Annotated in this window: 58 protein-coding genes (2 of these 58 running past the window's edge); 9 read left to right on the forward strand and 49 right to left on the reverse strand. The window is 65.7% G+C overall.

Going from position 1 to position 56,199, the window contains the following annotated elements; all coding sequences use genetic code 11:
* On the forward strand, window positions 1-405 hold the 3' end of the coding sequence (gene tdh / locus CSC70_RS11560) for an L-threonine 3-dehydrogenase (RefSeq protein ID WP_162456776.1). 630 nt of this gene lie to the left of the window's left edge; the window shows 405 of its 1,035 coding nt (coding positions 631-1,035); its start codon lies beyond the left edge, outside the window; it ends in the stop codon at window positions 403-405.
* 66 nt (window positions 406-471) lie between these two features.
* Here the strand turns inward: tdh and CSC70_RS11565 are convergent, their stop codons facing one another.
* Window positions 472-1,164 (reverse strand): TorF family putative porin, encoded by a 693-nt coding sequence (locus CSC70_RS11565; protein ID WP_162456777.1) that lies wholly within the window; start codon window positions 1,162-1,164, stop codon window positions 472-474.
* Between the two features lie 270 nt (window positions 1,165-1,434).
* Window positions 1,435-2,679, reverse strand: a complete 1,245-nt coding sequence (locus tag CSC70_RS11570; RefSeq protein ID WP_162456778.1) for an OprO/OprP family phosphate-selective porin — start codon at window positions 2,677-2,679, stop codon at window positions 1,435-1,437.
* Window positions 2,680-2,801: 122 nt separating this feature from the next.
* On the opposite strand from CSC70_RS11570, the gene kbl reads away from it, so the two are divergent.
* On the forward strand, window positions 2,802-4,001 hold the full coding sequence (kbl, locus tag CSC70_RS11575) for a glycine C-acetyltransferase (RefSeq protein ID WP_162456779.1): 1,200 nt from the start codon (window positions 2,802-2,804) through the stop codon (window positions 3,999-4,001).
* Between the two features lie 24 nt (window positions 4,002-4,025).
* Here the strand turns inward: kbl and CSC70_RS11580 are convergent, their stop codons facing one another.
* From CSC70_RS11580 to CSC70_RS11590, 3 genes are all read right to left on the reverse strand, one after another.
* Window positions 4,026-4,811: a pseudouridine synthase gene (locus CSC70_RS11580; RefSeq protein WP_162456780.1), complete on the reverse strand. Its 786-nt coding sequence runs from the start codon at window positions 4,809-4,811 to the stop codon at window positions 4,026-4,028.
* A 40-nt stretch (window positions 4,812-4,851) separates the two neighbouring features.
* The gene (locus tag CSC70_RS11585; RefSeq protein WP_246189413.1) at window positions 4,852-5,352 is read right to left on the reverse strand and encodes a hypothetical protein; all 501 of its coding nucleotides are present in this window, start codon (window positions 5,350-5,352) and stop codon (window positions 4,852-4,854) included.
* 159 nt (window positions 5,353-5,511) lie between these two features.
* Window positions 5,512-6,624: an OmpA family protein gene (locus CSC70_RS11590; RefSeq protein WP_162456781.1), complete on the reverse strand. Its 1,113-nt coding sequence runs from the start codon at window positions 6,622-6,624 to the stop codon at window positions 5,512-5,514.
* 443 nt (window positions 6,625-7,067) lie between these two features.
* Here CSC70_RS11590 and CSC70_RS11595 point away from each other — a divergent pair, with 443 nt between their 5' ends.
* Window positions 7,068-9,107, forward strand: a complete 2,040-nt coding sequence (locus tag CSC70_RS11595; RefSeq protein ID WP_162456782.1) for an NADPH-dependent 2,4-dienoyl-CoA reductase — start codon at window positions 7,068-7,070, stop codon at window positions 9,105-9,107.
* A gap of 311 nt (window positions 9,108-9,418) precedes the next feature.
* The gene (locus CSC70_RS11600; protein WP_162456783.1) at window positions 9,419-9,880 is read left to right on the forward strand and encodes a cell wall hydrolase; all 462 of its coding nucleotides are present in this window, start codon (window positions 9,419-9,421) and stop codon (window positions 9,878-9,880) included.
* Between the two features lie 27 nt (window positions 9,881-9,907).
* Here the strand turns inward: CSC70_RS11600 and CSC70_RS11605 are convergent, their stop codons facing one another.
* From CSC70_RS11605 to prpB, 3 genes are all read right to left on the reverse strand, one after another.
* Window positions 9,908-10,384 (reverse strand): potassium channel family protein, encoded by a 477-nt coding sequence (locus tag CSC70_RS11605; protein ID WP_162456784.1) that lies wholly within the window; start codon window positions 10,382-10,384, stop codon window positions 9,908-9,910.
* Between the two features lie 214 nt (window positions 10,385-10,598).
* Window positions 10,599-11,756 carry a bifunctional 2-methylcitrate synthase/citrate synthase gene (gene prpC / locus CSC70_RS11610; protein WP_162456785.1) on the reverse strand — a complete coding sequence of 386 codons (1,158 nt, stop codon included), beginning with the start codon at window positions 11,754-11,756 and terminating at the stop codon, window positions 10,599-10,601.
* 206 nt (window positions 11,757-11,962) lie between these two features.
* Window positions 11,963-12,847 carry a methylisocitrate lyase gene (gene prpB / locus CSC70_RS11615; RefSeq protein WP_162456786.1) on the reverse strand — a complete coding sequence of 295 codons (885 nt, stop codon included), beginning with the start codon at window positions 12,845-12,847 and terminating at the stop codon, window positions 11,963-11,965.
* Window positions 12,848-13,008: 161 nt separating this feature from the next.
* Here prpB and CSC70_RS11620 point away from each other — a divergent pair, with 161 nt between their 5' ends.
* Window positions 13,009-14,241 carry a citrate synthase family protein gene (locus CSC70_RS11620; protein WP_162456787.1) on the forward strand — a complete coding sequence of 411 codons (1,233 nt, stop codon included), beginning with the start codon at window positions 13,009-13,011 and terminating at the stop codon, window positions 14,239-14,241.
* Window positions 14,242-14,257: 16 nt separating this feature from the next.
* Here the strand turns inward: CSC70_RS11620 and prpE are convergent, their stop codons facing one another.
* The 6 genes from prpE to CSC70_RS11650 form a co-directional block, all read right to left on the reverse strand.
* On the reverse strand, window positions 14,258-16,156 hold the full coding sequence (gene prpE / locus CSC70_RS11625) for a propionate--CoA ligase (RefSeq protein ID WP_162456788.1): 1,899 nt from the start codon (window positions 16,154-16,156) through the stop codon (window positions 14,258-14,260).
* A 173-nt stretch (window positions 16,157-16,329) separates the two neighbouring features.
* On the reverse strand, window positions 16,330-17,964 hold the full coding sequence (locus CSC70_RS11630; protein ID WP_162456789.1) for an acyl-CoA synthetase: 1,635 nt from the start codon (window positions 17,962-17,964) through the stop codon (window positions 16,330-16,332).
* 87 nt (window positions 17,965-18,051) lie between these two features.
* Complete coding sequence (locus CSC70_RS11635; protein ID WP_425501578.1) at window positions 18,052-20,562, reverse strand: S9 family peptidase; 2,511 nt, start codon at window positions 20,560-20,562, stop codon at window positions 18,052-18,054.
* Window positions 20,563-20,664: 102 nt separating this feature from the next.
* Window positions 20,665-21,651: a malate dehydrogenase gene (locus CSC70_RS11640; protein WP_162456791.1), complete on the reverse strand. Its 987-nt coding sequence runs from the start codon at window positions 21,649-21,651 to the stop codon at window positions 20,665-20,667.
* A gap of 165 nt (window positions 21,652-21,816) precedes the next feature.
* Window positions 21,817-22,311, reverse strand: coding sequence for a peptidylprolyl isomerase (locus CSC70_RS11645; protein WP_162456792.1), 495 nt, complete (start codon window positions 22,309-22,311; stop codon window positions 21,817-21,819).
* Window positions 22,312-22,407: 96 nt separating this feature from the next.
* The gene (locus tag CSC70_RS11650; RefSeq protein WP_162456793.1) at window positions 22,408-22,899 is read right to left on the reverse strand and encodes a macro domain-containing protein; all 492 of its coding nucleotides are present in this window, start codon (window positions 22,897-22,899) and stop codon (window positions 22,408-22,410) included.
* Window positions 22,900-23,058: 159 nt separating this feature from the next.
* On the opposite strand from CSC70_RS11650, the gene typA reads away from it, so the two are divergent.
* The 4 genes from typA to CSC70_RS11670 all read left to right on the forward strand — a co-directional run bounded on the left by typA (window position 23,059) and on the right by CSC70_RS11670 (window position 30,682).
* Window positions 23,059-24,888 carry a translational GTPase TypA gene (gene typA / locus CSC70_RS11655; RefSeq protein WP_162456794.1) on the forward strand — a complete coding sequence of 610 codons (1,830 nt, stop codon included), beginning with the start codon at window positions 23,059-23,061 and terminating at the stop codon, window positions 24,886-24,888.
* Window positions 24,889-24,901: 13 nt separating this feature from the next.
* Complete coding sequence (locus CSC70_RS11660; protein WP_162456795.1) at window positions 24,902-25,381, forward strand: DUF2127 domain-containing protein; 480 nt, start codon at window positions 24,902-24,904, stop codon at window positions 25,379-25,381.
* A gap of 86 nt (window positions 25,382-25,467) precedes the next feature.
* Window positions 25,468-27,135: an amidase gene (locus tag CSC70_RS11665; protein WP_425501582.1), complete on the forward strand. Its 1,668-nt coding sequence runs from the start codon at window positions 25,468-25,470 to the stop codon at window positions 27,133-27,135.
* Window positions 27,136-27,175: 40 nt separating this feature from the next.
* Entirely contained in the window at window positions 27,176-30,682 is a 3,507-nt protein-coding gene (locus CSC70_RS11670; protein ID WP_162456797.1) for a bifunctional diguanylate cyclase/phosphodiesterase, read from the forward strand.
* A gap of 22 nt (window positions 30,683-30,704) precedes the next feature.
* On the opposite strand, the gene CSC70_RS11675 is transcribed toward CSC70_RS11670, so the two are convergent.
* The 35 genes from CSC70_RS11675 to rpoB all read right to left on the reverse strand — a co-directional run.
* Window positions 30,705-32,099 carry a class II 3-deoxy-7-phosphoheptulonate synthase gene (locus CSC70_RS11675; protein WP_162456798.1) on the reverse strand — a complete coding sequence of 465 codons (1,395 nt, stop codon included), beginning with the start codon at window positions 32,097-32,099 and terminating at the stop codon, window positions 30,705-30,707.
* 61 nt (window positions 32,100-32,160) lie between these two features.
* The gene (locus tag CSC70_RS11680; RefSeq protein ID WP_162456799.1) at window positions 32,161-32,673 is read right to left on the reverse strand and encodes a disulfide bond formation protein B; all 513 of its coding nucleotides are present in this window, start codon (window positions 32,671-32,673) and stop codon (window positions 32,161-32,163) included.
* A 135-nt stretch (window positions 32,674-32,808) separates the two neighbouring features.
* A complete protein-coding gene (gene rplQ / locus CSC70_RS11685) occupies window positions 32,809-33,183 on the reverse strand; it encodes a 50S ribosomal protein L17 (protein WP_162456800.1) in 375 nt (124 codons plus the stop codon).
* A 212-nt stretch (window positions 33,184-33,395) separates the two neighbouring features.
* Window positions 33,396-34,394 carry a DNA-directed RNA polymerase subunit alpha gene (locus CSC70_RS11690; RefSeq protein WP_162456801.1) on the reverse strand — a complete coding sequence of 333 codons (999 nt, stop codon included), beginning with the start codon at window positions 34,392-34,394 and terminating at the stop codon, window positions 33,396-33,398.
* 51 nt (window positions 34,395-34,445) lie between these two features.
* Window positions 34,446-35,075, reverse strand: a complete 630-nt coding sequence (rpsD, locus tag CSC70_RS11695) for a 30S ribosomal protein S4 (protein WP_162456802.1) — start codon at window positions 35,073-35,075, stop codon at window positions 34,446-34,448.
* A 14-nt stretch (window positions 35,076-35,089) separates the two neighbouring features.
* Window positions 35,090-35,482: a 30S ribosomal protein S11 gene (gene rpsK, locus CSC70_RS11700; protein WP_003470632.1), complete on the reverse strand. Its 393-nt coding sequence runs from the start codon at window positions 35,480-35,482 to the stop codon at window positions 35,090-35,092.
* Between the two features lie 12 nt (window positions 35,483-35,494).
* Complete coding sequence (rpsM, locus tag CSC70_RS11705) at window positions 35,495-35,851, reverse strand: 30S ribosomal protein S13 (RefSeq protein ID WP_162456803.1); 357 nt, start codon at window positions 35,849-35,851, stop codon at window positions 35,495-35,497.
* A gap of 402 nt (window positions 35,852-36,253) precedes the next feature.
* On the reverse strand, window positions 36,254-37,597 hold the full coding sequence (secY, locus tag CSC70_RS11710) for a preprotein translocase subunit SecY (RefSeq protein WP_162456804.1): 1,344 nt from the start codon (window positions 37,595-37,597) through the stop codon (window positions 36,254-36,256).
* Between the two features lie 7 nt (window positions 37,598-37,604).
* Window positions 37,605-38,048 (reverse strand): 50S ribosomal protein L15, encoded by a 444-nt coding sequence (gene rplO, locus CSC70_RS11715; RefSeq protein WP_162456865.1) that lies wholly within the window; start codon window positions 38,046-38,048, stop codon window positions 37,605-37,607.
* Complete coding sequence (gene rpmD, locus CSC70_RS11720) at window positions 38,048-38,239, reverse strand: 50S ribosomal protein L30 (RefSeq protein ID WP_055941302.1); 192 nt, start codon at window positions 38,237-38,239, stop codon at window positions 38,048-38,050. Before rpmD ends, rplO begins: the two co-directional genes overlap by 1 nt.
* Window positions 38,232-38,777 (reverse strand): 30S ribosomal protein S5, encoded by a 546-nt coding sequence (rpsE, locus tag CSC70_RS11725; RefSeq protein WP_162456805.1) that lies wholly within the window; start codon window positions 38,775-38,777, stop codon window positions 38,232-38,234. Before rpsE ends, rpmD begins: the two co-directional genes overlap by 8 nt.
* A gap of 76 nt (window positions 38,778-38,853) precedes the next feature.
* Window positions 38,854-39,210, reverse strand: coding sequence for a 50S ribosomal protein L18 (gene rplR, locus CSC70_RS11730; RefSeq protein WP_162456806.1), 357 nt, complete (start codon window positions 39,208-39,210; stop codon window positions 38,854-38,856).
* Window positions 39,211-39,257: 47 nt separating this feature from the next.
* Window positions 39,258-39,785: a 50S ribosomal protein L6 gene (gene rplF / locus CSC70_RS11735; protein ID WP_162456807.1), complete on the reverse strand. Its 528-nt coding sequence runs from the start codon at window positions 39,783-39,785 to the stop codon at window positions 39,258-39,260.
* 16 nt (window positions 39,786-39,801) lie between these two features.
* Window positions 39,802-40,200 carry a 30S ribosomal protein S8 gene (rpsH, locus tag CSC70_RS11740; protein ID WP_162456808.1) on the reverse strand — a complete coding sequence of 133 codons (399 nt, stop codon included), beginning with the start codon at window positions 40,198-40,200 and terminating at the stop codon, window positions 39,802-39,804.
* A 62-nt stretch (window positions 40,201-40,262) separates the two neighbouring features.
* On the reverse strand, window positions 40,263-40,568 hold the full coding sequence (gene rpsN / locus CSC70_RS11745) for a 30S ribosomal protein S14 (RefSeq protein ID WP_162456809.1): 306 nt from the start codon (window positions 40,566-40,568) through the stop codon (window positions 40,263-40,265).
* Window positions 40,569-40,584: 16 nt separating this feature from the next.
* Entirely contained in the window at window positions 40,585-41,127 is a 543-nt protein-coding gene (gene rplE, locus CSC70_RS11750; RefSeq protein WP_162456810.1) for a 50S ribosomal protein L5, read from the reverse strand.
* 11 nt (window positions 41,128-41,138) lie between these two features.
* Window positions 41,139-41,456, reverse strand: a complete 318-nt coding sequence (gene rplX, locus CSC70_RS11755; protein ID WP_162456811.1) for a 50S ribosomal protein L24 — start codon at window positions 41,454-41,456, stop codon at window positions 41,139-41,141.
* Window positions 41,457-41,471: 15 nt separating this feature from the next.
* Entirely contained in the window at window positions 41,472-41,840 is a 369-nt protein-coding gene (rplN, locus tag CSC70_RS11760; RefSeq protein ID WP_162456812.1) for a 50S ribosomal protein L14, read from the reverse strand.
* A gap of 12 nt (window positions 41,841-41,852) precedes the next feature.
* On the reverse strand, window positions 41,853-42,119 hold the full coding sequence (gene rpsQ, locus CSC70_RS11765) for a 30S ribosomal protein S17 (RefSeq protein WP_162456813.1): 267 nt from the start codon (window positions 42,117-42,119) through the stop codon (window positions 41,853-41,855).
* An 11-nt stretch (window positions 42,120-42,130) separates the two neighbouring features.
* A complete protein-coding gene (rpmC, locus tag CSC70_RS11770; RefSeq protein ID WP_162456814.1) occupies window positions 42,131-42,319 on the reverse strand; it encodes a 50S ribosomal protein L29 in 189 nt (62 codons plus the stop codon).
* Entirely contained in the window at window positions 42,319-42,732 is a 414-nt protein-coding gene (rplP, locus tag CSC70_RS11775) for a 50S ribosomal protein L16 (protein WP_162456815.1), read from the reverse strand. The genes rpmC and rplP overlap by 1 nt, the downstream gene beginning before the upstream one ends.
* A 6-nt stretch (window positions 42,733-42,738) precedes the next feature.
* On the reverse strand, window positions 42,739-43,458 hold the full coding sequence (gene rpsC, locus CSC70_RS11780; protein WP_162456816.1) for a 30S ribosomal protein S3: 720 nt from the start codon (window positions 43,456-43,458) through the stop codon (window positions 42,739-42,741).
* Window positions 43,459-43,460: 2 nt separating this feature from the next.
* A complete protein-coding gene (gene rplV / locus CSC70_RS11785) occupies window positions 43,461-43,796 on the reverse strand; it encodes a 50S ribosomal protein L22 (protein WP_079724420.1) in 336 nt (111 codons plus the stop codon).
* 10 nt (window positions 43,797-43,806) lie between these two features.
* Window positions 43,807-44,082: a 30S ribosomal protein S19 gene (rpsS, locus tag CSC70_RS11790; protein ID WP_162456817.1), complete on the reverse strand. Its 276-nt coding sequence runs from the start codon at window positions 44,080-44,082 to the stop codon at window positions 43,807-43,809.
* Between the two features lie 6 nt (window positions 44,083-44,088).
* Entirely contained in the window at window positions 44,089-44,916 is an 828-nt protein-coding gene (rplB, locus tag CSC70_RS11795; RefSeq protein WP_162456818.1) for a 50S ribosomal protein L2, read from the reverse strand.
* A gap of 10 nt (window positions 44,917-44,926) precedes the next feature.
* Window positions 44,927-45,226: a 50S ribosomal protein L23 gene (rplW, locus tag CSC70_RS11800; protein ID WP_162456819.1), complete on the reverse strand. Its 300-nt coding sequence runs from the start codon at window positions 45,224-45,226 to the stop codon at window positions 44,927-44,929.
* Window positions 45,223-45,828, reverse strand: coding sequence for a 50S ribosomal protein L4 (gene rplD / locus CSC70_RS11805; protein ID WP_162456820.1), 606 nt, complete (start codon window positions 45,826-45,828; stop codon window positions 45,223-45,225). The genes rplW and rplD overlap by 4 nt, the downstream gene beginning before the upstream one ends.
* Before the next feature lie 11 nt (window positions 45,829-45,839).
* Entirely contained in the window at window positions 45,840-46,493 is a 654-nt protein-coding gene (gene rplC, locus CSC70_RS11810) for a 50S ribosomal protein L3 (protein ID WP_162456821.1), read from the reverse strand.
* A gap of 11 nt (window positions 46,494-46,504) precedes the next feature.
* Window positions 46,505-46,816 carry a 30S ribosomal protein S10 gene (gene rpsJ / locus CSC70_RS11815; protein ID WP_011036122.1) on the reverse strand — a complete coding sequence of 104 codons (312 nt, stop codon included), beginning with the start codon at window positions 46,814-46,816 and terminating at the stop codon, window positions 46,505-46,507.
* 422 nt (window positions 46,817-47,238) lie between these two features.
* On the reverse strand, window positions 47,239-48,429 hold the full coding sequence (tuf, locus tag CSC70_RS11820) for an elongation factor Tu (RefSeq protein WP_162456822.1): 1,191 nt from the start codon (window positions 48,427-48,429) through the stop codon (window positions 47,239-47,241).
* A 76-nt stretch (window positions 48,430-48,505) separates the two neighbouring features.
* Window positions 48,506-50,596 carry an elongation factor G gene (fusA, locus tag CSC70_RS11825; protein WP_162456823.1) on the reverse strand — a complete coding sequence of 697 codons (2,091 nt, stop codon included), beginning with the start codon at window positions 50,594-50,596 and terminating at the stop codon, window positions 48,506-48,508.
* 177 nt (window positions 50,597-50,773) lie between these two features.
* Window positions 50,774-51,241, reverse strand: a complete 468-nt coding sequence (rpsG, locus tag CSC70_RS11830) for a 30S ribosomal protein S7 (RefSeq protein WP_162456824.1) — start codon at window positions 51,239-51,241, stop codon at window positions 50,774-50,776.
* Window positions 51,242-51,254: 13 nt separating this feature from the next.
* Window positions 51,255-51,629 (reverse strand): 30S ribosomal protein S12, encoded by a 375-nt coding sequence (gene rpsL, locus CSC70_RS11835; RefSeq protein WP_162456825.1) that lies wholly within the window; start codon window positions 51,627-51,629, stop codon window positions 51,255-51,257.
* A gap of 225 nt (window positions 51,630-51,854) precedes the next feature.
* On the reverse strand, window positions 51,855-56,081 hold the full coding sequence (gene rpoC, locus CSC70_RS11840) for a DNA-directed RNA polymerase subunit beta' (protein ID WP_162456826.1): 4,227 nt from the start codon (window positions 56,079-56,081) through the stop codon (window positions 51,855-51,857).
* Between the two features lie 86 nt (window positions 56,082-56,167).
* Window positions 56,168-56,199, reverse strand: partial view of a DNA-directed RNA polymerase subunit beta gene (gene rpoB / locus CSC70_RS11845; protein WP_162456827.1) — the 3' portion only. It continues 4,123 nt past the right edge of the window; the window shows 32 of its 4,155 coding nt (coding positions 4,124-4,155); its start codon lies beyond the right edge, outside the window; the stop codon is at window positions 56,168-56,170.

Here is a 56,199-nt window from a genome sequence, read left to right on the forward strand (position 1 = left end):
ATGGGTGCCACCCGGGTGGTCAACGTAGCCGACACCTCGCTGAAGGACGTGATGGCTGACCTGCATATGGAAGGCTTCGACGTCGGCCTGGAGATGAGCGGCAACCCGCGCGCCTTCAACGACATGCTCGACTGCATGTACCACGGCGGCAAGATCGCCCTGCTCGGCCTGCTGCCGAAAGGCGCCGGCGTGGACTGGGACCGGATCATCTTCAAGGGCCTGACCGTGCAAGGCATCTATGGCCGCAAGATGTACGAGACCTGGTACAAGATGACCCAGCTGGTGCTGTCCGGATTCCCGCTGGGCAAGGTGCTGACCCATCAGTTGCACATCGACGATTTCCAGAAGGGTTTCGATCTGATGGAAAGCGGCCGCGCCGGCAAGGTCGTGCTGAGCTGGAACTGAAACCAATCCTGCAATGAAGAAAGGCGCCAACATGGCGCCCTTCTCAATTTGCCCGATCTAGAGTGCTTACGGGCCCGAAACGGAAATGGCGAACACGATTCGGCTGTCGGCCATCGGGTCATCGTCGACATCGGTGTCGTAGTAGGTCAAGCTCAACGAAGCAGGTCCGACATCCTTGCTCAGGCCCAGCGACCAATCGGTGTAGTCTTCACCGAAATCGTCGTCAAACATGCTGCGACCGGCACTGGCAGACAGGCCGAAGTCACCCGGCAGGCTCCACTCGCCGCCCACCGCTGCGTATATGGCATCGGTCTTGCTGTTCACGAAATTGTCCGTATACGCAAGAGTCAGGCTGTAATTCTCGTAGAAGGTACCCGTGGCGATCAGTTCACCGAAGTCGCCGGTAATCTCGTCTCCCGGATAGCTGTAGTAGTTGTACATGATGTCGAAATTGACATTTTCATTGATGTCGGTGTTGTAGCCGACGTAGTAGTCGTTCTCCCAGTCGCCGGCGCCGCCGAAATTGACGTTGGAGGCCCAAGCGCCGACATAGATTCCGACCGGCGTGGTATAGGACAGCCCCGCCTGGATGGCCGGATCCTCTCCGGTCTGGCTGTAACCACGCCAGACGTAATCGCTGGTCAGCGCCAGATCCCAAGCCCAAGGCGAAGATTCTTCTTCGGCATCCTGTGCAAACGAGATCATCGGCATTGCGGCCAATACGGCGGCGAGGGCGAAACTGAGCTTGGCGTGCTTCATCCGGCTTTCCTCCTGGTGGGGGGTGTCTGACTGGGCTTGCGTCAACCGGCGGCTTCGTCTGTTTGTAGCAAAACGATAACCGCAAGTTCACGATTTTTTAACCCAACCGATATTGCGGTGCAATATCGCGGGACGTCAAGTGCTGACGGAAACTTTTTTCATGGCTTGTTGCCAATGCTTCACGTGTAATGGCCAAAACCGCACTGCACTTCCAGGAAATCCATATTTCCAGACACTTCTGGTTGCAATGGAAACCAATGCTGCGGACTCTCAATAGGCCATTTGTGCCCGCACAAACACCGCCCGCTCGTCCGCGCGATCGCCATTCGCCGCGGCGCCTTCGAAACGGGTTTCCAGATAATTGAGAACCAGCTTGAAATTGCCGGTGAGGTACCAGTTCACCCCCACCAGCCGGGTGCTGGCTTCGCCCGCAGCGACGGCCGGGTCCGCGTACAGCGGGAAGGCGTCGTCATCGACATCCAGCACGCCGTAGCGGCCGACCAGTTCGAACGCACCCCAGTTGCCCGTGCCCGGCTTCACCGGCCATGCCGGCTTCACGCCCTTGTAGCTGGCGGCCTCGCCGGTCAGCACGTAGCTGGCGGTCGCTTCCCAGGCGCGGTTGTCCAGCGTCGCGCGCGCATCGCTGTTGCCAACCCGCTGCCTGGAAACCACGTATTCGGCCATCAGTCCGAACCGGTCGCGGTAGTAATACCCCTGCGGGGAAATGCGGGTGCGTCGGCCCGCGGCGGCAACGTCGGCGCGGTACGAGAAGAACTGCTTCTGCCCCGCGCTGCGATAGCGTGGCAGGTAGTCGTTGCCTGCGCCCACGGTATCGCCGGTGCTGGCGCCGATGCCGAAGCCGAGACCGGACCATGCATTCTCCTGCCCGCGAAACGGCTCCAGGAACAGGCGGCCCGCCCATTCGTAACGATCATCCGGATTCGACGCCACCACGTCGCGGCCATCCACGCTGCCGTAGAACACGCCGAATGCGTAACTCGCCTGTTGCCATCGCAGGCGGCCCTGAAGTTGCAGGCCGATGTCACGGTTCGGCGCCAGTTCGCTGGCCGTCGAGCGTTCCATCATCGGCAGCGAAGACGAGGACTGCAGCCGTTCCAGCCCGACCGGAGAGGTGAACTTGCCGATCCGCAGCGCATGCCCACCGCCGAGCCGGAGGTCCGCATAAGCGTCCACGATGTTGGTACCGCTGCCCGCAAGTTCCGGCGTCAGACGGAAGTCCACTCGACCGGCCAGCGTCCCTTCGATGATCGGCCGCGCAGTACGCCAGAGGAAAGTATCGTCGGCACCCGAATAGAAGCGGCCATCGCCCTGCAGCAAGCCGCGCAATCGGATCTCGTACTCTCCATCGGTGGATCGCCATGCCAGCCCGCCGCCATCGACCTTGAACGCCGATGCCTGCGGGACCGGTTCTGCATCCTGCGCCGCCACAGCCGACGCTTGCGGACTGGCCCACAGCGGCAGCGCGACCAATCCGGCCGCCAACCACAGCGCCATTGCCGCCCATCCGGTTTGCCTGCGCAACATCCCCATTCCCCTTCCCGCCTCGATCCGGCACCGCAGGGTCCATCCGCGAGCGTGCATCTGGTTAAGATGGCACTTTTCCACGATCCGGCGCCATGTCCAACTCCCTGACCGACCGCTATACCGACGAACTGGTCGCACTTCGCGAACAGGGCCTGTTCAAGTCCGAGCGCATCATCGCCAGCCCCCAATCCGCCGAAATCGTGCTGGCGGACGGTCGCAAGGTACTGAACTTCTGCGCCAACAACTACCTGGGCCTGGCCGATCATCCCGACATCATCGCCGCGGCCAAGGCGGCGCTGGATACCCACGGCTTCGGCATGGCCTCGGTGCGCTTCATCTGCGGCACCCAGGACCTGCACAAGCAGCTGGAACGGACCATCGCCGATTTCTTCGGTACCGAGGACACCATCCTGTACGCCGCCTGCTTCGACGCCAACGGCGGCCTGTACGAACCGTTGCTCGACGAGAACGACGCCATCATCTCCGACGCGCTCAACCATGCCTCGATCATCGACGGCGTGCGTCTGTGCAAGGCCAGGCGCTACCGCTACGCCAATTGCGACATGGCCGATCTGGAAGCGCAGTTGCAGGCGGCCGATGCCGCCGGCGCACGGACCAAGCTGATCTCCACCGACGGCGTGTTCTCGATGGACGGCTTCATCGCCCCGCTGGACCAGATCGTCGCGCTGGCCGAAAAGTACAACGCGCTGGTGCACATCGACGAATGCCACGCCACCGGCTTCCTCGGCCAGGGCGGCCGCGGCTCGGCCGAGGTCAAGGGCGTGCTGGAGCGGATCGACATCTTCACCGGCACCCTGGGCAAGGCGATGGGCGGTGCCTTGGGCGGCTTCACCACCGCGCGCAAGGAGGTCGTCGAACTGCTGCGCCAGCGCTCGCGGCCCTACCTGTTCTCCAATTCGCTGCCGCCGCACGTGGTGGCCGCCGGAATCAAGGCCTTCGACATGCTCGATGCGGCCGCCGACCTGCGCGAACGGCTGGCGGACAACACCCGCCATTTCCGCGAACGCATGGCCGCCGCCGGTTTCGACCTGAAGCCCGGCTCGCATCCGATCTGCCCGGTGATGCTGTACGACGCACCGCTGGCTCAGCGTTTCGCCCAGCGCCTGCTGGAAGAAGGCATCTACGCGATCGGCTTCTTCTTCCCGGTCGTGCCCAAGGGGCAGGCGCGCATCCGCACCCAGATGAGCGCCGCGCACACCCGCGAACACCTGGATTTCGCCATCGATGCGTTCACCCGCATTGGCCACGAACTCGGCGTGCTGAAGCGCTGATCGCAGCGACGGAACAGGATCACCTCATGTGGATGGCTTGGCCAGCGCCGAGACTTCCTCGGCCGACAGCCATCGCCACTGCCCCTTGCTAAGCGTGCCCAGAGGCAGGTCGCCGATCGCGACCCGAACCAGCCGCAACACGGCCACGTCGAAGGCCGCCAGCAGGCGCCGGATCTGCCGGTTGCGGCCTTCGTCCAGCACAATCTCCAGCCAGGCATTACGCTCGCCGACACGCAACAACGTGGCTCGACGCGCGGACAGTCGCTCGCCATCGATCTGCACACCTTCTTCCAGCGCGTGTAACAAATCGCTGTCCGCCAGACGATCGATCTGCACGTGGTAGGTCTTGTCCGGCCCGTGGGCCGGATCGGTGATCCGTGCCGCCCACCGCGGATCATTGGAGAACAGCAGCAGGCCTTCGCTGGCCTTGTCCAGCCGACCGACCGGTGCGATCCAAGGCAGCCCGGCACCTTCAAAGCAAGCATAGACGGTGTCGCGGCCACGCTCGTCGCGCGAGGTGGTCACCAGCCCGCGCGGCTTGTTCAGCATCAGGTACAGGGACTGCGCTGAATCCACCGGCACGCCATCGATCGACAGTCGCGCCGTGTCCCGCATGATCGGAAACTCGGGATCGAACACGATCCTGCCATCGACGGCCACGCGACCGGCACGTACCCGACGCTCGGCTTCGCTGCGTGAACAGATGCCCCGCTTGGACAGTACGCGGGCAAGGCCGTGGCGAGGCGCCATTCCCTCGTCATTGCACACGCTGTTCCGGCGCGCTGGCCGGACCGGTCGCTTGCCGGTCATGCGCTGCCGAAAGGACGACAGAAACCCTGCCGCGGGCTCCTCAGTCCTTCTTGGCCGATTCGGCCGGCGCCGTCTCGGCGACAGGCGTCGCGGCAGGCGCGCCCTTGGCGACGCGTACGCCACGCGCCTTCATCCAGGCATCGAACTCTTCGGCAGTCATGCGCTTGCCGTTCTGGCTCATGTCGAAGCGCCACGGCGTATTGTCGTACTGGGTCTTGGGCTGGTATCCAGCCGCCGCACCGACTGCCGCGGACGCAGGCGTCGCCATGGCGAGCTTCTCGCAGCCTTCCAGCCGCAGCCGATACAGCACCCGGTCCACCGACTGTGCTTCGTCGAATGCCTGCGCCAACACTCCACTGGGGGTGCCAAGTTGGCTGGTACGCGCGAAGAGTTCCGAGGACACCGGCGATATCACCGTCGGCCGCGCTCCGTCCGCCGCGGAAGGGACGGCAGCCCCGGTCGCGCAATTCCCGACCTGCTGGGCATGCAGCAGAGGAGTCGCTCCGAAGGCGAGCAAACCAACCAGTAGCAGGCGACGCATGTGAGAACTCCATCGGAATCATTCGGCGAGCCGAGTGTATGGAGCCATACCGTCACTGGCAAGCGGCGCGAACCGCTTCACACTTTCGTACACGCATAGTCCAAAAAAGCAAAACCCGGCACAAAGCCGGGTTTTGCGATTCCACTGAAGGACGTCCGATCAGTTCTGGACGTTCAGCTCGGTGCGACGGTTGCGCGCACGGCCTTCCTTGGTGGAGTTGCTGTCGATCGGACGGCTCTCGCCGAAGCCGGTCGGGCCCACCAGACGCGAAGCGTCGATGCCGTTGTCGGTCAGGTACTTGTAGACCACATCGGCGCGGCGCTGCGACAGACCCTGGTTGTAGGCTTCGGTACCGATCGAGTCGGTGTGACCGGCCACTTCCACCCGCAGGTCGGGGTAACGCTTCAGGATTTCCACAGCTTCGCCCAGGATGGCGACCGCATCCGGACGCAGCGTCGACTTGTCGAAATCGAAGTTGACGCCCTTCAGGTCGATCGACAGCGGAACCGGGCAACCGTCCGGACCGATGGCCTGACCGGCCTGCGAACCCGGGCACTTGTCGTCGCAGTTGTTGACGCCGTCGCCGTCGTCATCCAGATCGGCGCAGCTCGGAGCCACCACCGGGGCCACCACGGCCGGAGCAGCCGCGGCCAGCGGACCCAGCGGGATGATCACACCGACCGACGCCAGAATGTCGCCGAAATAGCTCTCTTCCATTCGATGCGGATAGCCCGAGTTGTCGGTGCCGCCACCAGCCGCATAGCTCTGGTCGTCGAAATCGGCGCGATAAGCGATTTCCGCACGGATGGCCGCACGCTTGTCGAAGGTACCCTGAATACCGGCACCGAACTTGGCGGCCAAGTTGCCTTCCTCACGTTGCGCCGGAGAGTTCGGGCTAGAAATTACGTACTCTTCCTCGGAGCGCTGATAACCGATGCCGGCCAGCAGGTACGGGTTCCACGCACGGCCTTCCGAGATGAAATGGCGGCGCAGGTCTAGCGAAACGCCATACTGACTCCAGTTCAAATCATTGTTATGCGCGAAAGTCGGCTTCTGATAGTTGACCTCGCCATCAACCGACCAGTTCGGGCTGATGAACTTGCCCAGACCCAGAGTGCCAAATGCAGCATCTTCGGTACGGCGGTCCGAATCCTGCATGTTGTAGCCAACCGATCCGGTCAGGTACCAGCGGTCGTCGAAATCCTGGGCCGCGGCAGCCTGCGCTACGCCCAGTCCGGCCAGCAATGCGGCGCAGAGAAGCTTCTTGTTCATTTGCACTCCTTTCAAAGAAATCGGGTGTTAAAAGTGGTTCAAACAGTACTGGCTTGGGGTGGTTCCAGTCCTTCTCAACCGAATCGCCGAACGACCATGTCCGCACGCCATACCGGCGGAATTATGAGGGCCCGGGCGGAGACTGCATTAACGGTACCATAACATGTGCCAGCCGGCCCTGCCCGTCAACTGCGAGGATTATATTGGGTTTTATGAATACGTGGGTGAATTCCATGAGAAAGTCGCTGGACGAACGCGGCTCCGGGGACCAGCTCCAGCGAGGCAATGACTGACGGGTGAAACGATGCGGGCGCCCATCGACTGCACCTCGGCTCCCGGTCCGGCAGGGAGCCGGGGACGATCACGACGCCTGGCAGCGACCGGCTTGCGGACAGCCACGGATGGCGGCAAGGTGAGCGATCCATACGCCTGCGTACTCTGACATGACCGTCTCCCTGGCTGACGCCCCAGTCGACTACCCCCACCTGTTCGCGCCGCTCGACCTGGGCTTCACCACCCTGCGCAACCGGGTCCTGATGGGGTCGATGCACACCGGGCTGGAAGACCGCGCCCGCGACTTCCCGCGGCTGGCGGCCTATTTCGCCGAACGTGCCGAAGGCGGGGTCGGCCTGATCGTCACCGGCGGCTTCGCGCCCAACCTGGTCGGCTGGCTGAAACCGTTCGGCAGCAAGCTGTCCTGGCCGTGGGAAGTCCCGCCGCACCGGCAACTGACCCGGGCCGCGCACGAACACGGCGCGAAGATCTGCCTGCAACTGCTGCATGCCGGCCGCTACGCCTACCATCCACTATCGGTGGCGCCCTCGCGGATCAAGGCACCGATCAACCCGTTCACTCCGCGCGCGCTGTCGGCCCGCGGCGTCGAACGGCAGATCTCCTCCTATGCCCATGCCGCACGCCGTGCCCGCGAGGCCGGTTACGACGGCGTCGAGGTCATGGGCTCGGAAGGCTATCTGATCAACCAGTTCACCGCCGCGCGCAGCAACCGGCGTGACGACGCCTGGGGCGGCAGCGCGGAAAAGCGCATGCGCTTCGCGGTCGAAATCGTGCGCCGGGTCCGCGAAGCCTGCGGCCCCGACTTCATCATCATCTACCGGCTGTCGCTGCTGGACCTGGTCGAAGACGGCAACCAGTGGGACGAGATCCTCGCCCAAGCGCGGGCCGTCGAGGCCGCCGGGGCGACGATCCTCAATTCCGGCATCGGCTGGCACGAGGCGCGCATCCCGACCATCGTCACCTCGGTGCCGCGTGCAGCCTTCGCCGGCGCCACCGCCAAGCTGCGGCCGCAGGTCGGCATCCCGGTGGTGGCCAGCAACCGCATCAACATGCCCGAGGTGGCCGAAGGCATCCTCGCCGCCGGCCAGGCCGACCTGGTTTCGCTGGCGCGGCCGCTGCTGGCCGACCCGCAATGGGCGGAGAAAGCCCGCAACGGCCGGGCGCATGCAATCAATACCTGCATCGCCTGCAACCAGGCCTGCCTGGACCACGTATTCGAGAACAAGACCGCCAGTTGCCTGGTCAATCCGCGCGCCTGCGCCGAGACCGAACTGAACTACGCGCCGACCGCCACGCCGAAGCACATCGCCGTGGTCGGCGCCGGGCCGGCGGGCCTGGCCTGCGCCAGCGTCGCCGCCGAACGCGGCCATCGCGTCACCCTGTTCGATGCCGGCGCCGAGATCGGCGGCCAGTTCAATCTGGCCAAGCGCATCCCCGGCAAGGAAGAATTCCACGAGACCCTGCGCTACTTCCGCCACCGACTGGAAGAAACCGGAGTGGAGCAGAAGCTGTCCACGCCGGTGGATGCCGGCGACCTCGACGGCTTCGACGAAATCGTGCTGGCGACCGGCATCGTGCCGCGCAAGGTCGATTTCCCCGGTTCCGGTCATCCGAAAGTGGTCGGTTATCTGGACGTGCTAAGCGGCAAGGTCGAGGTAGGCGCCCGTGCGGCCATCATCGGCGCCGGCGGCATCGGCTTCGACGTGGCCGAATTCCTGACCGTGGAAGGGCCGTCGCCGTCGCTGGACCCCGCGCGCTGGATGGCCGAATGGGGTGTGGACCCGAGCTTCGAGGCCCGCGCCAGCCTGCTGCCGCCGCAGCCGGAACCGCCGGCGCGGCAGGTCTGGCTGCTGCAGCGCAGCCCCGGCAAGCCCGGTGCCCGGCTGGGCAAGACCAGCGGCTGGGTCCATCGGGCCACGCTGAAGGCCAAGCAGGTGCGGATGCTGGGCGGGGTGGAATATCTGGGCGTGGACGATGCCGGCCTGCGCATCCGCGTGGACGGTGCCGAGCAGGTGCTCCCGGTCGACCACGTGGTCGTCTGCGCCGGCCAGGAGCCACGCCGCGACCTGCACACCGCCTTGCAGGCGGCTGGCAGAAGCGTCCACCTGATCGGCGGGGCCGACATCGCCGCCGAACTGGACGCCAAGCGCGCCATCGCCCAGGGCAGCCGGCTGGCGGCACAGCTGTGAAACATCCGCCGGGAATTCAGCGACTTGCGTGAAACAAGTCATCCGAAACTCCATTCCGGATCAATCATTTACGCCTAAAGTCAAGCTTCCGGGTTCAGCCCCGGTTAGGAATCCGGGCCGTACCTTGCGCGCACTTTCCGGCCCGCCCCCATCACGATTGGGCAGGCCGCTCCGGCCAACCCACGACTCGGCCGGTACCGGGCAGCCCGCAAGTACGGCTGCCTCCCCATAACGCCACGCCAGGTTCCACACGGTGCTGTCAGCGATCTGGACAGGACCGGAACCGGGTGCAGACGGAGCAAGGAGTTCACATGAAACTGGCCTGGATCCTTTGGCTGTCCTCGAACGTGCTGCCGCAACCGGCGGCCGATTCGCTGTGCCTGAGCACCACGGTCTATCTGGAGGCCCGCGACCAGAGCCTGCGCGGCCAGCAGGCGGTGGCCGAGGTCGCCCTGCGTCGCCGCGACAGCGGCCTGTGGGGGGACTCGGTCTGCGAGGTGGTCACCGCCCGCAAGCAGTTCGCCCCCAGCATCGTCTCGCCCAATACCCGGCTGCAAAACCCGAAAGCATGGTCGGCTTCGGTCAAGGTGGCCTTGGACGCCGAGAACAACTGGTCCCTGCCTCCGGGCCAGCGCAAGGAAATCGTACCCGGCGCCAGCCACTTCCTGGCCCATCGCATCGCCTCGCCGAGCTGGCGCAACGCCTATCAGGTGGCGACCATCGGCGACCACACCTTCCTGCGGGTACAAAGGCTCAAGCCCCGCTCCAGTTGATGTCTTCTCGCCCTTGGTCCGTGCGGATCAGTCCTCGCGGCGCCAGTAGCGCGACATCTCCAGATAGGTGAACGAGGCCGACCAGGTCACCAGCAGGAACCCGGTCAGCGACTCCATGCCCACCACCAGGCGGATCGCCCCGACCGGCGCCATGTCGCCCAGTCCCAGCGTGGTGTAGGTGGTAGCCGAGAAATAGATGGCATCGAACACCGTGCGCATGCCCTGCTCGCCGAGCACGAAGCCGGTATCGGCCACCTGCAGCAACCCCCAGTACGACAGGCCGTAGCACCAGATCTCGGCAATGTGCAGCGCCAGCAGGGCGAAGATGATCCGCAGCATGACTCGCCGGCGCCGCCGCGTGCGCTTGCCGGAATAGCGCTGCGCCAGCTTCTTCAATCCTTCGTAATGGATCACCACCACCAGCGCGGTGACCACGCTGACCACCCCGGTGACCAGGAGATGCTCGGCCCATTGTCCGGGCGGGATAAGCCAGGAAAGATCCATGCCCTGCTTCCGGCGGGTAGGCTGCCAGCATACACAGGTGACAACCCATACAGGCACCGTGAGTCTGCCCGGACACCTGCGACCCGCCCCGTAGACGGAGACTCCACGCACGCGCTTGCCGTCGGGCAGTCGATATCCGCGCAACGTCCACTTCACCCGAACGGCGAAGGCCGCGCTCGAAGCGCGGCCTTCTTCTTTGATCCGGACCGATGAATCAGCCGCGCTGGTCGATCGGCACGAACGCCTGGTCCTCGGGTCCGGTGTAGTTGGCGGACGGACGGATGATCTTGCCGTCGATGCGCTGTTCGATCACGTGCGCGCTCCAGCCGGAAGTGCGCGAGATGACGAACAGCGGGGTGAACATGTCGGTCGGCACGCCCATCATGTGGTAGCTGACCGCGCTGAACCAGTCCAGGTTCGGGAACATCTTCTTGATGTCCCACATCACCGACTCCAGACGCTCGGCGATATCGAACATGCGGGTGCTGCCCGCTTCTTCCGACAGTTCCTTCGCCACCTGCTTGATGACCTTGTTGCGTGGATCGCCGACGGTGTACACCGGATGGCCGAAGCCGATCACCACTTCCTTGCGCTCGACGCGCGCCTTGATGTCGGCCTCCGCCTCGTCCGGGCTGTCGTAGCGCTTCTGCACTTCGAACGCCACTTCGTTGGCGCCGCCGTGCTTGGGCCCGCGCAGCGCGCCGATGCCGCCGGCGATCGCGCTGTACATGTCCGAGCCGGTGCCGGCGATGACGCGACAGGTGAAGGTGGACGCGTTGAATTCATGTTCCGCGTACAGGATCAGGCTGGTGTGCATGGCGCGCACCCAGCTTTCCGGCGGCGTGGTGCCGTGCAGCAGGTGCAGGAAATGGCCGCCGATGCTGTCGTCGTCGGTTTCCACTTCGATCCGCTTGCCGTTGTAGGCGTAGTGGTACCAGTACAGCAGCATCGAACCCAGCGACGCCATCAGCTTGTCGGCGATGTCGCGCGCGCCCGGATGATTGTGGTCGTCCTTCTCCGGCTTGACGCAGCCCAGCACCGAGACGCCGGTGCGCATCACGTCCATCGGATGACTCGACGGCGGCAGCTGCTCCAGCGCGGTCTTGACCGCTGCCGGCAACCCGCGCAGCGACTTCAGCTTGGCCTTGTACGCGGCCAGCTCGGCGCGGGTCGGCAGCTTGCCGTGCACCAGCAAGTGGGCGATTTCCTCGAACTCGCTGGTGGTGGCCAGGTCGAGGATGTCGTAACCGCGGTAGGCCAGGTCGTTGCCGGTACGGCCGACGGTGCACAGCGCGGTGTTGCCGGCGGCGGTGCCGGACAGGGCGACCGACTTCTTCGGCTTGAACGCCGTGGCAGGGGTGGCTTCGCTCATGGTGGTGTCTCCCGGTTTGCGTGTAATTGGAACGCGGACAGCAGGCGTAGCGCTGCCGCGCGATGGCCGCTAGGGCGATGGCGGCACGTTGGAAGGAAAGAAGCGGCTGGGAAGCCGCGCCTGCACGCGCCGGAGGCTACCGGACATGGCGCAAGCCATGTCCGGTCCGCCGGCCGACCACGGCTGCCGACGCGGCGCGGCCAGGGTCATGGCTTGCCCGCGAACAGCGCATCGAGCTTCTGCTCGAAGGCGTGGTAGCCGATGCGGTCGTACAGTTCGTCGCGCGTCTGCATCATGTCGACGACGTTCTTCTGATGACCGTCGCGGCGGATCGCTTCGTACACGGTCTCGGCGGCCTTGTTCATTGCCCGGAACGCCGACAGCGGATACAGCTGGATCGCCACCCCGGCCGAGGCCAGTTCCTCGCGGGTGAACAGCGGCGTCTTGCCGAACTCGGTGATGTTGGCCAGCACCGGCACCTTCACCGCCTCGACGAACCGACGGTAGGTGTCGAGGTCGTAGGCAGCCTCGGCGAAGATGCCGTCGGCGCCGGCCTCGACACAGGCGATGGCGCGTTCGATTGCTGCGTCCACGCCGTCGACCTGGATCGCGTCGGTGCGCGCGATCAGGAAGAAGTCCGGGTCGGTCTTCGCATCGGCGGCTGCCTTCACCCGGTCGGCCATTTCGCCCTGCGAGACGATTTCCTTGCCGGGACGGTGGCCGCAACGCTTGGCGCCGACCTGATCCTCGATGTGGCAGGCGGCCGCGCCGGCCTTGATCAGCGACTTGACCGTGCGCTCGATGTTGAACGCGCTGGGGCCGAAGCCGGTGTCGATGTCCACCAGTAGCGGCAGGTCGCAGACATCGGTGATGCGGCGCACATCGACCAGCACGTCGTCCAGGGTGTTGATACCCAGATCCGGCAGGCCGAGCGACCCGGCGGCAACACCGCCGCCGGACAGGTAGATGGCGCGGTAGCCGGCGCGCTTGGCCAGCAGGGCGTGATTGGCGTTGATCGCGCCGATGACCTGCAGCGGGGATTCTTCGCTGAGGGCGACGCGGAATCGCGCGCCCGGGGTGGGACTGCCCATTTGCCTTGACTCCTTGATGCGGGAATGCGGCCTGCGTGACCGCAACGATAGAGGTAAGCGGAGCGACGGGCCGACCGCATTGCCCTGCCCTCCACAAGACGGTGCACAATCTGGCACCATCCGATGCATTGATCAATCTTGATGGATTCAGTCAACCTGTCGTGAACGATCCCGACTTCATCCCCGCAGCCGAAGCCTGCGAAATCCTCGGCATCAGCGCCGCCACCCTGTACGCCTATGTCAGCCGCGGATTGCTGGAATCGCGCCCCGGCCGGGACCACCGCAGCCGCGCCTACCGGCGCCTGGACGTGGAACGGCTGGCGCAGCGCAAGCGGATCGGACGCGGCGCCGCGCGTGGTGCGGCGCAAAGCCTGGACCGCGGATTGCCGGTGCTGGAAACGCGGATTTCGCTGATCCAGCCGGACGGCCCCTACTACCGCGGCCGCGCCGCCGTGGCCCTGGTCCGCGAAGGTTCGTCGCTGGAGGACACCGCGCGCCTGCTGTGGGACTGCGGCGACAGCAACCCCTTCGCCGAACCGCTGCCGGCGCACTGGCCGCAACGGGTCGCCGCCATTGCCACCGATGCCGGCCTGCCGCCGCTGGAGCGCGCCATGTCGGCCATTCCGCTGCTGGGGCTGGAGGTGCGGCATTCGTTCACTTCCTCGCAACCGGTGCGCCAGCAGATCGCCGCCCGCCTGTTGCGCCACAACGCCGCCCTGCTGGTCGCCACCCAGCCCTCGAAACAACCCGTGCACCGTTTGCTCGCCCGCCAGTGGCGCGAGGGCGATGCGCGCTTCGCCGAACTGGTCCGCGCCGCGCTGGTGCTGTGCGCCGACCATGAGCTGAACGTGTCGGCCTTCGCCGCGCGTGTGGTCGCCTCCACCGGCGCCCACCTGCATGCCACCGTCTGCAGCGGCCTGGCCGCGTTGTCCGGGCCGCGTCACGGCGCCACCACCGCGCGCGCCCATCACCTGATCCGGGCCGCGACCGAAAGCGGCGACCCGCACGACTACATTGCCCAGCGCTGGCGACACGGCGACGACCTGCCGGGTTTCCGTCACGCGCTGTATCCGGACGGCGACCCGCGTGCGGCCGAACTGCTTGCGATGCTGCGCGATGCCGGGCCGGATGCGGCACGGCTGGCGGACGTCGAGGCGGTGGTCGCCAGCGCCGAGGACGCCAGCGGGCAGCGGCCGAACATCGACTTCATGCTGGCGGCGATCTGCCATGCCTACGCCCTTCCGGCGCCGCCGGCGCTGGTGATGTTCGCTGCCGGCCGGCTGGCCGGCTGGCTGGCGCATGCGCTGGAACAGCAGGCGCTGGGACGGCTGATCCGCCCGCGCGCCAGCTATACCGGCGTGCGTCCGGGCGAAGCGGTGCCGGCGCCGGAATGAAGCGGAGCCGCGCGGCTCAGCCGCCAACGTCGGGGCCGCGCGCCAGCGCCTGCTTCACTTCCTCCAGCGCGCCCGGATCGTCCAGCGTCGACAGGTCACCAGGATCGGCACCCTGCGCCAGCGCCTGCAGCGAGCGTCGCAGCAGCTTGCCCGAGCGCGTCTTCGGCAATGCGTTGACGATGTAGACACGGGCCGGCCGCGCCACCGCGCCGAGATTGTGTTCGACTGTCTGGCGCATGCCCTTGGCCGCCTCGGCACGCGCGGCATCGTCACCGGTCTGGCGCAGGGTGGCGAATACCACCGGCACCTGCCCTTTCAGTTCGTCGCTGACGCCGATCACCGCTGCCTCGGCGACCGCGCCGTAGCTGGACACCGATTCCTCGATCTCGCGCGTGCCCAGGCGATGGCCAGCAACGTTGATGACATCGTCGGAACGGCCGAGGATGAAGGTGTAGCCGTCCTCGTCGCGGATCGCCCAGTCCAGCGAACTGTACAGCGGCTGCTTGAAATGGCCGAAATAGCCGGCGAGGAAGCGTTCGTCGTTGCCCCAGATCGTGCTCAGGCAACCCGGCGGCAATGGTGGCTCGATCACCAGCACACCCTTCTCGTGGGCGGCCGCGTCCTCGCCGGTGGTTTCGTCGATCACCCGCAGGCGGTAGCCGGGCGTCGGCAGGCCGGGCGAGCCCAGCTTGGTCGGTTTCATCTCCACGCCCGGCATCAACGACAGCACCGGCCAGCCGGTTTCGGTCTGCCAGTAGTTGTCGATGACCGGCTTGCCCAGCGCGTCCTGGATCCATTGCGCAGTCGGCTCGTCCAGCGGCTCGCCGGCCAGGAACAGGTATTGCAGCGCCGACAGGTCGTGGCGGCGGATGTAGTCGGCGTCGAACTTCTTCAGCGCCCGCACCGCGGTCGGCGAGGAGAACATCGTGCGTACCCCGTAGCGCGCGCAGATGTCCCACCACACGCCCGGATCTGGCACGGTCGGCAGGCCTTCGTACAGGATCGTCGTCGCCCCGGCCAGCAGCGGCCCGTAGACGTTGTAGGAATGCCCGACCACCCAGCCCACGTCCGAGGTGGAGAACATCACCTGCCCGGGGCCGACGTCGTAGATCATCTTCATCGACAGCATCAGCGCCACCGCATAGCCGCCAACGTCGCGCTGCACACCCTTCGGCTTGCCGGTGGTGCCCGAGGTGTACAGGATGTAGCCCGGCTCGTTGGATTCCAGCCACTGCACCGGCACGTCGGCGTTCGCGTGCGCCGTGCTGGCCGTGGCGTAATCGACATCGCGGCCCGGCGTCATCGGCGACTGCGGATCCAGCCCGCGATTGATGACCAGCACGTGCGGCGGCGGCGCCGAGGACAGTTCCAGCGCCTCGTCGACCAGCGGCTTGTACGGGATGACCTTGCCACCACGGCTGCCGGCATCGGCGCAGATCAGCAGCTTCGGCTGCGCATCGTCGATCCGCAGTGCCAGGTTGTGCGAGGCGAAGCCGCCGAACACCACCGAGTGGATCGCGCCGATGCGCGCGCAGGCCAGCATCGCCACCGCCGCTTCCACCGTGTGCGGCAGGTAGATCACCACCCGGTCGCCCTTGCCCACGTCCAGCGACTGCAGCACCGCGGCGAAGGTGTTCACCTCGCGGTACAGGTCGCGATACGTCAGTTCGCGGGTCTGCCCGGTTTCGGTGGAGACGCCGATGATGGCCAGTTGGTCGCCGCGCGCGGCCAGGTGGCGGTCGACCGCGTTGTGGCACAGATTGGTCTCGCCACCGACGAACCAGCGCCGGAACGGCGGGCGCGAGTAGTCCAGGATCTGCTTCGGCGGCGTGCGCCAGTGGATCGCCCGCGCCTGCTCGGCCCAGAAGGCCTCCGGCTGCTCGATCGAATGGCGGTAGATCGCTTCGTAGCCCATGTGTCGCCCTCCGGCTTGCGTGGCCCGGCGAGCATAGCCGCTGGCGGCAAATACCACATTGATACCTTTGTCGTACGCTGTGCCGGCGACATGCTGTGCCCGCACACCGCTATCTCCTTCCGGCACACCGGACAGGCCCCGCCCGGGCAATCTGCTTATCTACTGCGCCCTGGTCAGCCGGGGCTCGCCGGCGTCTTGACCCGTTCCCGCAACTGGAATTTCTGCACCTTGCCGGTGGTGGTACGCGGCAGCGCCCCGAACACGAAGCTCCCGGGCACCTTGAAATGAGCCATGTGCTCGCGGCAGTAGGCCTTCAGCGCATCGGCATCCAGCGAACTGCCCTCGCGCAATTCGATGAAGGCGCACGGCGTTTCGCCCCATTTCTCGTGTGGCTTGGCTACCACGGCCGCACTGAGGATCGCCGGGTGCTTGCACAGGATGTCCTCGACCTCGATTGAGGAGATGTTTTCGCCACCGGAGATGATCACGTCCTTGGAACGGTCGCGGATCTTCACGTAACCGTCCGGATACACCACCGCCAGATCACCGGTGTGGAACCAGCCACCACGAAAGGCTTCGGCCGTGGTGGAAGGATTCTTCAGATAGCCCTTCATGCTGATATTGCCGCGGAACATGATCTCGCCGATGCTGGCGCCATCGGCACGCACCTCGCGCATCGTGGCCGGATCCAGCACGCGCATGTCTTCCTGCAGAAGGCAGGCCACGCCTTGGCGACTGTTGAGTTCGGCGCGCTCATCCACCGGCAGCGACTGCCACTCCTCGCGCTGCACGCACAGCGATGCCGGGCCATAGACCTCGGTCAAGCCGTAGACATGGGTGATCTCGAACCCCATGCGTTCCATGCCCTCGATCACCGCTGCCGGCGGTGCGGCGCCCGCAATCTGGCCCTTGATGCCGGTCAGGCCCTGCTTCCACTCCTGCGGAGCCGCGGCCAGCGTGCTGTGGATGATCGGCGCGCCGCAGAAATGGGTAACCCCGTGCCCGCGCATCAATTCGAACACCTGCCGCGCATCGAACTTGCGCAGGCAGATATTGACGCCGGCCGCCGCCGCCAGCGTCCACGGAAAGCACCAGCCGTTGCAATGGAACATCGGCAGCGTCCACAGGTAGACCGGGTGTTGCGGCATCGACCAGTCGATCACGTTGGCAACCGCGTTGAGATAAGCGCCGCGATGGTGATAGACCACGCCCTTGGGGTCGCCGGTGGTGCCAGAGGTGTAGTTCAGCGTGATGGCATCCCACTCGTCGGGCGGCAGTTTCCATTCGAAGGCCGGCTCGCCGCCTTGCAGCAGTTGCTCGTATTCGATCTGGCCGATCAACTCCCCGCCTTCGGCCATCGGATCGTCTACATCCACCACCAGCAACGGACGCCTGACCCGCTTCAGGGCCTCGGCGACCACCGCCGAATGCTCGCGATCGGTGAACAGGATTTTGGCCTCGCCGTGATCCAGCATGAAGGCCAGCGCCTCCGGATCCAGACGGGTGTTCAGCGTATTCAACACCGCGCCCAGCATGGCCGGACCGAAATGCAGTTCGACCATGGCCGGCACGTTGGGCAGCATGGCAGCCACCGTGTCGCCGCGGCCGATGCCCCGCCGCTGCAATGCCGAAGCCAGTTGCCGGCATCGCGTGTAGACCTGCGACCAGGTCAGTCGGCGTTCGCCATGCACCACCGCCAGCCGCTGCGGGTGCACGGCCGCCGCCTTGCGCAGGAACGACAACGGCGACAGTGGGGTGTAATTGGCGGGGTTGCGGTCCAGGTCGGTGTCGTAGATCGACGCGGTCATTGCGGATTCCGGCATCATGCGAAAGTCGCAGGCGAGCGTACTACGCCCGCACTGCAACATGCCGCTGTACTTTCGTAGGATTGGCGCTCAGCGCGCGGCCGCCTTTCCATCGTCCGCAGCATCGCGCGCGGGCGCATTTTTCACGTAGCGATCGAACCACTCCAGCATCTCGGCGACGAAATGCTCGTTGGATTCGCGCGCCGTGTACCAGTGCGGCTCGAACGGCAGCATGACCAGCCGGGTGGTACCGCCGTTACCGCGGATCGCCTGGAACAACCTCGGCGACTGGGTCGGCTCGGTGCCCGGATTGGCGTCGTCGATGCCGTGCACCAGCAACAACGGCTCGTTGATGGTGTCGGCATGGAAAAAGGCCGATGCCGCATCGTATACCTCGGGCGCTGTCCAGAACGAACGCCGCTCGTTCTGGAAACCAAATGGCGTCAGCGTCTTGTTGTAACCACCGCTGGAGGCCACGCCGGCGCGGAACAGATCGGTGTGCGCCAGCAGGTTGGCGGCCATCAGCGCCCCGTGGCTGTGGCCGGTGACACCGATCCGGTCCGGATCGACCACGCCCAGTTCTACCGCCTTGTCCACCGCAGCCTGCGCGTTTGCGACCAACTGCTCCAGATAGGTGTCGTAGGCGTTCTTCGGGTCGCCGACGATCGGGAACGCGGCATTGTCGATGATCGCGTATCCGGCCAGCAGCAGGGTGCGGTAATTGGTCAGCCGGGTGAAGGTCTGTTCCGAACCGCTGACCTGCCCGGCCTTGGACGGGTCGGCGTAATCCAGCGGGTAGGCGTACAGGATCGCCGGTACGCGCTGGCCCGGCACGTAGCCCGGCGGGGTGTACAGGGTGAACGACAGGTCCACGCCGTCGGCACGCTTGTAACTGACCAATTGCTTCTTGATCTGCCGCACCAGCGGCGTCGGGTCGGGGAAATCCGTGACTGGCGCGAGGGTGGAAGCGAAGACCGCCTCGCCATCGGCCGCGGCGTCGAGCGGCGCGTCCAGCGTGCGCAGGAACAGGTTGGGCGGATCGTCCGGCGACTGGTGCCAGGTCAGCAGCTTGCCGGTGTCTTCGCCGGCGAAACCGACGAAGACCTCGTAAGCCGCGGCATCGCTGCGGAACAGGCGCTCGGACTTGCCGGTGGCTAGGTCATAGCGGTCCAGAAACGGACGATCACCCTGCGGCGAAGCGCCGGAACCGCTGAGGAACAGCGCGCCGTTTTCCTCGTGCAATACCCATTCGCCGTTCGGCAGCACCTTGTACTCGGGGCTGCCGGGGTCGGCGTAGCGCTCGTCCATCGACAGGTCCCACAGCACGCGCCCGGCCTGCTTCGGTCGATCCGCGTCCAGCAAGGTCGTGGTCTGCCAGTTGCGGTTGGCGTCGTACTCGGTCGCCAGCACCCGCGACCCGCTCTCGAACCAGCCCAGCCCGCCATAGCGCTGCTTCAGACGGGCGAACTCCCTGGGTTTGCTGGTAAACGGCGCGGGCAACGTCATCAACTTGTCGCGCGCCGGTACTTCGCTTTTCCAGTCGCCTCCATCCAGCGCCTTGGCCCAGACCAGGGTCGCCGGCTGATTGGCGCGCCACGAAAAACTGCGCGGGCCGGTCGGCACGCCGCGCACCGGGACCCGATCGGCCACCGGCAGGCGGGCGATCGTCTGCACCTTGCCGCTGTCCAGATCCAGCACCGACACGTCCTGCGCGAACCGGCTCCAGGTGGTGACATAGGAATACGGGCGCTGCAGCGCATTGACGCGCACGTGGCGCGCATCCGGCGCGATGTCGAGGCCGGCCAGCACCGCCGGCGCGCCGATCTTCTTCACTGCCCCGCTTGCCGTATCGACCACAGCCAGTTGCGAGGTCGCGTAATACTCGAACAGCGTTTCGTCTTCCGGACTGGACAGGGTGTCGCGCGCTTCATAGGTGCTGCTCTCGCCGCCACCGGCCGTGGTCGCGTCCTTGGTTTCCGGCCCCGGCGGCACCGCGGCACGCTGCGGCGCGGCGCCCAATGCATCCGGAAGCAGTTTCACCAGCAATTCGTCGCGCCCACCGCGCCATTGCAGCTCGCCGCCCAGGATCGTGTTGAGCCGAACCCCGTCGATGCGTCGCACGCTGCCGTCGGCCACTTGCCCGACCCACAGCTCCACCGTGCTGTCGGTGGTGTTGGCGAAGGCGAACTGCTGTCCGTCGGGCGACCAGGCCGGCTGCGAAGGACAGGCGCCTTCGGGCAGCGTCACCGGCGTTTCCTTGCCGCTGGCCACGTCCAGCAGGCTGAACCCGTCAAGGCAGGTGCGAATGCCGTAGCCATTGGAGCGGTCGTGGCGGCTGTGGTTGCGCGGTTCCACACGCACCCCGGCCAGTTTGAGATAGGGCTCGGCCACGCGCTCGATCGGCGGGTACAGCGATTGCCGGACCAGCAGCAGGGTGGTACCGGTGGGATCGATGCGCGGCGAAGGATTCAACGGTGCGCGCAACACGCCCAGCAAGGGCTCCGGCGGCTGTTTGTAACCGCCTTCGGTGGCGCCGGCGACAACGGCCGGCAGGCAGAGCAAGGCGAACGTCAAGACGAATCGGCGCGACTTCATCGGCATTTCCATACGGAACGGAAGGAAGCCGGAAGCTATCACAGCACGAAAAAAACGGGGCGACCCGAAAGTCACCCCGCCATGGGACTCGCCGGAATGACGGAACGATCAGCCCAGCAGATGAGCCACGCCGCTGCGCTCTTCTTCCAGTTCGGCCAGGGTCTTGTCCATCGCGGCACGGCTGAAGTCGTCGACCGGCAGGCCTTCGATGCGGGTGTACTCGCCGTTGGCGCAGGTCACCGGCACCCCGTAGATGATGCCTTCGGGGATGCCGTAGCTACCGTCGGACGGCACGCCCATCGTCACCCACTTGCCGTCGGTACCCAGCACCCAGTCGTGGACGTGGTCGATGGCGGCATTGGCGGCCGAGGCGGCCGAAGACAGGCCACGCGCTTCGATGATCGCCGCGCCGCGCTTGCCGACCTTGGGGATGAAGTCGTTGGCGTTCCAGTCGTCGTCGCCGATCTTGTCCTTCAGCGAGGCGCCATCGACGGTGGCGAAGCGGTAGTCGGGGTACATGGTCGGGCTGTGGTTGCCCCACACCACCATCTTCTCGATGTCGCCCACCGCCACTCCAGCCTTGGCGGCCAGCTGCGACAGCGCGCGGTTGTGGTCCAGGCGCAGCATGGCGGTGAAGTTCTTCGCCGGCAGGTCCGGCGCCGACTTCATCGCGATGTAGGCGTTGGTGTTGGCCGGGTTGCCGACCACCAGCACCTTGACGTCGCGGCTGGCGACCTTGTTCAGCGCCGCGCCCTGGGCGGTGAAGATCTTGGCGTTTTCCAGCAGCAGGTCCTTGCGCTCCATGCCGGGGCCGCGCGGACGCGCACCGACCAGCAGGGCGACGTCGGCATCCTTGAACGCCACTTCCGGATCGTCGGTGCCGACCATGCCGGCCAGCAGCGGGAACGCGCAGTCTTCCAGCTCCATCATCACGCCCTTCAGCGCGGCCTGGGCCTTCTCCATCGGCAACTCCAGCAGCTGCAGGATGACCGGCTGGTCCTTGCCGAGCATTTCGCCGGAAGCGATGCGGAACAGCAGAGCATAGCCGATCTGGCCGGCGGCGCCGGTCACGGCAACACGAACGGGGGCTTTCATCTACGGGATCTCCTGAGGGGAACGGTGCGGACACGGCTCCGACGACGATCCGCGTCCGGGAAATGCGGTCTGCGATTTTATCACGCGCGCCGGTGCCGGCCGGTTACACCAAAGTCGATGACGCCCGGCTCTCGGCCGGGCGCCGGGGCGCGGAACGGCGGCGGTTCAGGCCGACAGGGCCCGGTTCCACTCGGCCACGCGGTCGGCCTTCGCAGCCAGCACGGCATCGGCATCGCCTTCGATCACCACCGACTCGATGGTGTCGCCCTGGGCCACGCTGTCGACCACGTCCAGGCCTTCGAGCACCTTGCCGAACACGGTGTGACGACCGTCCAGCCACGGAGTGGCGACGTGGGTGATGAAGAACTGGCTGCCGTTGGTGTTGGGACCGGCGTTGGCCATCGACAGCACGCCGCGCTCGTGAGCCACACCGTTGCCGGTCTCGTCCTCGAAGCGATAGCCGGGACCGCCGGTGCCGGTGCCGTTGGGACAACCGCCCTGGATCATGAAGTCGGCGATCACGCGATGGAAGTTCAGGCCATTGTAGAAACCGCGCTTGGCCAGGTTGACGAAGTTGGCCACGGTCAGCGGCGCCTTGTCGGCCAGCAGTTCGATCTTGATCGGGCCGCGGGAGGTGTTGAAGGTGGCGGTCAGGGACATGCGGACATCCGGGGAGTGGAAAACGGGCGCCACCCTACCACGAACCCGCGCCCTTCCCCGGCCTGCGGGAAAGGGGCGGAACCACGGTCGGGCCGTTCAGACCGGCTCGTCGGCCTTCATGCCCTGATGATAGGTGGTGTAGACGATCACCGGAATCTGCAGGTCGCCCAGGGCCTCTTCCAGTAGCGGCCGCACCTGTTCCCACTCCAGGCCGCCGACCCCGGTCGCCAGCCGCGGCAGGGCCAGGCTGCGGAAGCCTTCCGATTCGACCTCGGCGCGCAGCGCCTTCAAGGCGTGGCGGACGTTCTGCAGGCTGGCCCGGCCGGGCGTTCCGCCGTGGCGGGATTCGCCCTCGTCCTGGGTGAACAGGCTGACCACGTAGCGGCCGTCGGCCCCGGCCCAGGTCCACAGGCCGCCCGCCGAGGGGTGGGTCTGCTGGCAGTAGTGGCGGAAATCCTTGTACAGCGCCGGCGAATGCTCGCGCAGGGCCAGTGCCAGACCGGAATGGAAGTTGTCGTTGGGGGCCACGCCATGGGCGATGGCGTGGGCCTGGCTCAGCAGGATGTCGCCGCTGACTTCATGGATCATGGGAGCTTGCCTCGTTGCGTTCAGGATGCGGGTATTCTGCCCGCCGGTCGGCCCGTTCGTCCTTGTCCCCAGTCATCGCCCGGACGGCGGTCGCGGCGTATAATTGGCAGTCATCCCCAACACCTTTCGGCCGCCCGCCGGCGCGGCCCTGCCTTCCCCATGTCCATCGAGAACCTGCGCAACATCGCCATCGTCGCCCACGTCGACCATGGCAAGACCACCCTTGTCGATTGCCTGCTGAAGCAGTCCGGCACCTTTTCCGAACGCACCGTGCTGGCCGAGCGGGTGATGGACAGCAACGACCAGGAAAAGGAACGCGGTATCACCATCCTGGCCAAGAACACCGCCATCACCTGGCAGGGCAACCGCATCAACATCGTCGACACCCCCGGCCACGCCGATTTCGGCGGCGAGGTCGAGCGCGTGCTGTCGATGGTGGACACGGTGCTGATCCTGGTCGATGCGATGGACGGGCCGATGCCGCAGACCCGCTTCGTAACCCAGAAGGCCTTCGCGATGGGCTTCAAGCCGGTCGTGGTGGTCAACAAGATCGACCGCCCCGGCGCGCGCCCGGACTGGGTCGTCGAGCAGGTCTGGGACCTGTTCGACCGTCTCGGCGCCAGCGACGAGCAGATGGATTTCCCGATCGTCTACGCCTCGGCGCTGAACGGTTATGCCAGCCTCGACCCGGAAGCCCGTTCCGGCGACATGACGCCGCTGTACCAAGCGATCATGCAGCACACGCCGAAGCCCGACGTGGACCCCGAAGGCCCGTTCCAGATGCGCATCAGCCAGCTGGACTACAGCAGCTTCGTCGGCGTGATCGGCATCGGCCGCATCCAGCGCGGCACGCTGAAGAAGAACATGCCGGTGACGGTGATCGACCGCGAAGGCAAGAAGCGCCAGGGCAAGGTGTTGCAGGTGCTGGGCTTCCTGGGCCTGGAACGGATCGAACAGGAAACCGCCGAGGCCGGCGACATCGTGGCCATCTCCGGCATCCAGGAGCTGACCATTTCCGACACGGTCTGCGCGCTGGACGCGCCCGAAGCGCTGCCGGCGCTGACGGTGGACGAGCCGACCATCAGCATGACCTTCCAGGTGAACAACTCGCCGTTCGCCGGCAACAAGGACCTGTCGGGCGGCAAGTTCCTGACCAGCCGCCAGCTGAAGGAGCGCCTGGAGCGCGAGACCGTGCACAACGTGGCACTGAAGGTCGAGCAGCTGGAGGACGCGGACAAGTTCCTGGTCTCGGGCCGCGGCGAGCTGCACCTGTCGGTGCTGATCGAGAACATGCGCCGCGAAGGCTACGAACTGGCGGTGTCGCGCCCGGAAGTGATCATCAAGGAGATCGACGGCCAGCTGATGGAGCCGATCGAACAACTGGTGGTCGACGTGGAGGAAATCCACCAGGGCGGCGTGATGGAGAAACTGGGCACGCGCAAGGCGCAGCTGAAGAACATGGAGCCCGACGGCAAGGGCCGCGTGCGTCTGGACTACGAAATCCCGGCGCGCGGCCTGATCGGCTTCCAGAACGAGTTCAAGACGCTCACGCAGGGTTCCGGCCTGCTGTTCCATGTGTTCGACCACTACGGCCCGAAGGAACAGGGCGCTATCGCCAAGCGCCTGAACGGCGTAATGATCGCCAATGCGCCGGGCGCCACCCCGGCCTACTCGCTCGGCCCGCTGCAGGAACGCGGCAAGCTGTTCGCCGCCGAAGGCGACAACGTGTACGAAGGCCAGTTGGTCGGCATCCATGCCAAGGACAACGACCTGACCGTCAACGCGATCAAGACCAAGCCGCTGACCAACATGCGCGCCTCGGGCAAGGACGATGCGATCCAGCTGACGCCGGCAATCAAGTTCTCGCTGGAACAGGCGCTGGACTTCATCGACGACGACGAGCTGGTCGAGATCACGCCGAAGGAAATCCGCCTGCGCAAGAAGCTGCTGACCGAAAGCGACCGCAAGCGCGCCTCGCGCGCGGCCTGATCGCCCGGGACGCATGCCGCGCCGTCCCTACGACCCGGATCCGCACGCGCATCCGGGGCTGCATGTTCTGGCCGTGTTCGAACTGGCCAAGGGCGTGCTGGCCGCGATCGCCGCCGCCAGCCTGGAAGTGCTGGGTCCGGAACCGATCCGGCGCGCAGTCGCTGCGCTGATCGCGCACTTCAATCTGGACCCGGAGCACGGCGCGCTGCCGGCGCTGCTGAACCTGATCTCGCCGCAGGCGGTGCATCTGGCCGTGGCCGTGGTCGCGCTGTATGCGCTGTGGCGTCTGGTCGAAGCCTGGGGACTGTGGCGCGCCAAAGCCTGGGCCTCGTGGCTAGGCTGCGTCGGCACGGCGCTGTACCTGCCGCTGGACGGCTATGCCCTGTATCGCCACCCGGGCTGGCACGCCGCCGCGGTGGTGGCAATCAACCTGCTGGTGGTCTGGGTGCTGGCGCGCGACCTGATCCGCCGCCATGCCGCGTTTTCAACATGACACGGATCGGCTTGCAGGCCGCGAGCCTGCTGCGTAGCCTGTCCGACTGGCATCCACGGAACCCTTCGATGCGACCGTTCGTCCTGCTGCCGCTGGTTGTGTGCGTCGCGCTTGCCGCCTGCAAGCCGCAGACGCCACCGGCGCCGACGCAACAGGCGCAGGATGCCCCGCCGCCGCCGGCTGCGCCGGAAACCGAATCGCCGACCGATTTCGTCTACGCCGAACTGGATATCGCCGACCTGCAGGCGCGCATGCAGCGCGGCGAACTGGACAGCCGCACCCTGACCCAGGCCTATCTCGACCGCATCGCCGCCGTCGATCAGGCCGGGCCACAACTGCACGCGGTCATCGAGGTCAATCCCGACGCGATGAAGGAAGCCACCCTGCGCGACACCGAGCGCCGTACCGGCGCGATACGCGGACCGTTGCATGGCATTCCGATCCTGCTGAAGGACAACATCGGCGCGGTGCCGATGGCCAACTCGGCCGGCTCGCTGGCGCTGAAGGATTTCCGCCCGACGCAGGATGCCTTCCTGGTCAAGCGCCTGCGCGAGGCCGGCGCGGTGATCCTGGGCAAGACCAATCTCAGCGAATGGGCCAACTTCCGTTCCACCCATTCGATTTCCGGCTGGAGCGCGCGTGGCGGGCAGACCCGCAATCCGTATGTGCTGGACCGCAACCCCTGCGGCTCCAGTTCCGGCAGCGCGGTCGCGGTTTCGGCCAACCTGGCGGTGGCGGCCATCGGCACCGAAACCGACGGCAGCATCATCTGTCCGGCCGCGGTGAACGGCGTGGTCGGCCTGAAGCCGAGCGTCGGCCTGGTCAGCCGCGACGGCATCATCCCGATCTCCTTCAGCCAGGACACGGCCGGCCCGATCACCCGCAGCGTGGCCGACGCCGCCCTGCTGCTGGGCGTGCTGGCCGGGCGCGACCCCGACGATCCGGCCAGTCTCAACGCCGCCTGGAACATCGCCCTGGACTACCCCTCGCGGCTGCGGCCCGAAGGCCTGCGCGGCGCCCGCATCGGCCTGCTGCACAACCGCCTGTCGGATACGCCGGACATCCGCATCGCCATGCAGCATGTCGTGCAGACCCTGCGCGACGCCGGCGCCACCGTGGTCGACGCGAGCATCGCCACCGACGGCCAGTGGAACGACGACGAAGAACAGGTGCTGCTGTACGAATTCAAGGCCGGACTGGAGCGCTACCTGCAGCGCCACGATGCACCGCTGCAGACCCTGAGCCAGTTGATCGGTTACAACGCGCAGTACCCGGAGTCGGAAATGCCGCATTTCGGCCAGGAACTGTTCGAACTGGCCAACACCAAGGGCGGATTGGGCGAGCGCGAATACACCTCGGCGCGCGCGCGCGCGCGGCGGCTGGCCGGTCCGGAAGGGATCGACGCGGCATTGCAGGCGCAGCAGCTGGACGCGCTGATCGCCCCGGCCACCGGCCCGGCCTGGGTGACCGATCCGGCCGCGGGCGACCGTTTCCCCGGGGCCGGCTATGGCGCCGCCGCGGTGGCCGGCTACCCCAGCCTGACCGTGCCGATGGGTTACAGCAACGGCCTGCCGCTCGGGGTCGTATTCATGGGCCCCGCCTGGAGCGAGCCGCGCCTGATCGAGCTGGGTTACGCCTACGAACAACTGACCCGGGCCCGCAAGCCGCCGGAATACCTGCCCACCCTGCCGGCCCGGAACGTGACCGCTGCCACGTCTGCGGACGCTGCCGGCGCGCCTCCCGGCTCGCATTAGGCGTAGGATGTCCGTGCTGATACGCATTCGGGGATGATGCGTGGGGAAGGAGACCGGGCAAAGCTCCAGACCACACCTGCCGCCCGCGCGCAAACCCGCGCCGGACAAGCGGCTGCGGTTGCTCAAGACGCTGGCATGGGCCGTGCTGTTGCTGTGCGCGACATTGTCGGCCTGGTTCGGACGGATCGCCTACGAGCAGGCGATCGCCGCCGAGCACGCGCGTTTCGAGTCGACCGCCAACCGCATCGCTACCGCCCTGCTCACCCGGATGCGCGCCTACGAAGACAGCGTGCGCGCCGCGGCCAACGTGCTCGAGGCGCGGCCGGACATGCGGCAGGACGAATTCGCCCGTTTCATCGGCGGACTGGCCGTTCCCAATCAGGATGCGGGCATGCACGGCCTCGGCTTCGCCCGCCATGTCAGCACTGCCGACCTGCCCGCCTACCTGCAGGCACAACGGAACGTGCGTGGTCCCGACTACCGCATCCGGCCGGCGGGCGAGCGCGACGAATACAACGTCATCGACTTGATCTATCCCGAGCAGCCGGGCGTGTCGGCCCTGCTCGGCCTCGACGTTTCCGCCGATGCGAGCCGCCGCCAGGCCCAGCATGCGGCGCGCGACAGCGGCAACATCGCGATCGCACATACGGTACGTCTGCAGGATTCCGCCCGTGGTCCGGCAGGCATGGAGGGTTTCCTGCTCTACGTGCCGGTCTACGACTCGCGCCAGTCCCTGCCGCAATCCGCGGCCGAACGCCGCGCCGCCCTTCGCGGCTACGCCTCCGCGGGCTTCGGCTGGGACAGCGTCATGCAGTCGATCCTGGACGAGAACGACGCCGGACTCTCGGTCGAACTGGTCATGCTCGACTCGACGCCCGTCACCGCCTACATCAATCAAGGCCATGCTGCCGCCTGGCGCCTCGACCATGCCGAGCGACTGGATCGCGCGCTGGAATTCTTCGGCCGGCACTGGTCGCTGCACATCGGCTCGCGCGCAGGCCTGGCCGATGTCCCGGGCATCGGCATGATCCTGGCCCTGGTCTGCGCCGGCACCCTGTTCGGCCTGCTGCTGTTCGTGCTGCTGCAGAACCTGGCACGTGCCGAACTGCGCAGCCGTTCGTTGCTCGATGCGGTCGCCGACAACCTGCCGGCGCTGATCGCCTATATCGGCCGCGATGGTCGCTATGTCTACACCAACCGCGCCAGCCACGACTGGTTCGACTCGGGCGAGGACTGGATCGGGAAATCGCCGCAACAGGTCAATGCAAGCAACCCGACGTTCCTTTCGGAACTGTCCGAACGGATCGACGGCGACCAATCGCTGCACGGGCCGGTACTTTGGGAGACCGAGATCGGAGATCCACCGCGCCCGGTTCAAGCCTGTCTGGTCAGTCGCCTGCACGGCAGCGGTCGCACCACCGGCTGGTATCTGATGGCCAACGACATCAGCGAACAGCGCCGCGCCTATCGCGAACTGACCACCGCGCGCGACCGCCTGCGCCGGGTGACCGACGAACTGCCGGCCGTGGTACTGCAATGCCGCGACGATGAAGTGCTGGTGTTCCACAACCGCGCCTGCACCGAGTTGCGCAGCTGGAACGCACAGGCGCCCGGGGAACGCACGCTGCGCGACCTGCTCGGCGAGCGCATGTACGCGCGTCATCGCGAGCACATCCGTGCCGCGCTGGCCGGAACCGGGGTGGATTTCGAGGACGAATTCGACACCGTGGACGGCATCCGCCGGATGCACGTGTACTACACGCCGTATCTGGACGAAGCCAGCGACGTCGTCGGCCTGCTGATGCTCGCCACCGACATCAGCGAGCGGGTACGTCTGGAGAACGAACTCTACGACGTCAATACGCGCGCCCAGGTCACCCTGAATTCGATCCGCGAAGCGGTGATCGTGATGGACAACGAATCACGCGTCAGCTACCTGAACCCTGCCGCCGAAAAGCTCAGCGGCTGGAACCGCGACGAAGCGCTGATGCAATCTTCCGATCTGGTCATCCCGCTGGAAGTCGTGCGCGACGAGCACGACGACAGCCTGCAGATTCCCGGCGCCGCGTCGCTGATCGACCATGAGCTGGTACGGCGCGACGGCTTGCGCATCCCGGTCGAGATATCCCATTCGCCGCTGCTCGACCGCGACGACAAGGTCGTCGGTTCGGTGATCGTCCTGCGCGACATCAGCGAAGCCCGCGCGCTCAGCGCGCGGATGAGCCACCTAGCCCTGCACGACGACCTGACCTCGCTGCCCAACCGCCTGCAGCTCAACCAGAATCTCACCCACTCGATCGCCACGGCATCGCGCAGCGGTGAGCTGCTTGCCGTGCTGTTCATCGATCTGGACCTGTTCAAGCATGTCAACGATGCCCTGGGACACCAGATCGGCGACCAGCTGTTGCAGCAGGTCGCGCGGCGGATCCGCCAGGCCATCGATGCTTCCGGCAATGTCTACCGCACCGGCGGCGACGAATTCGTGGTCGTGCTCGACTCGGTGGCCTCGCGTGACGACGTGCAATCGGTCGCCGATGCGCTGCTGGAGTTGAGCTCGCGCCCGTACACCGTGTCCTCGCACGAACTGCACCAGGCCTTCAGCATCGGCATCAGCCTGTATCCCGACGACGGCCACGACGCGGCTACGCTGATGATGCGCGCCGATGCGGCGATGTACCTGGCCAAGCGCAGCGGTCGCAATGCGTCCCGCTTCCATACCCGCGAGCTGGCCGCCAGCGCGGATGCGCGCATCGAGCTGGAGAACAGCCTGCGCCGCGGCTTGCGTGCCGGCGAACTGCTGCTGCACTACCAGCCGCACGTGGATCGTCGCAGCGGGTGCATCGTCGCCGCCGAAGCGCTCAGCCGCTGGCAACGCAACAACCACATCCTGCTGCCGCAGGAATTCCTGCCGATCGCCGAGGAAACCAACTTGATCGTCGACATCGATCGCTGGGCGATCGCCGCGGCCTGCCGGCAGAACCGCATCTGGCAGCAGTCGGGCCTGCCGCCGATCCGCGTTTCGGTTAATGTCGCCGCCGCCAACTTCGATTCCGACGACCTGGTCGACGTGGTCGCTGCCGCGCTGCGCGACAGCGACCTGGCGCCCGAATACCTCGAACTGGAAGTCACCGAAACCACGATCATGCGCGACGTGCAACGTACCGACCGCATCCTGCGGGCGCTGAAGGCGCTGGGCGTGCGCATCGCCATTGACGACTTCGGCACCGGCTTCTCCAGCCTCAGCTATCTGGGCAACTACGGGTTCGACGTGCTGAAGATCGACCAGTCCTTCGTCCGCGACATCGCCGACCCCAGCCAGGCAGCGATCACCCGCGCCATCATTGGCCTGGCCGAGCAGCTGGATTGCCGGACCATCGCCGAGGGCGTGGAAACGCAGCGGCAGGCCGCCTGGCTGGCCAGGACCGGCTGCGACGAAATGCAGGGCTATCTGTTCAGCCCGCCGCTGCCGGCATCGGAATTCGCCCGCCTGCTGGCCCGCGGCACCAGCTGGATGATTCCGAGGGCGGTCGACCTCGGCGAAGGATGACGCGCTTCGGGGGCGGTGCGCTTCAGCGCCCGGACAGCGGCGTGCGCTGGCCCTGCTTGCGGACGATGCTCATCGCGATTTCCAGCGACTGTTCGTAGTTCAGCCGCGGATCGACGGTCGAACGATACGCGCGCTCCAGATCGATATCGGTCAGCTCGCGCGCACCGCCGGTGCATTCGGTGACGTCCTCGCCGGTCAGCTCCAGGTGTACGCCGCCCAGGCGCGTGCCGGCGGCAGCATGCAGATCGAACGACTGCTCGACTTCGCCGCGTATGTTGTCGAAACGCCGCGTCTTGTAGCCGTTGCTGGTGCTCTCGGTGTTGCCATGCATCGGGTCGCACACCCACAGCACGCGACGGCCGTCACGGCGCACGGCTTCCAGCAGCGGCGGCAGCTTGTCGGCGATCTGCGCCGCGCCCATCCGGTGGATAAAGGTCAACCGTCCCGGCTCGTCGTCCGGGTTCAGCACGTCGATCAGCCGCAGCAGCTGGTCCGGCGCCACCGAAGGCCCGACCTTCAGCGCGATCGGGTTGCGCACCCCGCGCAGGTACTCCACGTGCGCGCCGTCGACCGCCGCGGTGCGCATGCCGATCCACGGGTAATGCGTGCTCAGGTTGAACCAACCCCACTGCCGCGGCACTTCGCGGGTCAGCCCTTCCTCGTACGGCAGCAGCAGCGCTTCGTGCGAAGTGTAGAAGTCGATCCGGTTCAGGTTGTGCACTTCCGAACCGGACAGGGTTTCCATGAAGTGCACGGCATCGCTGATCGAGCCGACCATCTGCTGGTACTCGCCGGCGTTGGGCGAGTAGTCCATCCAGCTCAGGTTCCAGTATTCCGGGTGATGCAGGTCGGCGAATCCACCGTCAATCAGCGCGCGCACGAAGTTCATCGTCATTGCCGAGCGCGCGTGCGCCTTGATCATCCTGCGCGGATCCGGCAACCGCGCTTCCTCGGTGAACTCGGGACGGTTGACCAGGTCGCCGCGATAGCTGGGCAGGGTCACGCCGTCGCGGGTTTCGTTGTCGGCCGAACGCGGCTTGGCGTACTGCCCGGCAAAACGCCCGACCCGCACCACCGGCAGGCGCAGGCCATGCACCAGCACCAGGCTCATCTGCAGCAGTACTTTCAATCGGTTGGTGATCAGGCCCGATTCGCAATCGCCGAAGCTCTCGGCGCAATCGCCGCCTTGCAGCAGGAAACGCTTGCCCTCCTGTGCCTCGGCCAGTTGCTGCTTCAGCGAAAAGATCTCCCACGAGGTCACCAGCGGCGGCAGCCGGCGCAATTCGGCCAGCGCCGATTCCAGCGCTTCGGGATCGGGATAGGTCGGCATCTGCAGCGCCGGCCGCGCGCGCCACGAATCCGGCGCCCAGTCGGCGGGCAGGTTCACGGCATGGAGGTTGCGATCGCTGCTGCTCATCCGGAGTGTCCTCGAAGTGGGCGCCATGGTGCCAGACCCGGCCGCGACGCTCCAAATGCCGTTACCGCTGCAACGGCCGCGGCTTCCAGGCGGCATATATCGCCCAGGCCGCCAACAGCACGAACCAGACCAGACTCCAGCCGGGCATGGTCAGACCCAGGAAGGTCCAGTCGATCGTGCCGCAGCTTCCGGTGGCGGTCATGACCTGACGGACCGCTTCCAGCCAACCGACGCTCTCGCCGAGGAAACCCAGCGGCGCACCGCAGCTGACCATGTCGTCCGCCGGCAGGCTCTGGATCCACACATGGCGTGCGGCAATCCAGATACCGACCACCGACACCAGCAGCGCGGCAATGCCGTAGCCACGTCTGGCCTTCGGTCCACGCGGCGCATGCAACCCGCCGACCAGTAGCACCAGACCCAGCGCCGCGAACGCCAGCCGCTGCAGGATGCAGAGATTGCACGGCTGCAGCCCATCGTGCAGCTGGGTCCAGATCGCATAGCCGATCAGGCCGACGCAAGCGAGGAAGCCGAGCAGGAACTGGGTACGGAACGACCAGCGGAATGGATTCACGGCAAAGGCCAACTCAAGAGAATCCCTGCATTATCCCCGGCCACGCTATACAAGGCCAATCGAGGATTCCTGACCACGGAAAGCACGAACCCCGGCCGGGCCGGGGTTCGCGGGAAACATCGTCGTGGCGTCGGCTTATTCGGCCGCCGCTTCCGGACGGTCGAGCAGTTCCACATAGGCCATCGGCGCATTGTCGCCGGCGCGGAAACCACACTTGAGGATGCGCAGGTAACCACCCGGACGCGACTGGTAGCGCGGACCCAGGGTGGTGAACAGGGTGCCGACCGCTTCCTTGTCGCGCAGGCGCGCGAAGGCCAGGCGGCGATTGGCCACGCCGTCGACCTTGGCCAGGGTGATCAGCGGCTCGGCGACGCGGCGCAGTTCCTTGGCCTTGGGCAGGGTGGTACGGATCAGCCCGTGCTTGAACAGCGACGAGGCCATGTTGCGGAACATCGCGTCGCGATGGGCGCTGGTGCGGTTGAACTTGCGTCCGGATTTCTGGTGGCGCATGGCTTGGATTCCTATGAATGTTGTAGCTGTTGGACTTCGCTGTCGCCATCCTGGCGGTGTAGGTGGACTGCGGGTGGTCCGAACCGGTCCTGTCCGTGGCCGGTGCGCCGCGGGCCTTCAGGCCCGTCGGACAATGGTGTTGCGATCGCTGCGGTACTGCACTTTCTGGAATGCCCGGCCCTTGCAGAAACGGGCATCCCGGATTTTCCGGCTCAGCCCATCATGCCGTGCTGGGAAACCCCCGCCGGCGGCCAGTTCTCCAGCTTCATGCCCAGGGACAGGCCGCGCTGGGCCAGCACTTCCTTGATCTCGGTCAGCGATTTCTTGCCCAGGTTCGGGGTCTTCAGCAGCTCGACTTCGGTCTTCTGGATTAGGTCGCCGATGTAGTAGATGCTCTCGGCCTTCAGGCAGTTGGCCGAACGCACGGTCAGCTCCAGGTCGTCGATCGGGCGCAGCAACACCGGATCCACGCCGTTGCTGGCCTGCTTCGGCGCGCCGCGGTCACGATGGGTGAAGTCGCCGAACACCGACAGCTGGTCGCTGAGGATGTCGGCGGCGGTGCGCACGGCTTCCTCGGCGTCGATGGTGCCGTTGGTCTCGATGTCCAGCACCAGCTTGTCCAGGTCGGTGCGCTGCTCGACGCGGGCCGATTCGACCGCGTAGGCGACGCGACGAACCGGCGAGAACGAGGCGTCCAGGACCAGACGGCCGATGGCGCGGGTTTCCTCGTCCGGACGACGGCGGCTGGAAGCCGGCTGGTAGCCCAGGCCGCGCTCGATCTTCAGGCGCAGGTTCAGCGAAGCGTCCTTGGTCAGGTGCGCGATCACGTGCTCGGGATTGAGGATTTCGACGTTGTGGTCGGTCTTGATGTCGCCGGCGGTGACCACGCCGGTGCCCTGCTTGTCCAGGCTCAGGGTGGCACTGTCGCCGCTGTGGATGCGGATGGCGACGTCTTTCAGGTTGAGCAGGACTTCAAGCACGTCTTCCTGCAGGCCTTCGATGGTGCTGTATTCGTGCAGCACGCCGTCGATCTCGACTTCGGTGATGGCGAAACCGGGGATCGAGGACAGCAGCACGCGGCGCAACGCGTTGCCCAGGGTATGGCCGTAGCCGCGTTCCAGCGGCTCGATCACGACCTTGGCGCGGTTGTCGGTAATGCGTTCGATTTGCGGGCCGCGGGGGCGCAGCACCTGCTGAGTGGTAACCGTCATGTAGCTTGGTCTCCTGCAAATCCCCGGACAGGCCGGGGACCCGTGGTGGGATTACTTCGAATACAACTCGACAATCAGCGCTTCGTTGATGTCGGTCGGCAGGTCGGCGCGGTCAGGCGCGGCCTTGAAGATGCCGGTGAACTTCTTCGCGTCCACTTCGACCCAGCCCGGGCACAGATCCAGCTGCTCGGCGATGGTCAGCGACTCCTGCACGCGCATCTGCTTTTGCGCCTTCTCGGACAGTGCGATCGAGTCGCCCGCCTTGACCTGGTAGGACGGCAGGTTGACCGGCTTGCCGTTGACCAGCACGCCGCGGTGCGAGACCAGCTGGCGGGCCGACGGACGGGTCACCGCAAAACCCATGCGGTAGACGACGTTGTCCAGACGGGTTTCCAGCAGCTGCAGCAGGTTCTCGCCGGTGTTGCCCTTCTTGGTCGAGGCCTTCTTGTAGTAGTTGCGGAACTGGCGCTCCAGCAGACCGTAGATGCGCTTGACCTTCTGCTTTTCGCGCAGCTGGTTGGCGTAGTCGGACAGCTTGCCGCGACGTGCGGTGGCGCCATGCTGGCCGGGCTTCTGCTCCAGCTTGCACTTGGAGTCCAGCGCACGCGCCGGGCTCTTGAGCGACAGGTCGGCGCCTTCGCGGCGCGCGAGCTTGCAGGTAGGACCGATATAACGAGCCATTTCTTATCGCCCCCTTAGACGCGACGCTTCTTCGGCGGACGGCACCCGTTGTGCGGGATCGGCGTCACGTCGATGATGTTGGTGATCTTGTAGCCGACGTTGTTCAGCGAACGCACGGCCGATTCGCGGCCCGGACCCGGGCCCTTGATGCGGACTTCCAGCGACTTCACGCCGTAGTCCAGCGCGGCGCGGCCGGCCTTTTCGGCAGCGACCTGCGCGGCGAACGGAGTCGACTTGCGCGATCCGCGGAAACCGGCACCGCCCGACGTGGCCCAGGACAAGGCATTGCCCTGGCGGTCGGTGATGGTGACGATGGTGTTGTTGAACGAAGCGTGGACGTGGGCGACGCCGTCGGTGACGACGCGCTTGATCTTCTTCTTCGTCTTGGCAGCTGCGGGCTTGGCCATGATTCTGGGTCCTTACTTCCTGATCGCCTTGCGCGGTCCCTTGCGGGTGCGGGCGTTGGTACGGGTACGCTGGCCGCGCAGCGGCAGGCCGCGACGATGGCGCAGGCCGCGATAGCAGCCCAGGTCCATCAGGCGCTTGATCGCCATGCCGACTTCGCGACGCAGGTCGCCTTCGACGATGTACTTGCCGACCTCGGCGCGCAGGCGCTCGACTTCCGGCTCGGACAGGTCGCGGATCTTGGTGGTTTCGGCCACGCCTGCGGCTACGCAGACCTGCCGGGACCGGGTACGGCCAATGCCGTAGATGCTCTGCAATCCCACCCAGACGTGCTTCTGGGCAGGCAGGTTGACACCTGCAATACGCGCCATGACGCGGCTCTCCAAATAACTGTGTTATGGCCCAACGGACCCGGCCCCCGGCTGGGGAGCGGATATTCGGGCGGAGTGAACTCTAAATTCTAACAAGATCCCGGGTTACATGGAAGCCGGGGGTGCCGAAGCCTCCCGACCCGGCATGGGGAGTGTGCCCATGCTCCGGCGCCGGAACCCGCCTGAACAGACCACCGGAACCCGGTGCTCTGCCCGCCCCGCGCTACTCTGGCGCGGAGACTGGCGGATTCGCACCCGCGCGCAGGATCGCCGCGCGGGCCGCCCAATGGCTCCCTCCGGCGCAATGCGGAGGGACTGCATCTGTGTTCGGCCCGATGGGCCCGGCCCTCCGGCCGTCCTGCTCCCCGGCCTCCTGCCGGGAGTCTTGCCATGGCGCCGGCCTCAGCGGCCGCGGCCGCTGCCCTTAAGGTTGGCCTTCTTCAGCAGGCTTTCGTACTGGTGCGACATCAGGTGCGCCTGGATCTGCGCGATGAAGTCCATCACCACCACCACCACGATCAGCAGCGAGGTGCCGCCGAAGTAGAACGAGGTATTGAGCTGGCTGCGCATCACTTCCGGCAGCAAGCATACCGCCACCAGGTACAGCGAGCCGACCGCGGTCAACCTGGTCAGCACACCGTCGATGTAGTCGGCGGTAGCCTTGCCGGGACGAATGCCCGGAATCAGCGCACCCGACTTCTTCAGGTTGTCGGCGGTTTCCTGCGAATTGAACACCAGCGCCGTGTAGAAGAACGCGAAACCGATGATCAGCGCCGCCAGCACGATCATGTGCAACGGCTGGCCCGGCGACAGCGCGTTGGAGATGCGCGGCAGCCAGGTGCTGGAGGTGGACTGGCCGGTCCACTGCGCAAGCGTGGCCGGGAAGGCCAGGATGCTGGAAGCGAAGATCGGCGGGATCACGCCGGCCATGTTCAGCTTCAGCGGCAGGAACGAGGTCTGGTTCATGTACGCGTTGCGACCGCCCTGGCGGCGCGCGTAGTTGACCGTGATCCGGCGCTGCCCACGCTCCATGAACACCACGAAATAGGTGAAGCCCAGCACCACGATGCCGATCAGGATCAGCGCGATCACGCTCATCGAACCATCGCGCACCGCGTTGAAGGTCTGGATGACCGCCGCCGGCAGGCCGGCCACGATGCCGGCGAAGATGATCAGCGACACGCCGTTGCCGACGCCGCGCTCGGTGACCTGCTCGCCCAGCCACATCAGGAAGATGGTGCCGGCGGTCAGCGCGACCACTGCGGTCAGCACGAAACCCAGGCCCGGTGCGTACACCACCGGCACCCCGCCGGGGGCCACCTGATTTTGCAGCGCCACGGCGATGCTTCCGCCCTGCACCACCGCCAGGATGACCGCGCCGATGCGCGAATACTGGGTGATCTTGCGGCGGCCGGATTCGCCTTCCTTCTGCAGCGCCTTCAGGCTGGGCAGGATGTACACCGCCATCTGCATCACGATCGACGCCGAGATGTACGGCATCACGTTCAGCGCAAACAGGCTGAAGCGGTGCAAGGCGCCGCCCGAGAACATGTTGAACATGTCCACGATGCCGCCGCCCTGCGCCTGCATCATCGCCAGCATGGCATCCGGATTGACACCGGGCACCGGAACGTAACAGCCGATGCGGTAGACGATCAGCGCACCGAGCACGAACAGCAGCCGCTGGCGCAGTTCGGTGAACTTGCCCAGACCGCTAGAGATGCCGCCCGCGTTGCCCAACGCCATGCCGTGATTACTCCTGCACGCTGCCGCCGGCCGCCTCGATGGCGGCCTTGGCGCCGGCGGTGGCCAGCAGCCCCTTCAGCACGAAGGCCTTGGTCAGTTCGCCCTTCTTGACCACCTTGGCGCGCTTGGCGGTGCTGGGCACCAGCTTGGCGGCACGCAGGGCGGCGAAGTCGATCTCGCCGGCCGCCAGCTTGTCCAGCTGATACAGCAGCACCTGGGCGGTATCGTCCTTCATCCGCGAACGGAAGCCGACCTTCGGCAGACGCTTGATCAGCGGCATCTGGCCGCCTTCGAACTTGGCCTTGATCTTGCCCTTGCCCGCGCGCGCGAACGAACCCTTGTGGCCACGACCTGCGGTCTTGCCCAGGCCGGAACCGATGCCGCGACCGACGCGGGTGCGCTCGGTGCGGGCGCCCTCGGCGGGCTTGAGAGTGTTGAGACGCATGATGATTACTCCTCGACCTTCACGAGGTAGTGAACCTTGGCGATCAGGCCGCGTACCTGCGGGCTGTCCTTCAGTTCACGCACATCGTTGAGCTTGTTCAGGCCCAGGGCCTTCACCGACAGGCGGTGACGCGACTGGGAACCCCGCAGGCCGCGCACCAGGCGCACCTTGACGGTCTTGTTGGACTCGTTAGCCATGGGTAAGTTCCTCCACCGACTTGCCGCGCTTGGCCGCGATGCGGGACGGCGAGTGCATTTCGGCCAGGCCGCGCATGGTGGCGCGCACCAAGTTGATCGGGTTGCGCGAACCGGTGGCCTTGGCCAGCACGTTCTTCACCCCGACCGCTTCCAGCACGGCGCGCATGGCGCCGCCGGCGATCACGCCGGTACCTTCGGAGGCCGGCTGCATGAACACCCGCGCCGCGCCGTGGCCGGACTTGACCGTGTGCCACAGGGTGCCGTTGTTCAGCTCGACATTGAGCATGCCCTTGCGGGCATATTCCATCGACTTCTGGATCGCGACCGGCACTTCGCGCGCCTTGCCGTAGCCGAAACCGATGCGGCCATTGCCGTCGCCCACCACCGTCAGCGCGGTGAAGGTGAACTGGCGACCACCCTTGACGGTCTTGCTGACGCGGTTGACCGCGATCAGCTTCTCGATCATGCCGTCGTCGATTTTCTCTTCGCGATTGCCGCGATCACGATCGCGGCCCCGCGGTGCACGTTCTTCTGCCATGGTTTCCTCTGCTTGAAATTTACGGCTCGCTGGCCGCTTATAGTTGTGGTTTGACTACTTGAGGTACTGCAAAAAATCAGAACTGCAGGCCGCCTTCGCGGGCGGCTTCGGCCAGCGCCTTGACGCGGCCGTGGTAGCGGTAGCCGGAACGGTCGAACGCGACCTGCTCCACGCCCGCGGCCTTGGCGCGCTCGGCGATGATCTTGCCGACGCGGGCGGCGGCTTCGACGTTCTTGCCGTTCTTCAGGCCGTCCTTGACGTCGGCCTGCAGGGTGTTGGCGGCGGCCAGCACACGAGTGCCGTCGGCGCTGAACACCTGCGCATACAGGTGCTGACCGGTACGCAGCACCGACAGGCGCGGCATGCCGAGGTCGCGGATGTGGGCGCGGGTCGACTTGGCGCGACGCAGGCGGGCATTGTTCTTGATGCTCATGATCTGTTTCCTCGGAAAGCGGATCGGCTTTTACGGGCAAGCCCGCATTACGCCTTCTTGGCTTCCTTGCGAATGATGGTCTCGTCGGAGTACTTCACGCCCTTGCCCTTGTAGGGCTCCGGCGGACGGAAGCTGCGGATCTTGGCCGCGACTTCGCCGACGCGCTGCTTGTCGGCGCCCTGGACCACGATCTCGGTCTGGGTGGGCGTGCTGATGGTGATGCCTTCAGGGGCCTGGAACAGCACCGGGTGGGAAAAACCCAGCGACAGGTTCAGGTCCTTGCCCTGCATGGCGGCGCGATAACCGACGCCGACCAGCTCGAGCTTGCGCTCGAAGCCTTCCGACACGCCCTTGACCATGTTGGCCAGGATCGCGCGGATGGTGCCGGTGATGGCCACGTTGCCTTCGCCCGCGGGCGACAGGTTGGCGGTGCCGTTCTCGACGTTGATTTCGACACCGGCCGGTTTGGCCAGGCTCAGCGTGCCCTTCGGGCCCTTGACGCTGATGGTATCGGCTTGCAGGTTCAGATCGACGCCCTTGGGCAGTGCGATCGGCTTCTTGGCGACGCGGGACATGTGTTGGCTCCTTCGCTTAGGCCACGAAGCACAGGACCTCGCCGCCGACGCCCTGATGGCGCGCCTGCGAATCGGTCATGATGCCCTTGGAGGTGGAAATAATGGCGATGCCCAGGCCGTTGAGCACCTTCGGCAGGTCGTCCTTGCCGCGGTACTGGCGCAGGCCCGAACGGGAAACACGCTTCAGCGTTTCGATGACCGGCTTGCCTTCGAAATACTTCAGCACGATTTCGAGCTCGGCCTTGTTGTTCTGCGTCTTGGTGACGCGCGAGTCGGCGATGTAGCCTTCGGCCTTCAGCACCCCGGCGATCGCCACCTTGGTGTTGGAGGACGGCATCTTCACCGTCGGCTTGCCGACCGCGGCCGCATTCTTGATGCGGACCAGCATGTCGGCGATGGGATCAGTCATGCTCATAGTCGATTACCTTTGAGTAGCACCGATATCCGCTTTCGCGAAAATCTTGGTTTGTAAACGGGTTACCAGCTGGCCTTGCGCAGGCCCGGCACGTCGCCGCGCATGGTCGCTTCGCGCAGCTTGTTGCGGCCCAGACCAAACTTGCGGTACACGGCGCGCGGACGCCCGGACAGCTCGCAACGGGTACGCTGGCGGCTGGGCGAGGAGTCACGCGGCAGCTTCTGCAGCTTGGTCGTGGCATCCATCTTTTCTTCGTACGAAGCGCTCTCGCTGGAGATGATCTTCTTCAGCGCGTCGCGCTTGGCGGCGTATTTCTTGGCGAGTTTGGCCCGCTTGACATCGCGGTTCACCATGGAGGACTTGGCCATCGGGATCTCCTGCGAATCAGTTGCGGAACGGGAACTTGAACGCTTCGAGCAGCGCCTTGGCCTCGGCGTCGGTCTTGGCGGTCGTGGTGATGGCGATATCCATGCCGCGGAGCGCATCGACCTGGTCGAAGTCGATTTCCGGGAAGATGATCTGCTCCTTCACGCCCATGTTGTAGTTGCCGCGGCCGTCGAACGAACGACCGGACACGCCACGGAAGTCGCGCACGCGCGGCAGCGCGATGCTGACCAGACGGTCCAGGAATTCGTAGGCGCGGGCGCGGCGCAAGGTGACCTTGCAGCCGATCGGCCAGCCGTCGCGGATCTTGAACGAAGCCACCGATACGCGGGACTTGGTCGTGATCGGCTTCTGGCCGCTGATCTTGGCCAGGTCGGCCACAGCGTTTTCCAGGATCTTCTTGTTGGCAGCCGCTTCACCGACACCCATGTTGATGGTGATCTTGGTGATCTTGGGCACCTGCATCGGATTGGTGTAGCCGAACTTCTTGGTCAGAGCCGGCACCACGTCTTCCTTGTAGATTTTTTCCAGACGAGTGGTCATTGCATGGTTCCTCAGGCGTCGATCGCCTCACCGCTGGAGCGGAACACACGCAGTTTGCGTCCATCCTCCAGCACCTTGAAACCAACGCGATCAGCCTTCCCGGATGCCGGGTTGAACAGGGCCACGTTGGAGATATGGATCGAAGCTTCGCGCTCGACCACGCCGCCGGCGATGCCCGCCTGCGGGTTCGGCTTGGTATGGCGCTTGACGACGTTGACGTTGGACACGACCACCCGGTCGCCGTCCACGTGCACCACGTCGCCCTTCTTGCCCTTGTCCTTGCCGGTGGTGACGACCACTTGGTCGCCCTTCTTGATACGGTTTGCCATGTCAGTTTCCTCCGCTCACAGCACTTCGGGCGCGAGCGAGACAATCTTCATGAACTTCTCGGAGCGAAGTTCACGGGTGACCGGCCCGAAGATGCGGGTGCCGATCGGTTCCTGCTTGTTGTTCAGCAGCACGGCGGCGTTGCCGTCGAAGCGGATCAGCGAGCCGTCCGGGCGACGCACGCCCTTGCGGGTACGCACGACCACGGCGTCGTAGACCTCGCCCTTCTTGACCTTGCCGCGCGGAATCGCGTCCTTGACCGTCACCTTGATGATGTCGCCGATCGCGGCGTAGCGGCGCTTGGAGCCGCCCAGCACCTTGATGCACATCATTTCCTTGGCGCCGGAGTTGTCGGCGGCTTCGAGGTAGCTTTGCACCTGAATCATGATTCCGGCCCCTTATTCAGCCGCGCGGGTGACGACTTCCACCACCCGCCAGTTCTTGGTCTTGGACATCGGCGCCGTTTCCACCACGCGCACCACATCGCCCTCGTTGCAGGCGTTGTCGGCATCGTGGGCGTGCAGCTTGGTCGAACGCTTGATGTACTTGCCGTACAGCGCGTGCTTGACCTGACGCTCCACCAACACGGTGACGGTCTTGTCCATCTTGTTGCTCACCACACGGCCTTCGACCGTGCGCTGTACCTTGTCTTTGTTATCGCTCATGTCGGCGTTCCTTACTGCTGGCTGCCAAGCAGGGTCTTCACGCGCGCGATCTCGCGGCGCACCCGGCGGGTTTCGTGGGTCTTCGCCAGCTGGCCGGTGGCCTTCTGCATGCGCAGGGAAAACTGTTCCTTGCGCAGTTCGAGCAGGTGGGCCTTCAGGTCGTCGGCCGACTTGCCGCGGAGTTCGTTGATGTTGGCCATTAGCGCACCGTCCGGGTCACGAAAGTTGTGGTCACCGACAGCTTGGCAGCGGCCAGGCGGAATGCCTCGCGCGCCACTTCCTCGCTGACGCCTTCGATCTCGTAGATCATCCGGCCCGGCTGGATCTGCGCGACCCAGAACTCGACGTTGCCCTTGCCGGAACCCATGCGGACTTCGATGGGCTTCTTGGTGATGGGCTTGTCCGGGAACACGCGGATCCACATCTTGCCGTTGCGCTTGACGTAGCGGCTGATCGAACGGCGCGCGGCCTCGATCTGACGCGCGGTCAGCTGGCCGTGCGCGGTCGCCTTCAGACCATACTCGCCGAAACTGACGGCGTTGCCGCTCCAGCTCAGGCCGTCGTTGCGGCCCTTGTGCATCTTGCGGAATTTGGTTCGCTTGGGTTGCAACATGACTGATTACCTCGAATCGCGCTCGCGGGCAGGACGCGAAGGACGCTCGCTGCGCTCGGGGCGCGCATCGTCCTGCTTCTCCTGGCCCACCTGGCTGAAGTCGAATACTTCGCCCTTGTAGATCCACACCTTGATACCGATGATGCCGTAGGTGGTCTTGGCTTCGGCAAAGCCGTAGTCGATGTCCGCACGCAGGGTATGCAGCGGCACCCGGCCTTCGCGGTACCACTCCGAACGGGCGATCTCGGCGCCGTTCAGGCGGCCGGCGACATTGACCTTGATGCCCAGACCGCCGAGGCGGATCGCGTTGCCGACCGCGCGCTTCATCGCGCGACGGAACATGATGCGGCGCTCCAGCTGCTGCGCGATCGACTCGGCCACCAGCTGCGCGTCAAGCTCGGGCTTGCGCACTTCGGTCACGTTGATGTGGGCCGGCACGCCCATCATCTCGCTGACTTCCTTGCGCAGCTTCTCGATGTCCTCGCCGCGCTTGCCGATCACCACGCCCGGGCGGGCGGTGTGCAGGGTCACGCGGGCGGTGTTGTTGGGACGCTCGATCAGGATCTTGCTGATGCCCGCCTGGGCCAGCTTCTTGCGCAGCATCTCGCGGACCTTGAGGTCGGCGGCCAAGAACCCGGCGTACTGCTTCTTGTTGGCGTACCACTTGGAGTTCCAGTCCTTGGCGATGCCCAGACGGATACCGGTGGGATGTACTTTGTGACCCATGCTTATTTGCCCTCGCCCACGACCACGGTGATGTGGCTGGTGCGCTTCAGAATGCGGGTGCCGCGGCCCTTGGCGCGGGCCATGAAACGCTTCAGCACCGGACCTTCGTCGACCATGATGGTCTTGACCTTCAGCTCGTCGACGTCGGCGCCCTGGTTGTTCTCGGCATTGGCGATCGCCGACTCGACCACTTTCTTGATCAGGTGGGCGGCCTTCTTGTCCGAGAACTTCAGCAGGTTGACGGCACGCTCGGCCGACAGCCCACGCACCTGGTCGGCGACCAGGCGAGCCTTCTGCGGGGAGATGCGCGCGGTGCGCAGGATGGCTTTCGCTTCCATGTTCATCTCCTTACTTCTTCCCGCCGGCTTTCTTGTCGCCACCGTGTCCCTTGAAGGTGCGGGTGACGGCGAATTCGCCGAGCTTGTGGCCGACCATGTTCTCGTTGACCAACACCGGGACGTGGTTCTTGCCATTGTGGATGGCGATAGTGAAACCCACCATTTCCGGCAGGATCATGGAGCGGCGCGACCAGGTCTTGATCGGCTTCTTGCTGGTGCCCGCAGTCTCCACCTTCTTGACCAGGTGGTGATCGACAAACGGGCCTTTCTTGAGTGAACGTGCCATGGTCGATTAGCCCCTACGATCGCGGACGATGAATTTCTGCGTGCGCTTGTTCTTGCGCGTCTTGTAACCCTTGGTCGGCACGCCCCACGGGGTGACCGGGTGCGGGTTGCCCTGGCCGGCCTTGGCCTCGCCACCGCCGTGCGGATGGTCGACCGGGTTCATGACCACGCCGCGTACGGTCGGGCGGATGCCGCGCCAGCGCTTGGCGCCGGCCTTGCCCAGCTTCTCCAGGCTGTGCTCGTCGTTGCCGACTTCGCCGATGGTGGCGCGGCACTCGGCCTGCACCTTGCGCATCTCGCCGGAACGCAGGCGCAGGGTGGCGAAACCCTGTTCGCGCGCGACCAGCTGCACCGAGGCGCCAGCGGCGCGGGCGATCTGGGCGCCCTTGCTGGGCTTCAGCTCGATGCCGTGAATCACGGTACCGACCGGGATGTTGCGCAGCGGCAGGGTGTTGCCGACCTTGATCGGCGCCTCGCTGCCCGCGATCACCTGGTCGCCGGCCTTCAAGCCCTTCGGCGCGATGATGTAGCGGCGCTCGCCATCGACATAGCACAGCAGCGCGATGTGCGCGGTGCGGTTGGGATCGTATTCGATCCGCTCCACGCGCGCCGGAATGCCTTCCTTGTCGCGCTTGAAGTCGACGATGCGGTAGTGCTGCTTGTGGCCACCGCCAACGTGACGAGTGGTGATGCGGCCGTGGTGGTTGCGACCACCGGACTTGCTCTGCTTCTCAAGCAGCGGAGCGTGCGGCGCACCCTTGTGCAGCTCGGGCGTCACCACACGGACCGCAGAGCGGCGACCGGGGGACGTGGGTTTGAATTTCATCAATGGCATGGGACTTACCTCAGGCCGTGGCCGATACGTCGATGGCCTGGCCATCGGTCAGACGCACATACGCCTTGCGCCAGTTGCCGCGACGGCCGATGGAGTTGCGGAAGGCCTTGCTCTTGCCTTTCACGTTGACCACATTGACCGACTCGACTTTGACGTCGAACAGCTGTTCCACCGCGGCCTTTACATCGGCCTTGGTGGCGGTGCTGGCCACTTCAAAGACGTACTGGTTGGTGACTTCCTGCAGGCGGGCGGTCTTTTCCGACACCCGCGGCGCACGAAGCACGCTGAAAATTTTCTCGTTGGCGCTCATACCAGCCACTCCTCGATCTTCTTGACCGCCTCGGTGGTGATGACGACCGTGTCGGCACCCACCAGCGAAGCCGGATCAAGACCCTGCACATCGCGCACTTCCACATACGGAAGGTTGCGGGCGGACAGGTACAGGTTGTCGGAAGCGTCCTCGGTGACGATCAGCGGACGCTGACCGACCTCCAGACCCTTCAGCTTGTCGGCCAGGGCGCTGGTCTTCGGCGCATCGACCGCGAACGCGTCGACCACCTTCAGGCGGCCCTGGCGGTTCAGCTCGGACAGGATCGTCGCCATCGCGGCGCGATACTGCTTGCGGTTGACCTTCTGGTCGAAGCTGCGCGGCTTGGCCGCGAAGGTGACGCCGCCGCCGACGAAGATCGGTGCGGTCAGGGCGCCGTGACGGGCGCCGCCACCCTTCTGCTTCTTCGACTTCTTGGTGGTGCCGTTGACTTCCGAACGCGTCTTCTGTGCCTTGGTGCCGGCACGGCTGGCGTTGCGGTACGCGACCACGACCTGATGAACCAGGTCCTGGCTGAATTCGCGGCCGAACACGGCGTCGGAGACCGACAAGGTGTTGGCGCTACCGGTGATGGTCAGTTCCATCCTCGTTCTCCTTATGCCTTGCTCGCCGGGCGGACGATCACGTCGCCGCCGGGGGCGCCCGGCACGGCGCCGCGCACGGCGATCAGGCCGCGCTCGACATCGACCCGGACCACTTCCAGGTTCTGCGTGCTCTGCGTCACCGCACCCATGTGGCCGGCCATCTTCTTGCCGGGGTACACGCGACCCGGGGTCTGGCGTTGGCCCAGCGAACCCGGCGCGCGATGCGACAGCGAGTTACCGTGGGTGGCGTCGCCCATCTTGAAGTTCCAGCGCTTGATCGTGCCCTGGAAGCCCTTGCCCTTGGTCACGCCCTGAACGTCGACCTTCTGGCCAACCTCGAAGATGTCGGCCTTGATTTCGCCGCCGACGGCAAAATCGCCCAGCTTGTCGGCTTCGACGCGCAGTTCCCACAGGCCGCGACCGGCTTCGACCTTGGCCTTGGCCAGGTGGCCCGCCTCGGGCTTGGTGACCAGGCTGGCGCGACGGCTGCCGACGGCGACCTGCACGGCGCTGTAGCCGTCGGACTCGGGAGTCTTCACCTGGGTGATGCGGTTCGGGGTGGCTTCGATCAGGGTCACCGGCACGGAACGGCCGTCGTCGGTGAACACCCGGCTCATGCCGGCCTTGCGGCCGACGATGCCCAACGAATATTTCTTCGCAGTCATGGTCGCAGGCCTCAGGTCAGCTTGATCTGCACGTCGACACCCGCCGCGAGTTCGAGCTTCATCAGCGCGTCCACGGTCTTGTCGTTGGGGTCGACGATGTCGAGCACGCGCTTGTGCGTGCGGGTTTCGTACTGGTCGCGCGCGTCCTTGTCGGCGTGCGGCGACACCAGAATGGTGTAGCGCTCGATCTTGGTCGGCAGCGGGATCGGGCCGCGCACCTGCGCGCCGGTCCGCTTGGCCGTTTCGACGATCTCGCTGGCCGAGCGGTCGATCAGACGGTGATCGAAAGCCTTGAGCCGGATCCGGATCTTTTGGTCCGCCATGACGGAATTCCTTCGTGATAAAGAGCGACGGGCGCGGCCTCTGGGATGCCTTGCCCCGGTGTGGTTCCAATGCCTAGCCCCCTGTGGCCGTCCGCGGATCGACTCCGGAGCGGCAGGGGATTCTTCCTGAAAAACGAGGCAGGCCGGTGAATCCGGCCCGCCCAGACAGAAAAGTATAGAACGCGTTATCGCCCCCGTCAACAACAGGGCGAGCCAAATGACGGCCGTGGCCGTCTCAGGCGTTCACGCGACTTCCCGGTCTGGCGAACACGAGGCGCTTCCTGCACCTCTTTTCGCGGTCATGGCCGACAGCCTCCCAGGACTGCCCGCCCGGCCCTTGCGGGCCCGGTCGCCTCCCCGCTTTCGCAAGGGAGGCGGCCATTCGGCCTGCGCCCGCGCCGCAGCGCGGACGCGCCGTTACGTCACTTGATGATTTTGGCCACCACGCCGGCGCCGACGGTCCGGCCACCTTCGCGAATCGCGAAGCGCAGACCCTCGTCCATCGCCACCGGGTTGATCAGCTGCACCACCATCTTCACGTTGTCGCCCGGCATCACCATCTCGGTGCCCTCCGGCAGCGTCACCGCGCCGGTGATGTCCGTCGTGCGGAAGTAGAACTGCGGACGGTAACCCTTGAAGAACGGCGTGTGACGGCCGCCCTCGTCCTTCGACAGTACGTACACCTCCGCCTCGAACTCGGTGTGCGGGGTGATCGTGCCCGGCTTGGCCAGCACCTGACCACGCTCCACTTCGTCACGCTTGGTGCCGCGCAGCAGCAGGCCGGCATTGTCGCCCGCCTGGCCCTGGTCCAGCAGCTTGCGGAACATCTCCACACCGGTCACCGTGGTCTTGGTGGTCGGACGAATACCCACGATCTCGATTTCGTCGCCCACCTTGATGATCCCGCGCTCGATGCGCCCGGTCACCACCGTACCGCGGCCCGAGATGCTGAACACGTCTTCCACCGGCATCAGGAACGGCTTGTCCACGGCGCGCTCCGGCGTCGGGATCCAGCTGTCCAGCGCGTCCACCAGCTGAATGATCGCCGGCACGCCGATCTCCGACTGGTCGCCTTCCAGCGCCTTCAGCGCCGAGCCCTTGATGATCGGGGTGTCGTCGCCCGGGAACTCGTACTTGCTCAGCAGTTCGCGGACTTCCATCTCCACCAGCTCCAGCAGCTCGGCGTCGTCCACCATGTCGGCCTTGTTCAGGAACACCACGATGTACGGCACGCCCACCTGGCGGGCCAGCAGGATGTGCTCGCGGGTCTGCGGCATCGGGCCGTCCGCGGCCGAGCACACCAGAATCGCGCCGTCCATCTGCGCCGCACCGGTGATCATGTTCTTCACGTAGTCGGCGTGGCCCGGGCAGTCCACGTGCGCGTAATGGCGCGTGTCCGATTCGTATTCCACGTGCGCGGTCGAAATCGTGATCCCGCGCGCCTTCTCTTCCGGCGCCGCGTCAATCGCGTCGTACGCCTTGAACTCGCCGCCAAAGCGTTCCGCGCCAATCTTCGTCAGCGCCGCCGTCAGCGTCGTCTTGCCGTGGTCCACGTGACCAATCGTGCCCACGTTCACGTGGGGCTTGGTGCGCTCAAACTTACCCTTTGCCATGGCTGCTACCTCTGTACTTTGATTCGGAATTGGGGAATCGGGAACCGGAGGCGGTCGCCCCCGGATCCCGGGGCGATCAGTTCTTCTTCATCACCGCTTCGGCGATGTTCGCCGGCGCTTCGGCGTAGTGGTCGAACTCCATCGAGAAGGTGGCGCGACCTTGCGACATCGAACGCAGGGTGGTGGCGTAACCGAACATCTCGCCCAGCGGCACCATCGCGTTGATCACCTTGCCGGACGGGCTGTCGTCCTGGCCCTGCAGGATGCCGCGACGGCGGCTGACGTCGCCCATCACGTCGCCCAGATAGTCTTCCGGGGTAACGATCTCGACCTTCATCATCGGCTCCAGCAGCACCGGACCGGCCTTGCCGAAAGCTTCCTTGAACGCCATCGAGCCGGCGACCTTGAACGCCATTTCGTTGGAGTCCACGTCGTGGAAGGAACCATCCACGGCGGTGATCTTGAGATCGACCACCGGGAACCCGGCCAGCGGGCCGGTGCGCATCGCTTCCTCGATACCCTTGCCCGCCGCCGCCACGTATTCCTTCGGCACCACGCCGCCGACGATCGCGCTCTCGTAGACGAAGCCGCCGCCACGATCCTGCGGTTCCATCTCGATGACGATATGGCCGTACTGGCCGCGACCACCGGACTGGCGAACGAACTTGCCTTCCTGCTTGACCTTGTTGCGGATGGTTTCGCGGTAGGCCACCTGCGGCTTGCCGACATTGGCCTCCACGTTGAACTCGCGCTTCATGCGGTCAACCAGGATTTCCAGGTGCAGCTCGCCCATGCCGGAAATGATGGTCTGCCCGGACTCCTCGTCGGTCCGCACGCGGAACGACGGGTCTTCCTGGGCCAGGCGACCCAGCGCCAGGCCCATCTTTTCCTGGTCGGACTTGGTCTTCGGCTCGACCGCCATCGAGATCACCGGATCCGGAAACACCATGCGCTCCAGGGTGATCACGTTGTCCTGCGCGCACAGGGTGTCGCCGGTGGTGACGTCCTTCAGGCCGACCGCCGCGGCGATGTCGCCGGCACGCACTTCCTTGATTTCTTCGCGGTTATTGGAGTGCATCTGCAGGATGCGGCCCACGCGCTCCTTCTTCAGCTTGACCGGGTTGTAGACCTGGTCGCCGGAAGCGAGTACACCGGAGTAGACGCGGAAGAAGGTCAGCGAGCCGACAAACGGATCGGTCATGATCTTGAACGCCAGCGCGGAGAACGGCTCGGAGTCGGCCGACTTGCGGGTCGCTTCCTTCTCGTTTTCGTCGACACCCTGCACCGGCGGCACGTCCACCGGCGACGGCAGCAACTGGATCACGCCGTCGAGCATGGCCTGCACGCCCTTGTTCTTGAACGCGCTGCCGCAGTAGACCGGGATGACCTCGGTCTTCAGGGTGCGGTCGCGCAGGCCGGCCAGGATGTCGGCCTCGCTCAGGTCGCCTTCGTTCAGGTACTTGTCCATCAGCTCTTCGCTGGCTTCGGCCGCGGCCTCGACCATGAAGCTGCGCGCCTCCGCAGACTTGTCGGCCAGTTCGGCGGGAATGTCGCGGTACTCGAACTTGGTGCCCTGCGAGGAGGGATCCCAGTGGATCGCCTTCATCTTGACCAGGTCGATCACGCCCTCGAAGCCGTCCTCGGCGCCGACCGGCACCTGCATCGGCACCGGGTACGCGCCCAGGCGCGACTTCAGCTGCTCGACGACCTTGTCGAAGTTGGCGCCGGTGCGGTCCATCTTGTTGACGAAGGCCAGACGCGGCACACGGTACTTGTTGGCCTGGCGCCACACGGTCTCGGACTGCGGCTGCACGCCGCCGACGGCGCACAGCACGAACACCGCGCCATCGAGCACGCGTAGCGAACGCTCAACCTCGATGGTGAAGTCGACGTGGCCGGGGGTGTCGATGATGTTGAAGCGGTGCTCCGGCATGGACTGGTCCATGCCCTTCCAGAAGGCCGTGGTGGCGGCCGAGGTGATGGTGATGCCGCGCTCCTGCTCCTGCTCCATCCAGTCCATCACGGCGGCGCCGTCGTGCACTTCACCGATCTTGTGGCTGACGCCGGTGTAGAACAGGATGCGCTCGGACGTGGTGGTCTTGCCCGCGTCGATGTGGGCCATGATGCCGAAGTTGCGGTAACGCTCGATGGGAGTAGTACGGGCCACGGTGGGTATCTCGGCTGTTGTCGCCGGGGCGCCGGAGCGCCGACGGCTGCGAGGAATGCTCGCGGTTTACATGGCCGAAGCCGCCTCGCGGCGGCCTTCGGTTCCGGTCCGCGACCTGTCGGCCGCGGGGCACCCTGAGGTGCTGTCGGCCCCCGTGGAAATCAAGGGGCCATCAGGTCACCAGCGATAGTGGGCGAACGCCTTGTTCGCCTCCGCCATGCGGTGGGTTTCTTCACGCTTCTTGATCGCGCCGCCGCGATTCTCGGAAGCATCCAGCAGCTCGGCCGCCAGCTTGCGCGGCATCGAATTCTCGCCGCGCTTGCGCGCCGACTCGATGACCCAGCGCATCGCCAGCGCGGTGCGGCGCGAGGCGCGGACTTCGACCGGCACCTGGTAGGTGGCGCCGCCGACGCGGCGCGACTTGACCTCGACGGTCGGAGAGACGTTGTCCAGCGCCTTCTCGACCAGCTCGAGGGCGTTGTCGTTCTTTTCGCCGATCACGTCCATGGCGCCGTAGACGATGGACTCGGCGACCGACTTCTTGCCGCTCAGCATCACCATGTTGATGAAGCGGGCGATGACCTGGCTGCCGTGCTTGGGATCGGGCAGGACGGTACGCTGGGGGGCGGAACCTTTACGCGACATGACTTATGTTTCCTTAGGCTTTCGGGCGCTTGGCGCCGTACTTCGAACGGGCCTGCTTGCGCTTGGCGACGCCGGCGGCGTCGAGCGAACCGCGCACGGTGTGGTAACGCACACCCGGCAGGTCCTTGACGCGGCCACCGCGGATCAGGACCACGGAGTGCTCCTGCAGGTTGTGCCCTTCGCCACCGATGTAGCTGATGACCTCTTCCTGGTTGGTCAGGCGCACCTTGGCCACCTTGCGCAGGGCCGAGTTCGGCTTCTTCGGGGTGGTGGTGTAGACGCGCGTGCACACGCCGCGACGCTGCGGGCACTTGTCCAGCGCCGGCGAGGCGCTCTTGTAGGTCGCGGCCTGGCGCGGCTTGCGAACCAGCTGGTTGATCGTTGCCATCTTTGTGCTTCTGTTTGGAAGGCAAGGCCGAGCGGCCCTGCGCGTGAAAACGACGGCAGGCCGTAAGCCGGCCTGCCGAGACAGGAGAGTATAGCTGGCAAGCGAAAACACGGTCAAGCAACGGTTTCCGCCAGCCCGGCCCTTCCCGGGCCCGAACACGAGGCGCGTCCTGCGCCTCATTTCGTCTTGCGATCCCGGCGGCCGTGGCCGCCGGGCTGGAACGACTTACTCGCCGGCGCCAGTCTCAGCCTCGGCCGAGACTTCGGCATCCGCCACCGGTTCGCTGGTGGCGGGTCCGGCCAGCGCCTCGACCTCGGCCTCGGTCAGGCCGGAAGCATTGCGACGGCGCTGGTTGTGATACGCCAGTCCGGTACCGGCCGGGATCAGGCGGCCAACGATCACGTTCTCCTTCAGCCCGCGCAGGTTGTCGCGGGTACCGCGGACGGCCGCCTCGGTCAGCACGCGGGTGGTCTCCTGGAACGAGGCCGCGGAAATGAACGACTCGGTCGCCAGCGAAGCCTTGGTGATGCCCAGCAGGACCGGGGCGTAGCCGGCCGGCAATTCGTTGCGGCCGACCAGCTTGGCGTTTTCCTCGATCAGGCGCTGCTTCTCGACCTGCTCGCCGGCCAGGAACTTGCTGTTGCCGGCGTCGGTGATCTCGACCTTGCGCAGCATCTGCCGGGTGATGACCTCGATGTGCTTGTCGTTGATCTTCACGCCCTGCAGGCGGTACACGTCCTGGATTTCCTTGACCAGATAGGCCGCCAGCGGTTCCACGCCCAGCAGGCGCAGGATGTCCTGCGGGCTCGGCTCGCCATCGACCACGGTTTCGCCCTTGGTCACGTGCTCGCCTTCGAACACGGTGATGGCCCGGTACTTCGGGATCAGCTCCTCGTGCTCGTTGCCTTCCGGATCCTTGATGATCAGGCGCTGCTTGCCCTTGGTGTCCTTGCCGAAGCTGACCACGCCGGAGCGCTCGGCCAGCACCGCCGGGTCCTTCGGCTTGCGCGCCTCGAACAGGTCGGCCACGCGCGGCAGACCGCCGGTGATGTCACGGGTCTTGGACGCCTCCTGCGGGATCTTGGCGACCACGTCGCCCACGCCGACCGGCGCGCCGTCCTGCAGGTTCACGATCGAGCGCGGCGGCAGCAGGTACTGCGCCGGCAGGTCGGTGCCCGGGATGTTGAGGTCGTTGCCGGCCTTGTCGACGATGCGCACGATCGGGCGCAGGTCCTTGGCCTGCGAGCCGCGACGCTTCGGATCGGTGATCTCGCGCGAAGCCAGGCCGGTCAGCTCGTCGGTCTTCTCGATGACGGTGACGCCGTCGACAAAATCGACGAAGCGGATGAAGCCCGCCACTTCCGACACGATCGGGTGGTTGTGCGGATCCCAGTTGGCCACGGTCTGGCCGGCCTTGACCGCGTCGCCGTCGTTGGCGGAAATGGTGGCGCCGTACGGCAGCTTGTAGCGCTCGCGCTCGCGGCCGTGGCTGTCCAGCACCGAGACCTCGCCCGAGCGCGATACCGCGACCAGGGTGCCCTGGGCGTGCTCGACCGACTTCAGGTTGTTGAACTTGACCGTACCGGTGGTCTTGACGGTGACGTTGTCGACCGCCGCCGCACGCGAAGCCGCGCCGCCGATATGGAAGGTACGCATGGTCAGCTGGGTGCCCGGCTCGCCGATCGACTGCGCGGCGATCACGCCGACCGCCTCGCCGATGTTGACCAGATGACCGCGGGCCAGATCACGGCCGTAGCAGTGCGCGCAGACGCCGAACTGCGATTCGCAGGTGATGGTGGAACGCACCTTCACCGACTGCACGCCGGCATCTTCCAGCTTCTGCACCCATGCCTCGTCCAGCAGGGTGTTGCGGGTGACGATGGGATCCTCGTCGTCGCCGGGCAGGAACACGTCCTCGGACACGATCCGCCCCAGCACCCGGTCCTTCAGCGGCTCGACCACGTCGCCGCCTTCGACGATCGGGGTCATGGTCAGCCCCTCGCGGGTGCCGCAGTCGTTCTCGGTGATCACCACGTCCTGCGCCACGTCGACCAGGCGACGGGTCAGGTAACCGGAGTTGGCGGTCTTCAGCGCGGTATCGGCCAGGCCCTTGCGCGCGCCGTGGGTGGAGTTGAAGTACTCCTGCACGTTCAGGCCTTCGCGGAAGTTGGCCTTGATCGGGGTCTCGATGATCGAACCGTCCGGGCGCGCCATCAGGCCGCGCATGCCGGCCAACTGGCGGATCTGTGCCTGCGAACCGCGGGCGCCCGAGTCGGCCATGATGTACAGCGAGTTCATCGACTTCTGGGCGACGGTCTCGCCCTTGGCGTTGTCCACCTTGTCGGTGCCGATCGCGTCCATCATCGCCTTGGCGATGCGCTCGTTGGTACGCGACCAGATGTCGACCACCTTGTTGTAGCGCTCGCCGCCGGTGACCAGGCCGCTCTGGTACTGCTCCTGGATCTCCAGCACTTCCTGTTCGGCTTCGCCCAGGATGTCCTTCTTCTCCGGCGGGATCAGCATGTCGTCGATGCCGATCGAGACGCCGGCGCGGGTCGCGTAGGCGAAGCCGGTGTACATCAGCTTGTCGGCGAACACCACGGTGTCCTTCAGCCCCAGCATGCGGTAGCTGGAGTTGATCAGGCGGCTGATGTTCTTCTTGGTCAGCTCGGTGTTGGCCAGCTCGAACGGCAGCCCTTCCGGCAGGATCTCGGCCAGCAGCGCACGGCCGATCGTGGTGTCGATGATCGAGGCCTTCTTCTGCTTGTTGCCGTCATCGTCGGTCACCGTCTCGGTGATGCGCACCTTGACCTTGGCGTGCAGCTCGACCGCACGGTTGTCGTAGGCACGCTTGACCTCGGCGATGTTGGCGAACGCCATGCCCTCGCCCTTCTTGTTCTCCAGCGCGCGGGTCATGTAGTACAGACCCAGCACCACGTCCTGCGACGGCACGATGATCGGCTCGCCGTTGGCCGGCGACAGGATGTTGTTGGAGGACATCATCAGCGCACGCGCTTCCAGCTGCGCTTCCAGCGACAGCGGCACGTGCACGGCCATCTGGTCACCGTCGAAGTCGGCGTTGAAGGCGGTACAGACCAGCGGGTGCAGCTGGATCGCCTTGCCTTCGATCAGCACCGGCTCGAACGCCTGGATGCCCAGGCGGTGCAGGGTCGGCGCGCGGTTCAGCAACACTGGATGCTCGCGGATGACTTCTTCCAGGATGTCCCAGACCTCGCCTTCCTCGCGCTCGACCAGCTTCTTGGCCGCCTTGATGGTGGTGGCCAGGCCGCGACGCTGCAGCTTGGCAAACACGAACGGCTTGAACAGCTCCAGCGCCATCTTCTTCGGCAGGCCGCACTCGTGCAGGCGCAGGGTCGGACCGACCACGATCACCGAACGGCCCGAGTAGTCGACGCGCTTGCCTAGCAGGTTCTGGCGGAAGCGGCCCTGCTTGCCCTTGATCATGTCGGCCAGCGACTTCAGCGGGCGCTTGTTGGTGCCGGTGATGGCGCGGCCGCGACGGCCGTTGTCCATCAGCGCATCGACCGATTCCTGCAGCATGCGCTTCTCGTTGCGCACGATGATGTCGGGCGCGTTCAGCTCAAGCAGGCGACGCAGACGGTTGTTGCGGTTGATGACGCGGCGGTACAGGTCGTTCAGATCCGAGGTCGCGAAGCGGCCGCCGTCCAGCGGCACCAGCGGACGCAGATCCGGCGGCAGCACCGGCAGCACGGTCATGATCATCCATTCCGGACGGTTGCCCGACTCCAGGAAGGCTTCGACCAGCTTGATCCGCTTGGTCAGGCGCTTGAGCTTGGTCTCGGAACCGGTGCTGGCGATCTCCTCGCGCAGGTTGACCATCTCCGATTGCAGGTCGATGGTGCGCAGCAGGTCGTAGACCGCCTCGGCGCCCATCGCCGCTTCGAAGTCCTCGCCGTGCTCCTGGCGCGCCTGCAGGTACTGCTCTTCGGTCAGCAGCTGGCGGCGCTCGAGCGGGGTCAGGCCCGGTTCGGTGACCACGAAGGCTTCGAAGTACAGCACGCGCTCGATGTCGCGCAGGGTCATGTCCAGCATCAGGCCGATGCGCGAGGGCAGCGACTTCAGGAACCAGATGTGCGCGACCGGGCTGGCCAGGTCGATGTGGCCCATGCGCTCGCGGCGCACCTTGGCCAGAGTCACCTCGGTGCCGCACTTCTCGCAGACCACGCCGCGGTGCTTCATGCGCTTGTACTTGCCGCACAGGCACTCGTAGTCCTTGGTCGGGCCGAAGATGGCGGCGCAGAACAGGCCGTCGCGCTCGGGCTTGAAAGTGCGGTAGTTGATGGTTTCCGGCTTCTTCACTTCGCCAAAGGACCACGAGCGCACCAGGTCGGGCGAAGCCAGCGCGATCTTGATCGCGTCGAAATCGAGCGTCGGGCGCTGCTGGTTGAACAGGTTGAGCAGATCTTTCATTGTGTTTCTCCGTCAGGAGGAATCTTCGTCAGGGGCGGGTCGGCGTCATCGGAACGCGCGCGGATGCGAAATCCGCGCGCGCATCCTCAGTTGTCTTCCAGCTCCATGTTGATAGCCA

Source organism: Pseudoxanthomonas kalamensis DSM 18571 (genome assembly GCF_010211745.1).
GTDB lineage: Bacteria > Pseudomonadota > Gammaproteobacteria > Xanthomonadales > Xanthomonadaceae > Pseudoxanthomonas_A > Pseudoxanthomonas_A kalamensis.

Bases quoted from the DNA above. Each gene is read 5' to 3' on its own strand.
- CSC70_RS11565 (WP_162456777.1), bottom strand. From the start codon at position 1,164: ATGAAGCACGCCAAGCTCAGTTTCGCCCTCGCCGCCGTATTGGCCGCA.
- CSC70_RS11570 (WP_162456778.1), bottom strand. From the start codon at position 2,679: ATGGCGCTGTGGTTGGCGGCCGGATTGGTCGCGCTGCCGCTGTGGGCC.
- kbl (WP_162456779.1), top strand. From the start codon at position 2,802: ATGTCCAACTCCCTGACCGACCGCTATACCGACGAACTGGTCGCACTT.
- CSC70_RS11580 (WP_162456780.1), bottom strand. From the start codon at position 4,811: ATGACCGGCAAGCGACCGGTCCGGCCAGCGCGCCGGAACAGCGTGTGC.
- CSC70_RS11585 (WP_246189413.1), bottom strand. From the start codon at position 5,352: ATGCGTCGCCTGCTACTGGTTGGTTTGCTCGCCTTCGGAGCGACTCCT.
- CSC70_RS11590 (WP_162456781.1), bottom strand. From the start codon at position 6,624: ATGAACAAGAAGCTTCTCTGCGCCGCATTGCTGGCCGGACTGGGCGTA.
- CSC70_RS11595 (WP_162456782.1), top strand. From the start codon at position 7,068: ATGACCGTCTCCCTGGCTGACGCCCCAGTCGACTACCCCCACCTGTTC.
- CSC70_RS11600 (WP_162456783.1), top strand. From the start codon at position 9,419: ATGAAACTGGCCTGGATCCTTTGGCTGTCCTCGAACGTGCTGCCGCAA.
- CSC70_RS11605 (WP_162456784.1), bottom strand. From the start codon at position 10,384: ATGGATCTTTCCTGGCTTATCCCGCCCGGACAATGGGCCGAGCATCTC.
- prpC (WP_162456785.1), bottom strand. From the start codon at position 11,756: ATGAGCGAAGCCACCCCTGCCACGGCGTTCAAGCCGAAGAAGTCGGTC.
- prpB (WP_162456786.1), bottom strand. From the start codon at position 12,847: ATGGGCAGTCCCACCCCGGGCGCGCGATTCCGCGTCGCCCTCAGCGAA.
- prpE (WP_162456788.1), bottom strand. From the start codon at position 16,156: ATGGGCTACGAAGCGATCTACCGCCATTCGATCGAGCAGCCGGAGGCC.
- CSC70_RS11630 (WP_162456789.1), bottom strand. From the start codon at position 17,964: ATGACCGCGTCGATCTACGACACCGACCTGGACCGCAACCCCGCCAAT.
- CSC70_RS11635 (WP_425501578.1), bottom strand. From the start codon at position 20,562: ATGCCGATGAAGTCGCGCCGATTCGTCTTGACGTTCGCCTTGCTCTGC.
- CSC70_RS11640 (WP_162456791.1), bottom strand. From the start codon at position 21,651: ATGAAAGCCCCCGTTCGTGTTGCCGTGACCGGCGCCGCCGGCCAGATC.
- CSC70_RS11645 (WP_162456792.1), bottom strand. From the start codon at position 22,311: ATGTCCCTGACCGCCACCTTCAACACCTCCCGCGGCCCGATCAAGATC.
- CSC70_RS11650 (WP_162456793.1), bottom strand. From the start codon at position 22,899: ATGATCCATGAAGTCAGCGGCGACATCCTGCTGAGCCAGGCCCACGCC.
- typA (WP_162456794.1), top strand. From the start codon at position 23,059: ATGTCCATCGAGAACCTGCGCAACATCGCCATCGTCGCCCACGTCGAC.
- CSC70_RS11660 (WP_162456795.1), top strand. From the start codon at position 24,902: ATGCCGCGCCGTCCCTACGACCCGGATCCGCACGCGCATCCGGGGCTG.
- CSC70_RS11675 (WP_162456798.1), bottom strand. From the start codon at position 32,099: ATGAGCAGCAGCGATCGCAACCTCCATGCCGTGAACCTGCCCGCCGAC.
- rplQ (WP_162456800.1), bottom strand. From the start codon at position 33,183: ATGCGCCACCAGAAATCCGGACGCAAGTTCAACCGCACCAGCGCCCAT.
- CSC70_RS11690 (WP_162456801.1), bottom strand. From the start codon at position 34,394: ATGACGGTTACCACTCAGCAGGTGCTGCGCCCCCGCGGCCCGCAAATC.
- rpsD (WP_162456802.1), bottom strand. From the start codon at position 35,075: ATGGCTCGTTATATCGGTCCTACCTGCAAGCTCGCGCGCCGCGAAGGC.
- rpsK (WP_003470632.1), bottom strand. From the start codon at position 35,482: ATGGCCAAGCCCGCAGCTGCCAAGACGAAGAAGAAGATCAAGCGCGTC.
- rpsM (WP_162456803.1), bottom strand. From the start codon at position 35,851: ATGGCGCGTATTGCAGGTGTCAACCTGCCTGCCCAGAAGCACGTCTGG.
- secY (WP_162456804.1), bottom strand. From the start codon at position 37,597: ATGGCGTTGGGCAACGCGGGCGGCATCTCTAGCGGTCTGGGCAAGTTC.
- rpmD (WP_055941302.1), bottom strand. From the start codon at position 38,239: ATGGCTAACGAGTCCAACAAGACCGTCAAGGTGCGCCTGGTGCGCGGC.
- rpsE (WP_162456805.1), bottom strand. From the start codon at position 38,777: ATGGCAGAAGAACGTGCACCGCGGGGCCGCGATCGTGATCGCGGCAAT.
- rplR (WP_162456806.1), bottom strand. From the start codon at position 39,210: ATGAGCATCAAGAACAATGCCCGCCTGCGTCGCGCCAAGTCGACCCGC.
- rplF (WP_162456807.1), bottom strand. From the start codon at position 39,785: ATGTCCCGCGTCGCCAAGAAGCCGATCGCACTGCCCAAGGGCGTCGAT.
- rpsH (WP_162456808.1), bottom strand. From the start codon at position 40,200: ATGAGCATGACTGATCCCATCGCCGACATGCTGGTCCGCATCAAGAAT.
- rpsN (WP_162456809.1), bottom strand. From the start codon at position 40,568: ATGGCCAAGTCCTCCATGGTGAACCGCGATGTCAAGCGGGCCAAACTC.
- rplE (WP_162456810.1), bottom strand. From the start codon at position 41,127: ATGACCACTCGTCTGGAAAAAATCTACAAGGAAGACGTGGTGCCGGCT.
- rplX (WP_162456811.1), bottom strand. From the start codon at position 41,456: ATGGCAAACCGTATCAAGAAGGGCGACCAAGTGGTCGTCACCACCGGC.
- rplN (WP_162456812.1), bottom strand. From the start codon at position 41,840: ATGATTCAGGTGCAAAGCTACCTCGAAGCCGCCGACAACTCCGGCGCC.
- rpsQ (WP_162456813.1), bottom strand. From the start codon at position 42,119: ATGAGCGATAACAAAGACAAGGTACAGCGCACGGTCGAAGGCCGTGTG.
- rpmC (WP_162456814.1), bottom strand. From the start codon at position 42,319: ATGGCCAACATCAACGAACTCCGCGGCAAGTCGGCCGACGACCTGAAG.
- rplP (WP_162456815.1), bottom strand. From the start codon at position 42,732: ATGTTGCAACCCAAGCGAACCAAATTCCGCAAGATGCACAAGGGCCGC.
- rpsC (WP_162456816.1), bottom strand. From the start codon at position 43,458: ATGGGTCACAAAGTACATCCCACCGGTATCCGTCTGGGCATCGCCAAG.
- rplV (WP_079724420.1), bottom strand. From the start codon at position 43,796: ATGGAAGCGAAAGCCATCCTGCGCACCGCGCGCATCTCCCCGCAGAAG.
- rpsS (WP_162456817.1), bottom strand. From the start codon at position 44,082: ATGGCACGTTCACTCAAGAAAGGCCCGTTTGTCGATCACCACCTGGTC.
- rplB (WP_162456818.1), bottom strand. From the start codon at position 44,916: ATGCCATTGATGAAATTCAAACCCACGTCCCCCGGTCGCCGCTCTGCG.
- rplW (WP_162456819.1), bottom strand. From the start codon at position 45,226: ATGAGCGCCAACGAGAAAATTTTCAGCGTGCTTCGTGCGCCGCGGGTG.
- rplD (WP_162456820.1), bottom strand. From the start codon at position 45,828: ATGGAACTGACCATCACCGGTAGCGCCAACACCTTGTCGGTCTCCGAC.
- rplC (WP_162456821.1), bottom strand. From the start codon at position 46,493: ATGACTGCGAAGAAATATTCGTTGGGCATCGTCGGCCGCAAGGCCGGC.
- rpsJ (WP_011036122.1), bottom strand. From the start codon at position 46,816: ATGGCGGACCAAAAGATCCGGATCCGGCTCAAGGCTTTCGATCACCGT.
- tuf (WP_162456822.1), bottom strand. From the start codon at position 48,429: ATGGCAAAGGGTAAGTTTGAGCGCACCAAGCCCCACGTGAACGTGGGC.
- rpsG (WP_162456824.1), bottom strand. From the start codon at position 51,241: ATGTCGCGTAAAGGTTCCGCCCCCCAGCGTACCGTCCTGCCCGATCCC.
- rpsL (WP_162456825.1), bottom strand. From the start codon at position 51,629: ATGGCAACGATCAACCAGCTGGTTCGCAAGCCGCGCCAGGCCGCGACC.
- rpoC (WP_162456826.1), bottom strand. From the start codon at position 56,081: ATGAAAGATCTGCTCAACCTGTTCAACCAGCAGCGCCCGACGCTCGAT.